The organism is Actinomadura rubrisoli, from assembly GCF_004349215.1.
Classification (GTDB): Bacteria; Actinomycetota; Actinomycetes; order Streptosporangiales; family Streptosporangiaceae; genus Spirillospora; species Spirillospora rubrisoli.
Genome location: NZ_SMKU01000043.1, coordinates 1 through 40,824 on the forward strand (window position 1 = coordinate 1; position 40,824 = coordinate 40,824).

A 40,824-nucleotide genomic window follows, 5' to 3' on the forward strand; every position below is an offset into this window, starting at 1 on the left:
GACGTGGCGGGGGTGGTGGGCGTGGTGTCCATCTCAGTGTTCCTCTCGGAATCGGGCAACTACCTCGCTCAGAGAGTGGCTCAAAACTAGAGTCTCTCTCAAAAAGAGAGACTAGGAGATGGGTGAGAGGAGTGTCAAGGGCGATGCCGCGACACCCGCCGTATGCGACGATCGCGACCGTATGGCCGTGAGGTGTTTCGCGGCGGACACCGGGGGATGACCGCGCCCGGTGGAGCAGGCCGCCCGGAACGGGCGAACGACTGCCGGGAGAGGACGTGGACGCGAACCAAGCACTGGACGAGCTGCTCGCGGAGCGGCTCAAGCCGGGCGTCTACCAGTGGCGGACGCCCGCGACGCCGGGCGCCGTCGGCGACGAGGGCTGGACGGAGCGGGCGGAGCAGGCGGGCTGGCGCGGATTCCACCTGGACGGGCGGCGCGCGCGCGACAAGGGTTCGTTCCTTCGGCTGTGCGCCGAGGTGTTCGACTTCCCCGATTGGTTCGGAGGCAATTGGGACGCCTTGCAGGACTGCCTGGGAGACCTGTCGTGGGCGACTGCCCCTAACGGCTACATGGTGCTGTACGAATCGTGGGCCGATCTGGCCGAGGCCGACCAGCGGTCCTTCCGTACGGCCCTGGACGTCTTCGCGGGAGCCGTGGAGGCGTGGCGGGACACCCCCACCCCCATGACGGTGCTCCTGTCGAGCGTTGGTGTGGAAGCGGCGGGCGTCCCCCGGCTCGCCTGACCGATCAGTAGGTGCCGGTGGTGTTGGAGCTGCCGACGATGGCGGCCCACAACCCGATGTAGAAGATCCAGACGATGATCCAGCCCACCGTGACGATGTAGCCGAGGATCAGGCCGGTGACGGCCATGCCCGAGCCGCCCTCGCCCGTCCGCTTGATCTGGCTCTGTGCGACGTGCCCGAAGATGATCGCCAGCAGCGAGGTCACGCCGCAGGCGAAGAAGCCGACGAGGCCGAGCACCATCGACGCCGTCGCCATGCCGTTGTTGGGACGGATGACCGGGGCCGCACCGTAGTAGTGGTGCTGCTGCTGCACAGGCTGGGAGTAGGGCTGGCCGGCGTACGGGTCCTGCGGTCCGTAGCCGTAAGGGTCGTAAGGGGGCTGTGCCATCGACTTCCCGATCGTTCGCGCGCCCGTCGCCGGAGACAAGGCACGTGCGCTGAGGGGCTGGGTTCCGGATTATGCCAGTGTGACGTGACCTTCGGACTTTGTCGCCGTGCTGGTACTCGCGCTTTTAGATGCCGCGTCCGGCCCGCGGGTTCCCACGAGGGCCAGGACGTCGGGACGGGGCCGGATCAGGCCAGATTCGTCCGTAGCCAGGAGATGTCGTCGGCCTGCCCGGCGGCGGGCGTCTCCACCACGACCGGCGCCCCCGCCGCCCTGACCACCGTCAGGATCAGGTCGGTGTCGATGCTGCCGCTGCCGAGGTTGGCGTGCCGGTCGGCGCCCGACCCGAACGCGTCGCGGCTGTCGTTGCAGTGGACGAGGTCGATGCGGCCGGTTATGGCCTTGATCCGGTCGACGGCGTCGATGAGCTCCTCACCGGCCGCGTGCGCGTGGCACGTGTCGAGGCAGAAGCCGACCTTCGACTCCATCCCCGGCACCTCCGACAGCACCTCCCAGAGCCGGGCGATCCGGTCGAACTTGCGTGCCATCGCGTTGCCGCCGCCCGCGGTGTTCTCGATGTAGACCGGGATCGGGCACTCGATGCGCTCGAAGACCTTGCGCCAGTTCTCGAAGCCCGTCTCGGGATCGTCGTCCTTGAGCACGTGCCCGCCGTGCACGATCAGCGCCTTCGCCCCGATCGACGCCGCCGCCTCCAACTGCTGGGTGAGGTTCTTGCGGCTCGGGATGCGGATCCTGTTGTTGGACGTCGCCACGTTGATCGTGTACGGCGCGTGCACGTACACGTCCACCCCGGACCCCGCCAGCGCCTCGACGCCCTCCGGCAGGACGGGCTTCTTCCATCCCTGCGGATCGCCCAGGAAGAACTGGACGACGTCGGCCCCGACGGCGTGTGCGTTGTCGAGCGGGTTGGTCTGGTCGACGTGGGCTCCGATGCGCATGGCATCGAGGTTAGCCCCGCCGTCCGACAACCCGGCCGCTTTCCCGGGGTCAGAACGTGAAGCCGCCGTGCCGCAGGGCGAAGGCGCCGCCGATGAAGGCGGTGATCATCCCGATGACGTTCAGCCAGCGTTCGTTGGTGGTCGCGGAGATCAGCTGGGAGTACAGCGCCAGCGGCAGGCCGATCACGGCCGCGACGGCACCGAAGAAGTGGGTCGCCGGGACCGAGCCCAGGATGAGGGCGGCGATCCCGATCGTGATCGCGGCCACCGAGAGCGCGCTCTCCAGCGGATGGCGTTCGGCCTGGGCGTCGACGCCGACGGCCCTCTCCTTGCCTCCGGCAACCTCCTGCGGCATCGGGGACCTCCTCCAAGGTCGTGGCGTCCGCGTCCGGGACACGGGGGTGGACGCGGGACCGGGCGGACCGTGCCCGTAAAGGGATTCCCTGGACCGCCGGAGATCAACCAGCGCGCGGGCGCGGAAAATGTCGGCACCACCCGGTACAGTCGAACATGGTTTCGAGAACATCGGTCTCGGTCCGGGAGGTACCACTGTGAGGGAGAGCGAACTCGCGGTCATCGGTGACGCGGAGCTCGTCGAGGAGCTGTCGCTGCTGACGACCCAGACCGCCCGCATGCGCGCCCGCATGGCCGACATCATGGCGGAACTGGAGCGGCGGCGCTGCTCCAAACCCGTCCGTCCGGGCGCGTGGCGCTGACGCGCGGGCTGCTCGCTCGGGGTTCGCCCGCGGGCGGCTTGCCGACGCCAACGCGCGCCGCACCGTCGCCGGGTGCGCCGCATCGAGGGCGGCCGCGGCCGTAACCGGCTCGTACGCTGCCAACTGTTGGTAGCCTGTATCGGTCTCGCGGCAGGCTCGCCCGGCGATCCGGCCCGCCACCGCGAGGAACGCAACAGCCCTCCTGTCACGGAGAGACCGTGACCGCACCAGTCCAGAGGAGGTAGGGACAGCATGCGTCGTTACGAACTCATGGCGATTCTCGACCCCGCCATCGACGAGCGCACCGCCAGCGCGGCGCTCGACCCGTTCCTGAAGGTCGTCAAGGACGGCGGCGGCAGCGTGGAGAAGGTCGACGTCTGGGGCCGCAGGCGCCTGGCGTACGAAATCCTGAAGAAGTCCGAAGGCATCTACGCGGTGGTCGACCTGTCGGCTGAGCCTGCCACGGTCAAGGAGCTCGACCGTCAGCTCAACCTGAGCGAGTCGATCCTCCGTACCAAGGTCATCCGCCCCGAGGTCCACTGAGCCGCCCGGTTCAGCCCTCACACCAGCCGGAGCGAGCCCCATGGCAGGCGACACCGTAATCACGATCGTCGGGAACCTCGTCGAGGACCCGAATCTGCGCTTCACCCCGAGCGGCCAGGCGGTCGCGTCGTTCCGCATCGCTTCGACCCCGCGGTTCTTCGACCGCCAGTCGAACGACTGGAAGGACGGCGAGGCCCTGTTCCTGACCTGCAACGTCTGGCGGCAGGCCGCCGAGAACGTGGCCGAGAGCCTGCAGCGCGGCATGCGGGTGATCGTGCAGGGACGGCTGAAGCAGCGCTCGTACGAGACCCGCGAGGGTGAGAAGCGCACCGTCTTCGAGATCGAGGTCGACGAGGTCGGCCCGTCGCTGCGCAACGCCACCGCGAAGGTCAACAAGACCCAGCGGCAGGGCGGCTCGGGCGGCGGCGGTGGCTTCGGAGGCGGCGGAGGCGGCGGAGGCGGTGCCCCCCAGGGTGGCGGCTTCGGCGGCGGTGGCCAGCAGCAGGGCGGCGGTTTCGGCGGCGGCCAGCAGGGCGGCGGCGCTCCCGCCGACGACCCCTGGGCGACCGGCGGCGGTGGCGGCGGCGGTGGCGGGTTCTCCGACGACCCGCCGTTCTAGCCCACCGCACAGCACGACCAAGACATCTACACGTCCATTCCCGCGTGAGCGGGGCTCTCGTAAAGGAGCACCACGATGGCGAAGCCACCTCCCCGCAAGCCGAAGAAGAAGGTTTGCGTGTTCTGCCAGGAGAAGATCTCCTACGTCGACTACAAGGACACCGGTCTGCTGCGGAAGTTCATCTCCGACCGCGGCAAGATCCGTGCTCGGCGGGTGACCGGAAACTGCACTCAGCACCAGCGGGACGTCGCCACGGCGATCAAGAACGCCCGCGAGATGGCGCTGCTGCCGTACACCAGCACCGCGCGCTGAGGCAGGGGGACGAACGATCATGAAGCTCATCCTGACCCAGCAGGTCTCCGGGCTCGGCGAGCCCGGAGACGTCATCGAGGTCCGCGACGGCTACGGCCGCAACTATCTCGTTCCCCGCGGGTTCGCCATCAAGTGGACCCGGGGCGCCGAGAAGGAGATCGACTCGATCAAGAAGGCGCGTTCGGCCCGCGAGATCGCGACCGTCGAGCACGCCAAGGAGGTCGCCGGCCGGCTGCAGGCGCTGCGCGTGACGCTGCGCACCCGCACCGGCAGCAACGGCCGCCTGTTCGGCGCGGTCACCGCCGCCGACATCGCCGAGGCCGTCAAGGCCGCCGACGGCCCCGACCTGGACCGCCGCCGGATCGAGATCGGCAACCCGATCAAGACCGTCGGCACCCACCGGGTCAGTGTGCGTCTGCACACCGACGTCAACGCCACGATCGACGTCAACGTCGTCGAGGACTGACACGCCCGTCCAGCGACCCTCGTGCCCCGGATCTTCGTCCGGGACGCGAGGGTCGCTGCGTTTCATGTGAAACGTCCGCGAAACGCCCTGTGCTTGAGTGTTCGGCGTATCGACCGCTACGTTCCGTAACAAGGTCATCGCGGGACGAAGGGGGACGCTGTTGAGCGCGCACTCGGGGGACGGCGCGGCCGACCATGAACGCACCGGCTCGCCGATGACGCGCCGTTCACTCATCGGCGGTGTCGTGGGGGCGGGCCTGCTGGCGGTGGGCGTCCCGTCCGACAATGGAGCCATGGCGGACGCTCTCGCGGCCGGTGGCCGACCGGTCCTGTTCACAGCGGACGCCCCGCGCATCCACACGCGCGCCGACTGGAACGCCAAGGCGCCAAGGAGACCCGCCACGATCCTCAAGCGGGCACCGGACCACATCATCGTCCACCACACGGACACGGCCAACTCCAATGACCGCTCACTCACGCACGCGTACGCCCTGTCCCGGTTCATCCAGGACTTCCACATGGGCACGCGTGGCTGGGACGACACCGGGCAGCAGTTGACCATCAGCCGGGGCGGCATCGTCATGGAGGGCCGCAACCAGACCTTGAAGGCCATTCAGTCGGGCCAGCATGTCGTCGGCGCGCAGGTACTGCACCACAACGAGCACACCATCGGGATCGAGAACGAGGGCTCCTACGTAAGAAAGGGCGTTCCCGACCGGCTGTGGGCGTCGCTGCTGGAGGTGTGCGTGTGGCTCTGTACGGCGTACGACCTTGACCCGACCAGCGCCATCGTCGGCCACCGCGACTACAACAAGACCGAGTGCCCGGGCGACGTCCTCTACGCCCGCCTGCCGGAACTGCGCAGATCCGTGGCCGCCCGCATGGACGGCTCACCCAAGACCACGCAGGAGAAGCCCCGACCCGTCCCACGGGACGATGAAATACCCCTGTTCCCCTCCTTCGACGACTTCGGCTGACTCTGGTCAATCCCGACCTACCGGGCTCGCCCGCTGACCGTGCTTGGGCGAGCGCGGAATCGCTTCGCGATCCTCCCGGCAGGGCTCGCGGTCATGTGTCGGGGATCGTGTAGCGGGTGCGGCGGCGGGCGATCTCGGGGTCGATACCCTCTACCAGCGACCAGATGCCCGCGACGCGCTCCACCAGGGTCTCCGGAGGCAGCCCGGCCAGGCCCTCGGCCGCCAGGTCGTCGATCGCCTGCGTCAGCCGGGCCATCCGCTCGCCGTGCGTGGAACACATGTTCGAATAGTAGCGAGTGTGACCCGAGGTGCGGGTGCGGTTCGGAGGATTTTCCGGGCCGGTTCTCAGCCGTCCGATCCCCGTGGTGTGATCAACGGCATGACTTCGTCGGACGCGGTTGAGCTCATCGGTCACGGTCTCGTCCTTCGCGAGTGGAGCGAGGAGGATCTGGACGCGTTGACGGCGATGTTCGACGACCCGGAGATCGCGTACTGGACGCCGGTGGCCGCACCGTTCGACAAGACGGCCGCCCAGAACTACCTCGATCGGATCCGCTGGGGCCGAGCGCAGGACGATCGGGTCCATCTGGCCATCACCACCGACGGGCGCGAGCCCAAGGGCGAGGTCATGCTGAACAAGAGCACGGGCACCATCGGGTACGCGGTGGGCGCCGCGTACCGCGGGCAGCGGCTGGCGTACCGGGCCGTCCTGCTGATGACCGAGTACGCGCACAGGGTCGCCGGACTGGCCAGGGTGAGCTTGGAGATCGAGCCTGATAACGCCGCCAGCGCGGGTGTCGCGCGCGCCGTCGGCTACCGCCTGACCGATGCCGCGCCCGTGACGGTCGAGGACAAGGGGCGCCGCCACACCCTGCTCACCTGGGTGCACGAGGACACCGACCACGATGGCTCCGACCAGGACGTCCACGGCCAGGACACACTTCGCTAGGGCGCCTCTCACGGGTCTTGTTCGTCGCGCAACAAAACGTAGATCCATCGCCGAGGCCATGGCCGAGACGATTAACGGACGGCGCCGGTCACCAGCCACCGGTCGCCGCGCGCTCGGAGACTCAAGGTGAGCAATCGTGTCGCCATCCACAACCCGATGGCGGCCCAGAGCCCGAGCAGCCCCGCATCGATCCGGTAGAGGACGAAGGCCGCTGGCAAGAAGACCACCGTCGCGACCAGGGTCGTTACCGCGAGGTAGTTGCCGTCTCCCGCACCGATCAGGATCCCGTCCAGGACGAAGACCACACCCGCGACAGGCTGGAGCAACGCGACCAGGATCAACGAACCGAGCAGCAGATGCCGTACGTCACCGTCCGACGTGAACAGGCCGGGCAGCCACGGCCGCACCGCGAGGATGCCCAGCGCGAACACCACACCGCAGGCCAGCCCCCACCACACCATCCGTCGCGTCACCGCGCGCGTACCCGCGACGTCCGACGCCCCCAGATACCGGCCGGTAATCGCCTGGCCCGCTATCGCGATGGCGTCGAGCGCGAACGCCAGCAGCGTCCATACCTGGAAACCCACCTGGTAGGCGGCGATCTCGGGGTCTCCCATCCGCGCGGCGATCGACGTCCCCACGATGAGGACGATCCGCAACGCCGCCGTCCGCAGCAACAGCCCGAGCCCCGCTGTCGCCGACGTCCGCAGTCCCGCCATGTCCGGCCGTACCGACGCCCCATGCCGACGCGCCGCGCGCAGCGCCACCACCACGTACACGAAGGCGCAACCCGTCTGAGCGAGGACGGTGCCCCACGCCGACCCGGCGATCCCCCAATCCAGCACGATCACGAACAGCACGTTGAGCAGCAGATTGACCGAGAAGCCGCCGATCGAGACCAGCAGCGGCGTCCGGGTGTCCTGCAAGCCGCGCAGCACGCCCGTCCCCGCCAGGACGACCAGCATCGACGGGATCCCGAACAGGCTCACCCGTAGATACGTCTCGGCGAACGGCGCGACGGCCGGGGAGGCGCCGAACGCGTCCACGATCCAGGGGATCAGCGGCCAGCCGACCACGATCAGCGCCACACCGATGGCCAGCGCGAGCCACATGCCGTCGATGCCCTGCCTGACGGCCGCCCGGACGTCCCCGGCGCCGATCTGCCTCGCCACTCCCGCGGTCGTCCCGTACGCCAGGAAGACGCACAAGTAGACCAGGGTGTTGAGGGCCTGCCCGGCGACTCCGAGCCCGCCGAGCTGGGCCGTCCCCAGATGCCCCACGATGGCGCTGTCGGACAGCAGGAACAGCGGCTCGGCCACCAGAGCACCGAACGCCGGGACGGCGAGCCGCAGAATCTCGCGGTCGTGCGCGTTCGCGCGCCGCAGGGGAGAGCCGACCATGTCGCGACATACCCTACCAGCCTGTAACTTTCCTAGTGATTTCACTCATTACATCTGCGGATCCGGCCGACTTTCTTTCCCCACACAGCCGGTGGACGAAGTCCGCGCAGCTCAGCGCGCCGTGCGCCAGCACATCCACCGGTTGTCCCCAGAGTTATCCACAGGTCGTGCACAACCAGTACGGCGTGTCTGCACAGGGGCTCCACACCCTCGTCCACAGATCACTTTGCTTGCGACCGCGCGGCCTCGCGAGAATGTCAGACGCCTCAGGTAAACGTGAGATGGACGGCTCGCGATGGGGCGACGGGGACGCCGGCGGCCGGAGATGAAGGGGGTGCGACGGTGAGCGTGACCGAGCTCGGACCGCATGAGCAGGAGTTCGAACGCACACCGCCACACGACATCACCGCCGAGCAGGGGGTCCTCGGCGGCATGCTGCTCTCCCCCGACGCCATCGCCGAGGTCATCGAGCTCCTGCGCACGCAGGACTTCTACCGTCCCGCGCACCAGATCATCTACGACACCATCCTCGACCTCTACGGCCGCGGCGACCCGGCCGACGCCGTCACCATCTCCGGCGAGCTCACCAAGAACGGCGAGATCGGCCGCATCGGCGGCGCCCCCTACCTGCACACCCTGATCTCCTCGGTGCCCACGGCCGCCAACGCCGGCTACTACGCCAAGATCGTCCATGAGCGCTCGGTCCTCCGCAAGCTCGTGGAGACCGGCACCCGCATCGTCCAGATGGGCTACGCCGCCGACGGCGCCGACGCCGACGAAGTCCTCGACCGTGCCCAGGCCGAGGTCTTCGCCATCGCCGACAACCGCTCCGGCGAGGACTACGTCCCCCTCAGCGAGATCATGCCCGGCGCCCTGGACGAGATCGAGGCGATCGGCAGCCGCGGCGGCCAGATGGTCGGCTGCCCCACCGGCTTCGCCGATCTCGACGCCCTCACCAACGGCCTCCACCCCGGCCAGATGATCGTCGTGGCCGCGAGACCCGCGATGGGGAAGGCCCTGAAAACGGATACACCCCTGCCGACCCCCTCGGGTTGGACGACGATGGGCGAGATCAAGGTCGGGGATCACCTGCTCGGGGCCGACGGCAGGCCGGTCCGCGTCGTCGCCGCCACCGAGGTGATGTACGGCCGCCCCTGCTACGAGGTGGAGTTCTCCGACGGCGAAGTGATCGTCGCCGACGCCCAGCACCAGTGGCGGACGACGACCCGCGCGACCCGCAGACACGGGACGTCCCAGCTCACCACCCGTCGAGAGGCTGTGGCCGAGGTCTACTCCGTCGCCCACCGCGGCGAGGTCGGCACGATCATCTCGAAGCACCGGCCCGGCTATGAGCGCACGAGCCGCTACCGAGGGCTTCCGCACCACGCGATCCGCCCGAACCACGTCACGGCCTTCGCGCAGCACCGCCCCATCAAGACGACCGAAGAGATAGCGGCGACCCTGCGCTGCGGTAGCGACAACCGTCCCAACCATGCCGTCGAAATAGCCGCGCCATTCCAGCTCCCTTCCGCGGATCTCCCCATCGATCCCTATGTCCTGGGGACGTGGCTCGGCGACGCGAACAGCCCCTCAGGGGCAATCACCTGCTCCGAGGGGAACGAGCACCACATCCCGGTCCGCTACTTGCGCGCGTCCGAGGAGCAGCGACGAGCACTGCTCGCCGGAATGGTCGACACAGACGGGTCCATCTCCCATACCGGGCAGGTGCAGCTCAAGTTCGTCAACAAGCACCTTGCGGAAGGCGCGCACGAGCTCGTCCTAAGCCTTGGCTATAGCGCAACCATCACAACAGAGCCGCTCCGAGGCCGCCCCTCAGAAACCTTCACCTATTACCGGATCACCTTCACGCCGACCGATCCGGCCTCCCGGCTGGCGCGCAAGGCCGTCCATCCGAAGGTCCGCTACATCGTCGATGTCCGACCGGTGGAGAGCGTGCCGGTCCGATGCGTCCAGGTCGACAACGACGACCACATGTACCTGGCGGGCCGCTCCTGCATCCCGACCCACAACTCGACACTCGCGCTCGACTTCGCTCGCGCGGCCTCGATCAAGCATGGGCTGACGTCGGCGTTCTTCAGCCTGGAAATGGGCCGCAACGAGATCACGATGCGCCTGCTGTCCGCCGAGGCCCGGGTGGCGCTGCACGCCATGCGGTCGGGCACCATGCAAGACGAGGACTGGACGCGCCTGGCGCGGCGGATGAGCGAGGTCGCCGAGGCCCCGCTGTTCATCGACGACTCCCCCAACATGTCGATGATGGAGATCCGCGCCAAGTGCCGGCGGCTCAAACAGCAGCACGATCTGCGCCTGGTCATCATCGACTATCTCCAGCTGATGTCCTCGGGCAAGCGGGTGGAGAGCCGCCAGGTCGAGGTGTCGGAGTTCTCCCGGTCGCTCAAGCTGCTCGCGAAGGAGCTGGGCGTCCCGGTCATCGCGCTGTCGCAGCTCAACCGCGGTCCCGAGCAGCGGACGGACAAGAAGCCCATGGTGTCCGACCTACGTGAATCGGGCTCGATCGAGCAAGATGCGGACATGGTGATCCTGCTGCATCGCGAGGACGCCTACGAGAAGGAGTCGCCGCGCGCTGGCGAGGCCGACCTGATCGTGGCCAAGCACCGAAACGGGCCGACCGCCACGGTGACCGTCGCGTTCCAGGGCCACTACAGCCGCTTCGTCGACATGGCCGGGTAGCCGACGGCAGCGATAGCCGGGCCCCGCAGTTTCGTGTGCTCCGCCTTGGTCGACGGGCCACGGTGACGGTCCTGGACGAGTCCGGGCAGGAGAGAGGACGGCCACGGTGGGCGTCAAACACTTGGCGTCACGGTTGCGTCAGAGCAGCAGTGCCAGTTTGCCCACGGTGGTTCGCGTTTCCAGTTCCGTGAGTGCTTTCGGGCCCTCGGCCAGCTCATGGATGGTGGGCCGGCCGGGGCCGAGCACCCCGGCCGCGAGGAGCTCGGACAACTGGCCCATGACCTCGCCGAAGAGGTGCGGTGCGGCCTGGAACAGAACGCCGATGTTCAGGCCGATGAGGTGGATCTGGTGCTTGTAGACCAGGTCCCAGTTGGTGATCGTGGCTTCGCCGCCGACCACGCCATGGACGACGACCCGGCCGGTCACGCGCTTGGTCGCGGCCAGGCTGGCGTCGAGGGTGGCGCCGCCGACCGATTCCAGTACCAGGTCGGCGCCCGTGCCGCCGGTCAGCCGTAGCACCTCCGCGGGCAGCACCATGTACTCGGCGAAGGCGCCGCCTCCGATGCCGACGCCGATGACGTGGGCGCCTGTCTCCAGGTCGGTCACCCCATCGCCAACGGCGGCGACTTCGCCGACACCCTCGATGCCCGCCAGATACGGCGGCTGCGGGCCGCCTGGGAACGTGCCGCGGGTCTGCGAGATGTCGACGAAGTTGACCCCGGCGGCGGTGACCCGGATCAGGACTTCGCCCGGACCCGGGCTCGGCACCGGCGCGTCCGTGATCAGGCGTAGGTCCTGGGGGCCGTTCAATGACGTCTGCTGCAGGGTGCGGACACCGTCCTGCGCAAGGCGCTGGACCTGTACTGGGAACGCGGCTACGAGGGGACGTCGCTCAGCGACCTGGCCCAGGCCATGGGAATCGCCTCGGCCAGCATCTACGCCTGCTTCGGTAGCAAGGAGGAGCTGTTCCGCAAGGTCATGATGCTCTACGGCACGACCTCAGGCGAGCGGCCCAGGCGCGCGCTGCGCGAGCAACCGACTGCCCGCGCCGCGATCCACGCCATGCTGCGCGCCACCGCCGATGAGATCACCCGCCCCGACACCCCGCACTACTGCATGCTCATCCTGGCCGCGCCCAGCGGCGCGGTGGAAAACCATACGGTCCGAGAGTTTCTGGCCGATCTCCGGCGCGACATGCTCACCATCAACAAAGACCGGCTCGCCCGCGGCGTCACCGACGGCGACCTCACCGTGCCGCCCGCCCGCCTCGACGCCATCGCCCGCTACTACACCACCGTGGTGCAAGGCCTCTCCATACAGGCCCGCGACGGCGCCACCCGCGCAGAGCTGGAAGAGGTCATCACCTGTGCGATGGCCGCCTGGGACACCTTCACCTCCACGCCGTCCCACCCAGTGAGCTGGCCGTCCACCGGCAAGCACAAAACTTGAGGCCCATACCTGTGGAAACACCCGGCCAAGCGGGCCATCAGATCATCGAGCCACCCACAGGCCGCCGCAACCTCCACCCTGGAGGCAGCAGTGCGTCGAGGTCGCGGCCCTGTCAGGTGCGGTGGGCGTACATGACAGCAAGGCGCCTGACCTCGGGTACCTCAGCCTCTCCCCGGAGAGCTTCGCCCAGTTCGTCAAGCGCGTTAGGGCTGATGAGCTGAGCATCTGACCCGACCATGCACCCTGGTGGCCCTTTCCCTCGCGGATGGGGCCGCTTGCGTTGAAGGGACCGGCTCCACGGTGGGCGCAATCCGGTGGTGACAGCCACGACGAGCCGCCCGGCTTGGACGTGTGATCGCATGGCGGCGTGCCGTCGAGGACGTGCAGCGGCGTTTCTCGATCCCGGGCCGGACAAGGTTCTACTTCGATGCTTGCGTGGTGCGGGGGCGGAGGGCCAGGGCGAGCAGCGGGCCTGTGGCCAGCAGGAGGGCGAGGCCGGCGTAGCCGAAGGTGAGGGTCGAGAGGGTGGCGACTCCGGCGACGAGCAACGGGCCGCCGGCGTCGCCCAGTTCGCGGCCGAGTTCGGCGGAGCCCATGGTCTGGCCTATGCGCTCGGCCGGGGTGGAGGCGGCCAGGGCGGCGAAGCCGAGCGGGGTGATCAGTCCGGTGCCGATCCCGATCAGGGCCGCGGCCGACAGGACCCCGACCAGGCCGGGCAGCATCGCGGCGGCGAGTCCTGCGGCGGTGATGAGCAGCCCGGCGAGCAGCCCGGTGCGGGTGGTCAGGCGCCCTGCGTCCAAGGCGCCGCCGGCCTTGGGCTGGACGATGGCGGCGGTGGCGGCCAGGACCGAGACGGCGGCGCCGGTCGCCACGGTGCCGAGCCCGGCCGCCGCCCCGGAGACGGGCAGGAAGCCCACGCCCACCGACAGCGCGGCGGTGGCCGCGGCGAGGGCGGCGGTCGGGGCGAGGAAGGACCGGTCGGCCAGGCGCCGGGCGAGGTCGGCGAGGGTCTGCCGCTTGCGCGGCAGCGGCGGTACGACGGGCACGGCGAGCGCGGCCCACACGGCGACGGCCGCGCCGCACACCGCCATCGCCGTGAACAGCGGTCGCAGGCCCCCCGCCCAGACCAGCACGCCGCCGAGCAGCGGGCCGAGGGTGTAGCCGATGGACTTGTAGAAGCCGTAACCGCCGAACGCGCGGCCGCGCTTCGCGGCCGGATTCAGGCGGGCGACCATGGCGGAGGCCGAGGGGGAGAAGGCCGAGGCCGCAGCGCCCTGGCCGAGGCGGGCCGCCCACAGCCAGCCGGGGGAGTCGGCGACCGCGTACAGCGCGGAGGCGGCGGCGAAGGCGATGAGGCCGCCGAGCAGGACCGGCTTGCCGCCGATCCGATCGGCCAGCGAGCCGAAGACGGGTTTGAGCAGCACCTCGGCGCCGTCGTAGAGGGCGAGCAGGCCGCCCAGGGCCAGCAGCGAGGTGACGGCGTCTTCGGAGAAGCCGCCGAGGTTGGCGGCGATGCCATGCGCGCCGAAGGCGGTGGTGAACCCCGCCGCGTACAGCGGCCACATCGCCCGCTTCGGCGCGGCCGGGACCATGGCCGGAGTGGTCACGATGGGTCCTGGCCGCAGGCGTGCAGCGCGGCGAAGACACGTTCGGCGTAGTCCTCGCAGGCGGCGGCGCACCGCTTGAGCCGTGTCCCGGCCCGGGCTGCCTCGGGAGCGCCGAAGACGTCCCGCGCGGTCAGGTCACGGTGCCAGCGGCGCAGCCGCTCCAGGCTCTGCTCCTCTTCCTCCAACTCGGCCAGGGTGAACTTGGCGATCCGGATCTCCTTGGCGATCTCGTCCTCGAACTTGCCGCAGTCGGCCAGGAACTCCGCCCAGTCCGCCGACCGGGCCGCGGTGAACATCTCCTGGAAGCGCGCCGCGTCCTCAGCCGAACGACCGGATGCTCGGAGCGTCGTGCCCTGACCGCCAGCGCTGTCGGTGAGGTCCAGGGCGCGCTGCACGCCGTCGGCGAAGACCGGCACCTCCGGCACGGCCCAGATGCCCTGGCCCAGCGAGAGCGCTCCGATCTTGCGCAGCTCCCGCCACACCGCCACGCGGTGCCGGGACGGTTCCGTGGGCAGCTTGATCACCAGGATCAGCCACCGCCCCGGCTGTCCGGTATTTGTCACGTCAGAGACTGTAGCAAGCGTTACATGGCGAGTCTGTCTTCCGGCGCCATGCTCGGCCTATGCGCGCCGGTCGCCAGGGACGTGTGGGGGTCGCCGGTGTCCTCGCCTCTTCTTTCCGCTCCCTTCGAATGCGAAGGCTGACGGGTCGTGGACCTGCTGCGCTTAGGGGTGGGACTCGGGCAGTCTGGTGTAGATCAGGGTGAAGTCGTGTTCCCAGGACGAGCCGTCCGGGGACTTCTCCCAGGCGCCGCTGATCGAGCTGCCGTCGTCGGCCATTGAGCCGGAGAAGCGCTGGTGGAAGCCGGGGGCCTGGCGCCAGATCTTCCAGACGCGGTCGTCGAAGCTCATGGCGTAGACGCGGGATACGCCGCGCGAGTCGTAGTGGAGGATGGTGTAGTCCTCGGTGGTGTCGTCCCGGCTGATGACCAGCGTGGCGGACGGCGCGGGGTCGGGGGCCTCGGAGTGCAGGCGCAGGAAGGCGCCTCCTTCGAGCCATTCGAAGACGGTGTAGCCGCGTGACCCCGGGAACTCCGGGACGGAGACCGCCCATTCCCCGATCAGGGCCTCAAGCGGCTTCAACGCCGGATTCGGCGGCAGTGGCGTCATCGCTGGTCCTTCCCGGTTCTGTGGCTGCGTCCAGGGTGGACTGGCGGGACGGCCCGCACAACCGATTCAGGTGACCGGGAGGTCGGAGATGAGGGCGGTGCCGTCCTCGTCGTCCCGTTGTTCGCCGACCTGGGCGAATCCGTGGCCGGTGACGGACGGGGCGGCGGTGATCTGGGGGGTCATCCTGTGTGGTGTTCGGCGATGCGGGCCAGCAGGTCGGTCAGTTGGGCGCGCTCGGTGGCTGAGAGCGGGGCGAGGAGTCGGTCCTGGATGCCGGTCAGGACCTGGTCGAGGCGCTCCAGGTGGCGGGAGCCGGCCGGGGTGAGGGTGATGATGTTGCGCCGCCGGTCGGACGGGTCCGGGGAGCGGTCGGCGTAGCCCGTTCCGGTGAGTTCGTTGAGGGCGGCGACGACGTCGCTGCGGTCGATGCCGGTGTGGCGGCCGAGGGCGGCCTGGCTGGCGGGGCCGTACTCGTCCAGGGCGGCGAGCAGGCGGTAGTGGTAGCCGCGGGCGCCCGCGGCGGCGAATCCGTCGCTGACCAGCCGGTGGCTGTGGGCGGAGGCCACGTTGATCAGCCAGCTCGGGGTGCGCATGAGGCGCGCGGGCGGGGCGGCATCGGGGTCGATCACGCGCCTCAGCTTACCGATTTGTTGGTGCTCCCTACGAGTCGATGTTAGTGTTGGCCGTGCCAACGTTGGTCATGCCAATGAAATGGGGAGTCATGGAGCTGAGTGACCGCTACGAGCTGACCGACCTGGTCGGCAGGCTCGGAAGGTGGCTGGACGAAAAGCAGTTCGACGACGCGCGGACCGTCCTCACCGAGGACGTGGAGGTCCGTACGGCGGGCGGGGCCTCACGCGGGGTGGACGTGGTGGCCGAGCAGGCCCGACGCAACCATCAGGTGCCGACCCAGCACTTCATCACGAACCCGCTCATCGAGGTGGACGGCGACCGGGCCGCGATCAGCGCCAATCTGCTCGTCGTCTTCGCGCACGAGGACGGGCGGCGTGTCCTCGGGGAGATCTACGAGCTGGAGGCCGCCCGGACGGCGGACGGATGGCGCATCTCGCGCGTGCAGGCCCGTCCGATCTGGGAGGGCACTCATGTTTGAGCGTGTCAGGGGTTTGTGAGGTCGTCGGAGAGGGTGCGGAGCCGGGCGCGGGCGTCGGGGTCGTATGCCTGGTCGTCCGCGCGGGACTCCTTCAGGCCGTTGAAGAAGCGGCCGGACACGTCGTCCAGGGACGGGTCGGCGACCAGGCGGTGGGTGGCGCGGACGCCCTCCTCCAGTGTGCTGATCGGCGAGGCGACCATCTTGGTGGGCATGTAGGTGGCCGGGTGCAGGCTGTTGGCGGTGACGCCCGTCCCGGCGAGCTCGGCGGCGAGGTCGATCGTGAACATGACCTGTGCGAGCTTGCTCTGGCAGTACGCTCGGGAGCCGCTGTACCCGCGGGTGATCATCACGTCGTCGAAGTCGAGGGCGGTCTGGCCCAGGCTGCTGACGTTCACGATCCGGGATGGCGCCGACGCGACGAGGGTGGGGAGCAGCAGCCGGGTGAGCAGGTACCCCGACAGGTAGTTGACCGCGAAGTGCAACTCGTGGCCGTCGGCGCTCTCGGTTCGTGGCCCGCCACCGCCGATGCCCGCGTTGTTGACCAGGACGTCCAGGCGCGGATGGTCGGCGCGGACGGCCTCGGCGAGCGCGCGGACCTCGGCGAGCGACGACAGGTCGGCGCGGTACCAGGACGCGCGCCCGCCGATCTCCTGCAGCGTCGCCTTGCCGCGCCGGTCGTCGCGGCCGTGCACGAGGACGGTCGCGCCTTCGACGGCCAGCTCGGCCGCCAGGGCCCGGCCGAGCCCATCGGTCGCGCCGGTGATGAGGATGGTCTGCTCGTCGATGGGACGCATGGGTCCATAGTGCTCGGTGTGCGCGGGCGGTGACAGGTTTCGGGGATCGTGGTACCACGGGTACCCGGCTGAGCGCCGCCGCGGGACGGTCATGGACGGTCGAGGAAGTCCCGGACGAGCTTGACGAACTCGTCGGGACGGAGGGCGGCGACGGCGGCGGCGGTGGGCGCGCCGAGCGAGAAGCCGGCCAGGTCGGCGGGCGCGGCGCCGGAGTCCTCGATGACGGCGATGACCTGGGCGGCGAGCGCCTCGATGGTCAAGGGGTCCGGCGGCCCCCGGAGGACGGATCATGGGGTCATGGACATGGACCGCCGGGAGCTCGCCGACTTTCTCCGCCGTTCCCGCGAGCGGCTGCGTCCGCAGGAGGTCGGCCTGGCGGCGGGTCCGCGGCGGCGCACGCCGGGGCTGCGGCGCGAGGAGGTGTCGCAGCTCGCCGGGATGTCCGCGGACTACTACATGCGGCTCGAACAGGCCCGGAGCCCGCAGCCGTCGACCCAGTTGCTCGGCGCGCTCGCACGGGCGCTGCGGCTGACCGAGGACGAGCGCGACCACCTGTACGTGCTCGCCGGGCACCGGCCGCCCGCGGGCCCGTTCGCGGGCGAGCACGTCCGGCCGAGCCTGCTCTACCTGCTGGACCAGTTGCGGGAGGCTCCGGCGCAGATCCGGCGACCTTGGAGACGTGCTGGCGCAGAACGCCCTGGCGGACGCCCTGTTCGGCTGCGTCTGCACGGTCGAGGAGCCGGATCGCAACTTCGCGTGGCGCTGGTTCACCGACCCGTTCGTCCGGCAGGCGTACCCGGCGGACGAGCACGACCGCTACAGCCGCCTGCACGTCGCCGACCTGCGGGCGGCCGTGGCGCGTCGCGGGAACGACGCGGCGTCGTCCGCGCTGGTCGAGCGGCTTCACGGGGCCGGCGAGGAGTTCACGCGGCTCTGGGCCCGGCACGAGGTCGCCGTCCGCCGCACCAGCCGGATGAAGATCCTCCACCCGGAGATCGGGGCGATCGAGTTCGACGCGGAGGCCCTCCTCACCCCGGCCGAGGATCAGCGGCTGTTCGTCTTCACCCCGCCGCCGGGCACCCCGAGCATCGAGGCCCTGGAACTGCTGCGCGTCATCGACCCGGAGACCGCCCACCGGAGCCATGTCTGAGCCGCCACAGCGACGTGACCTCGGCGGAGCGGGCGGCGTGCAGTGGGTCGCCGGGGTCGGCGGCGCGCGGATGCGCCGGGGCCGTGTCGAGCCGTCCGGCCACCTCCAGCCCGGACGAGTCGAACGCCTTCAGCAACTCGTCCCGTGACCGGAGTCCCAGGTGTTCGGCCAGGTCGGACAGGATCAGCCAGCCCTCCCCGTCCGGTGCCAGATGCTCGGCGAGGCCGCTCAGGAACCCGTTGAGCATCCGGCTGCCCGGGTCGTACACGGCGTGTTCCAAGGGCGAGCTGGGTTTCGCGGGGACCCACGGCGGATTGCACACGATCAGCGGCGCCCGTCCGTCCGGGTAGAGGTCGGCTTGGACGACCTCTACGCGTCCGGCCACGTCGAGCCGCTGGAGGTTCTCGCGGGCGCAGGCAAGCGCGCGCGGGTCCTGGTCAGTGGCGACCACCCGCTGGACGCCCCGCCGAGCGAGGACGGCGGCCAGGACGCCGGTGCCCGTCCCGATGTCGAACGCGACGGTCGCGTCCGGAGGCAGCGGGGCCTCGGCGACCAGATCGACGTACTCCCCTCGCACCGGCGAGAACACCCCGTAATGCGGGTGGATCCGGTCGCCGCCGAGTGCCGGGACAGGGACGCCCTTCTCCCGCCACTCATGGGCACCGATCAGCCCGAGCAGTTCGCGTAGGGACGTCACGTACGGCCGGTCGTCCGGACCGTACGCCTCTGTGCACGCCTCCCGGACGTCCGGTGCACGCCGTAGGGGGACCACGTGTCCGGGGTCGATCGGGACAAGCAGCATGCCGAGCGTCCGCGCGCGCTGGCCTCGCGCCTGGCGGTACAGGTGGAACGCCTGTACTTGGGACGGTTCCGTCCGGTGCTTGCGTCGTTCCGCCCGGCGCGGTGTGCGATCGGTCCGCCGCGCCATGGCCTTGAGGAGCTGCCGCGCGTTCTGGAAGTCGCCGCGCCACAGCAGCGCCGTTCCCTCGCACGCCAGCCGGTACGCGTCGTCCGCGCGGGTCTCGTCGTCGGCGACCACCACGCGGCGCGGCGGCTGGGCCCCGCTCTCCGATCGCCACCTGGCGTGCCGGTCGTGTCCGTCCTCGTGCCAGGCGACGACCGGTTCGTCCGCATCGTTCATACCGCTCATCGGCCGTCCCGTGAGAGCGTCGCGTCGTCGAGGCCGGGCGGCCCGACCTTGGGAGGGTGGAGGCGGGTCTCGCCGTGCGTCAGGTCCGTCACGAGATGCGCGGACCGCAGCCGTCCACACTCGGGGCTCCGCTTCCGCAGCGTGTCGATCAGCGCGTGCAGCCGCGCGTCGTCCGGATCCTGGCCGGACCTGAACCGGACGCCCACATCCTCGGGCTGTCGCCGGACGCGCCGCGACTTGAGGAATTCGCCGAGTTCGCCGTTCCGGACCATGCCGATGAGGCTATCCGGACGTCCGGCCGGTGGTTCCGCCGGTGGGCGTCGGCTGCCCGCTCCAAGGGGAATACGTCCCGATCGGTCCGGCTGGGGGCCGGATAGTGTCTGCCTGCGCACCCGCCCCGGCGACCACGATCGAGAGACCGCGCACCCGATCGGAAGGGAACGTTCCAGCAGTGACGGCGCAGGCCCCCGCGAAACCCACCCGGACCGCCGGACGCGGTGGCGCCGCGGCCTCGATCGGCCTAGGAGTCCTCGGCGCGCTGTTCTTCTCCGCTTCGTTCATCGCGAACCGGACGATGGCCGTGGACGGCGGCGCCTGGGAGTGGAGCGGCTCCCTCCGCTTCCTGTACTCGCTGCCGATCTTCCTGGTCATCGTGGGGATGCGCGGCGGCGTCCGGCCCGTCCTGCGGGCCCTGCGCGCCGACCCGCTGGCGTGGGCGCTGTGGAGCACGGTCGGCTTCGGGCTGTTCTACGCCCCGCTCTGCCTGGCCGCCGACCTCGCCCCCGGCTGGACGGTGGCCGCGACCTGGCAGGTGACGATCGTCTGCGGGATGTTCCTCGCCCCGCTCCTGTACGACGACGAGCGCGGGCGGATCCCCGCCAAGGGCGTCGCGCTCTCCGGCCTGATCCTCGCGGGGGTCTTCCTCAGCCAGTTCGGCGGCCACGGCGGGCCGTCCGCGGGCATGGCGGGCGGGATCGCCGTCGTGCTCGTCGCGGCCGTCGCCTATCCGGTCGGTAACCGCCGGACGATGGAACTCGCCGGGACGGGCCTCGACACCTTCCAGCGGCTCCTGGCGATGTCGATCGGGAGCCTGCCGTTCTGGGCGGCCGTCGCCGTGCTGGGCGGCGTCCGGGCGGGGGCGCCGTCGTCCGCGCAGCTCACCGTCACCCTGGTCGTCGCCGTCAGCTCCGGCGTGATCGCGACGTCGCTGTTCTTCGCCGCGACCCACCGCGTCCGCCGGCACCCGCTGCGGCTGGCCGCCGTGGAGGCGACGCAGGCCGTCGAGGTGGTCTTCGTCGCGCTCCTCGAACCGCTGCTCACCTCGACGGACGTCCCCGGCGCCCTCGCCTGGACGGGCATCGCCGCGATCGCCCTCGGGGTCGTGCTGTACGCGTTCGCGGGCCGCCCCGCCACCGGGGGATGCGGCCGAGGGTGATGTCGGAATTCCGCTAGTAGAATCGCCTGACCATCGGTGATGCTGGAGGCATGCATGAGGACGTGGAAAGGTGCGTGCGGGCCGTCCAGTCGAAGGACGCGCGGTTCGACGGATGGTTCTTCACCGCGGTCGTGACCACCGGGATCTACTGCCGGCCGAGCTGCCCGGTCGTGCCGCCCAAGCCCGAGAACATGCGCTTCTACCCTAGCGCCGCCGCGGCGCAGCAGGCCGGATTCCGGGCCTGCAAGCGCTGCCGGCCCGACACCAGCCCCGGCTCCCCCGAATGGAACCACCGGGCGGACGTCGTCGCCCGCGCCATGCGGCTCATCGCCGACGGCGTCGTCGACCGCGAGGGCGTCCCCGGCCTCGCCGTACGGCTCGGCTACAGCACCCGCCAGATCGAACGGCAGCTCAACGCCGAGCTGGGCGCCGGCCCGCTCGCCCTGGCCCGTGCCCAGCGCGCGCAGACCGCGCGGCTGCTGATCGAGACCACGGCCCTCCCGATGGGGGACGTGGCGTTCGCGGCGGGCTTCGCGAGCATCCGCGCGTTCAACGAGACCGTCCGGAAAGTCTTCGCCCTCACCCCCAGCGAGTTGCGCGACCGCGTCGCCAAGGGCCACCCGCCCGCGGGCTCGGGATCGCTGTCGCTGCGGCTGCCGTTCCGGGCACCGCTCTGCCCGGACAACCTGTTCGGGCACCTGACCGCCACCGCCGTCCCCGGCGTCGAGGAGTGGCGGGACGGCGCGTTCCGCCGGACGATGCGGCTGCCCCACGGCCACGGCATCGCCACCCTGCGGCCCCGCCCCGACCACGTCGCCTGCACGCTCACGCTCAGCGACCTGCGCGACCTCACCATCGCCATCAGCCGCTGCCGCTGGATGCTCGACCTCGACGCCGACCCGGTCGCCGTGGACGACCTCCTGCGCGCCGACCCGGTCCTCGCCCCGCTGGTCGACAAGGCCCCTGGACGCCGCGTCCCGCGCACCGTGGACGCGCCGGAGTTCGCCGTCCGGGCCGTCCTGGGGCAGCAGGTGTCCACCGCCGCGGCCCGGACCCACGCGGCCCGCCTGGTCACGGCGTACGGCGACCCGATCGACGACCCAGGCGGCGGCCTGACGCACCTGTTCCCCACACCGTCCGCCCTGGCGGAACTGGACCCGCAGGCCCTCGCGTTCCCGCACACCAGGCGCACGACCCTCACCACCCTCGTGGCCACGCTCGCGTCCGGCGAGATCGACCTCGGCGTAGGGAGCGACTGGGAAGAGGCCCGCGCGCGCTTGGCCGACCTCCCCGGATTCGGGCCGTGGACCATCGAGACCATCGCGATGCGCGCCCTCGGCGACCCCGACGCGTTCATCCCGGGCGACCTTGGCATCCGCGGCGCCGCCCGGGCGCTCGACCTTCCCCCGACCCCAGCAGCCCTCACCCGCCGTGCCGCCGGATGGCGTCCCTGGCGCGCCTACGCCGTCCAGTACCTGTGGGCGACGGGCGATCACCCCATCAACCTCCTCCCCGCATCCTGACTGAGAAAGGATGACCCCCATGGAATCGACACATGTCGTCCTGGACAGCCCTGTAGGCGCCCTTACAGCGGTCGTCACCGACGGCGCTTTGTCCGGCCTCTACATGGAGATGCAACGGCACCGTCCGCCCCAAGAGACCTTCGGCGTTCCCGCCGAGGACCCGGGTGCCGGCCCCTTCGCCACCATCGCCGAACAACTCGCCGCGTACTTCGCCGGGGACCTGACCGAGTTCGACCTGCCGCTGAACCTCCGGGGCACGCCGTTCCAGCGCCGCGTCTGGTCGGCGCTCCAGGAGATCCCGTACGGCGAGACGACGACTTACGGCGAACTGGCGGTGGAGATCGGCAGCCCGTCCGCGTCCCGCGCCGTGGGCCTGGCCAACGGCCGCAACCCGGTCGGCGTCATCGTCCCCTGCCACCGCGTCGTCGGCTCGACCGGCGGCCTCACCGGCTACGGCGGCGGCCTGGAGCGCAAGCGCTACCTGCTCGACTTCGAGCGCAAGACCCGAGGCGCCACCGAACCGGCGCTGTTCTGACACTGTCAGGGGCATGGGTTAGCGTGCCTGCCAAGGCCGGAGAACGGGCCTGAGTCGAGGAAAGGCAGGCAAGGTGGAGTTCCGGGTCGACCGCCAGAAGCTCGCCGAGGCCGTGGCGTGGGCGGCGCGGACGTTGCCGGCACGTCCCGCGCTGCCCGTCCTCGCGGGCATGCTCATCGAGGTCACCGACCGGGGCGGGCTGACCCTCGCCGGGTTCGACTACGAGGTGTCCGCCCGCTCCGAGATCGAGGTCGAGGCGGCTTCGCCCGGCCGCGCCCTCGTCCCCGGGCGGCTCCTCGCCGAGATCGTCCGGAACCTCCCCGCGGAGCCCGTGGACGTCCTCACCAAGGGCGCGGAGGTCGTCGTCCGCTGCGGCCCCGCCGAGTTCGGGCTGCTCACCATGCCCGTCGAGGACTATCCCACCCTTCCCGTGCCGCCCGCCCGCGCCGGCACGATCCCCGGCGACCTGTTCGCCGCCGCCGTCGCCCAGGTCGTCCCGGCCGCCGGACGCGACGACACCCTGCCCATGCTCACCGGCGTCCGCCTCGACTTCGAGGGCGACACCATGTGGCTGGCCTGCACCGACCGCTACCGCATCGCCGCCCGCGAGCTCACCTGGTCGCCGTCCGACCCCGGCTTCACCGCGGGCGTCGTCGTCCCCGCCCGCACCCTCGCCGACACCGCCAAGGCCATCAGGCCGGGCGCCGAGGTCGCCATCGACCTCGCCGGCAGCGGCGGCGACACCCTCATCGGCGTCTCCGGCGGCGGCCGCAGCATGACCAGCCGCCTCCTGGACGACCAGTACATCAACTACAAGGCCCGTCTCACCGGCACGTGGTCCTCCATCGCCGAGATCCGCACCGCGCCCTTCATCGAGGCGATCAAGCGCGCCGCGCTCGTCACCGAGCGCGGCACCCCGATCCGGCTCGCCTTCACGGCCGACGAGGTCCGCGTCCGCGCCGCGTCCGGCGACGCCGCCCGCGCCAACGAGAGCCTCCCCGTCCAGCTCACCGGCGACGACGTCGACATCGCGTTCAGCCCCCAGTACCTCCTGGACGGCCTCGCCGGCATCGACACCCAGTACGCCCGCCTCGAATGCGCGGGCACCACCAAGGCGGCCCTGCTCACCGGCATCCCCGACCGCGAGGAAGGCGACGAGGCCCCAGAAGGCGAGGCACCCGACGACAAGTCCGACACCGGCTACCGCTACCTGGTCATGCCCGTCCGCCTCACCTCCTGACCCACCAAGCCCGCAGCCCCCTGACCCTCCCGGGTCGGGCCTCCCCGGTCTCCCGGCCCTCTGGCCCTACCGGGCCTTCCGGCCCTGCCGGGTCTCCCCGGTCTCCCCGGTCTCCCCGGTCTCCGGGGTCTCCGGGGTCTCCGGGGTCTCCGGGTCTCTCGGCCCTCTGGCCCTGCCGGGCCTCCTGGGTCTCCCGGCCTGCCAGCCTCCGGTCTTCCGGCCTTGGTTCGGGTTGTGGCGGGATCGGAGTGATCGCGGTCCAGGCCGCGGCCCGGGTCAGAGATCGAGGACTGCGAGGACGAACCGTACGTCGCGGTCACTCGCGTTCTCGTAGGAGTGGGGACGGTCGCCGACGAACACGGCCGCCGTTCCCTGCTCGACGACGTCCGTCCGGCCGTCCACGCCGAGAACCAGGGTGCCCTCCTCCACGTACACGATCTCCTTGGTCCCCGGGACGTGCGCGTCGCTCTCCCGGGTCTCCCCCGGGCGCAGCTCCCAGCGCCACAGCTCCAGCGAGGGACGCGGATCGCTGCCGGCCAGCAGCGTCCCCGTTCCGCCCTCGGGGCCCCGCCACAGGACGACGTGCCGCTCCGGCGGGAACATCCGCACCGGCGGCTCCTCCTCGACCTGCACCAGGCGGGTCAACGGCACGCCGAGCGCGTCCGAGATCCGGATGAGCGTGCCCAGGTTGGGGTTGCCGCGGCCCTGTTCCAGGCCGACCAGCACGCCCTTGCTGACCCCGGCCCGTCCGGCCAGCTCGTCCAGGCTCCACCCGTGCCCGGCGCGCAGGGCGCGGACGGTCCTCGCGACGGCCTCGCCGATCGCATCGTGCTCGCCCAAGCGTTCCTCCAGCTCGCGTGTCCGCCACGACGATTCCACCACGACTATCCGGGTGGCATGCTCGATCGCGGGGAGGGACGCGCGTCCGGCGAGAAGCCTCCCCTTCCGGTGGGCACGGTCGGTATGATGACCGTCGAGTGCATTAAAATGACCGAAGGAGATGGGGAATGCTGGAGCGGATCGTCGTCGACGAGGCCGTGCGGGCCCTGCGCCCCGACTTCGCCGTGCTCGTCCTCACCGCCGAGGGCCTGGAGAACGGCCCGAGCGACGACCAGTCGGCGGGCTGGCTGGCGTCGGCTGCCCACAGCGCCGACAGCGGTGACCCGCACGTGGAGTCCTGGCGTGCGGCATACCGGACGTTCGGCGCCAAACCCCAGCGGACCCGGCCGTCGGTGGACGCGCTGCTCCGGCGCGCGGACGCCCTCCCCGCCGTGAACAAGGTGGTCGACGCCTACAACGCGATCAGCGTCGCCTACGCCCTGCCGATCGGCGGCGAGGACCTCGACGCCTACCAGGGGCCCGCGCGGCTCGTCCGGGCGACGGGGGACGAGCCGTTCGACGTGATCGCCGGTGGCGAGCCCGCCGTCGAGCACCCGGCGGAGGGCGAGGTCGTCTGGCGGGACGACGCGGGCGTGACCTGCCGCCGCTGGAACTGGCGGCAGTGCGTCCGGACGCGGCTGACCGAGACCACGAAGAACGGCCTGTTCTTGCTGGAGCGCCTTGAGCCGTACCCGCTGGAGCGCCTGCGCGAGGCGGGCGACGCGCTCGCCGGGCGGCTCCGCGAGATCGCGCCGGACGTCCGGGTCCAGAGCCGCCTGATCGGCGGGCGGTAGTGGTCACGGTCCTCGCGCTGAGCGCCGCCCTGGCGTACGGCGTCGCCGACTTCCTCGGCGGCGCGGTGGCCCGGCGCTCGACGGCGCTCAAGGCGCTGGCCTGGTGCGTTCCGATGGGGCTGGCCGTCGTGCTGGTGGCCGCGCTGCTGGCGGGCGGCGGCTTCGGCTGGGCCGCGATGGCGTGGGGCTTCGGCGCCGGCCTCGCGGGCGGGACAGGCCTCATCACCTTCTACCGGGCGCTCGCGCGCGGACCGATGAGCGTGGTGGCACCGGTGTCCGCGCTGGCCGCAGCCGTCCTGCCGGTGGGCGTGGGCACGCTGCGCGGCGAACGGCTGGACGCGGCCGTCCTCGCCGGCGTCCTGCTGTGCCTGGTCGCGATCGGGCTGGTCAGCATGGAGAACGGCGGCGCCAAAGAGGGCACCGGTCCCGAGGCCGGCGGCCGGCGGCGCCTGCTCGACTCGGGCCCGCTGATGGCCGGGCTCTCCGGAGCCTGCTTCGGGATCTTCTTCGTCCTGCTCAAGTCCGCCGGGGACGACGCCGGACTCTGGCCGCTGGTCGCCGCCCGCGCGGGCAACCTTGTGATCGTGGTCGCGGCGCTGCTGGTCACGCTGCGGTTCCGCGGCGGTGAGAGCGGCCCCCGCGTGCCCGGACGGGCCCTGATCGGGCTGGCGCTGCTGTCCGGCGCCCTCGACGCCGGCGCGAACGGCCTCTACTTCATCGCCGTCCAGGACGGGATGCTCAGCCTCGCCGCCGTCCTCACGTCCCTCTATCCGGCGGTCACGGTGCTGCTGGCCAGGATCGCCTACAGCGAGCGGCTCCGGGTGGTCCAGCGCATCGGCATGGCCGTCGCCATCGCCGGAGTCGCGCTCGTCACCACCGGCTGACACCGATAAAGAAGGGCCGCGACCTGGTCCAGGTCTCGGCCCTTTCGGTGGCGGTGGTGGTGGGATTCGAACCCACGGAAGCTTGCACTTCACACGCTTTCGAGGCGTGCGCCCTCGTCCACTAGGCGACACCACCGCGGGGAAGCCTACCCGACTCTGCGGCGCGCGAAGAACTCGGTGAGCAGCGCGGCGCACTCGTCGGCCATCACCCCGGCGACGACCTCCGGCCGGTGGTTGAGACGGCGGTCACGGACGACGTCCCAGAGCGAACCGACGGCGCCTCCCTTGAGGTCGACGGCGCCGTACACGACCCGTCCCACGCGCGCCTGCACCGACGCTCCCGCGCACATCGTGCACGGTTCCAAGGTGACGACCAGGGTGCAGCCGGAGAGCCGCCAAGCGCCCAGCGTTGACGCGGCGTCCCGCATCGCGACCATCTCGGCATGCCCGGTCGGGTCGGCGGTGCGCTCCCGGTCGTTGTGCCCGGCACCGATGAGCTCGCCGGAACCGTCCAGCACGACGGCGCCGACCGGAACCTCACCGACGTCGAAGGCCCTCCGCGCCTCCTCCAGCGCCCGCCGCATAGCTGGAACGAACACGTCCTCAAACGCCCCGCGAACCCCCGCGTCGTCACCCTTGGAGGACGGTTCTGCTTCCGCGTCCTCTCCGCTCGCGAATGGTGGCTGAGTCTGCGCGCTGGCGCCGTCCTCCACCTGTGGCTGCGTCTTCGCGTCGTTGCCCCGCGCTTGCGCGTCATCTCCGTCTGCGGGTGGTGGCTGCGTCTCCGCGTTGGCGCCGTCCTTCACAAGTGGCTGCGTCTTCGCGTTGTTGTCGGAGGGCGGCTGGGGTTGCGCGTCGTCGCTGAGTTCGATTGGTGGCTGTGCTTTCGGGTTGCGACCCCCCGCCGGTGGGCGCGGAGTTGTGCGGGGGGTGTCCTCAGTCACGGAGGCGGTCGAATTCCTCGCCGAAGCCGGCGTGCTCGGCGACCGTGAGGAGGGCGTCGGCGGGCAGGGCCCGTTCGCCGAGGTCGCCGAGCTGCTCGGCGTCGAGGCCGAGGTCCTCCAGCAGGGCCGGGTCGCCGGCGGCGTCCCCGTCCGGGACCTCCCCGATGAGCTGGGTGAACAGAGAGCCGAGCCCGTCTTCGCGGACGGTCGACACGTACGCGCGGGGCTCGTCCTCCCCGTCCAGGCGCAGGACGGCGAACCAGTCGTCGTCCTGCTCGATGAGCAGCACCACCGGGTCGCCGTAGGACTCGACGGCCGCCTCGCGCATCAGGTCGGCGACGTCGTCCACGCCCTCGGCCTCGGCGAGCGCGGCCTCGGCGCCGACCCAGCCCTGCGGGGTCCGCGCGAAGACGGCGGCGAAGTACGACACCCGCCCATTTTGACATCCTCCCCAGGTCGGCGGGGGACTCCGGCCACCGCTTTTCCGTCCGTGCGGGGCTTTCGGTCATGAAGATATTTCGGGTTATGCCCTTCGTCCGTTGAGTGCCGTTCTTCCGCTCGTGTCGCAGGAGTCGTGATACTGCCCCATCGGCAGGCGGGAGGAGAGCCATGGGCGGCGAGGAACTGACCCGGCGCGGGTTCCTGGCGGGGACCGCGGGCGTCGCGGCGGTGGTCGCGGCGGGCGGCGGCGCTGAGGCGGGGGAGGGCGCCGTCGCGGCGCGGGCGCCGGTCGGGCCGCTTCCCGATCCCCGCGAGTCCGGGATCGACCACATCGTCGTCGTCATGATGGAGAACCGCTCGTTCGACCACTACCTGGGCTGGCTGCCCGGTGCCGACGGGCGCCAGGAGGGCCTCTCCTTCACCGACGCGCAGGGCATCGAGTACGCCACCCACCATCTGAAGGTCCCGCACGGCTGCGGCTTCCACGACCCCGATCACTCCTACGCGGGCGGACGCACCGAGTTCAACGGCGGCAAATGCGACGGATGGCTCCGCGCCGGACAGAACGACGTGTTCTCCATCGGCTACTTCAAGGGTCCCGACCTCGGCTTCCACGGGCACGCGGCACGTGACTGGACGGTCTGCGACCGTTACTTCCCGGCCGTCATGTCGTCCACGTTCCCCAACCGGATCTTCCAGCACGCCGCGCAGACCGACCGGATCTCCAACACCTTCGCGATCTCGGAGCTCACCACCATCTGGGACCGGCTGAAGGCCAAGGGCGTCCCGGCCCGCTACTACTTCAGCGACGTCCCGTTCACGGCGCTGTGGGGCGTCAAGCACCTCGACATCAGCCGGAACATCCAGGAGTTCCGCACCGACGCCCGCAACGGACGCCTGCCCGCGGTCAGCTTCGTCGAGCCGGGCTTCCTCGGGGAGCTGTTCCTGCCCGGTATGTCGGAGGACGAGCATCCGCTCGCCGACATCCGCTTCGGCCAGGCGTTCCTCAACGAGGTCTACACGGCGGTCGTCGACTCGCCCAACTGGGAGCGCACCCTCCTAGTGATCAACTACGACGAGTGGGGCGGGTTCTACGACCACGTCCCGCCGCCCGTCGGGCCCGACCCGCGTCCCGACCTCGACACCGGGCTGCGCGGTTTCCGCGTCCCGTGCCTGCTGATCTCGCCCCGGGCGCGCCGCGGCGCCATCGCGCACGAGGTGTACGACCACACCTCGATTCTGAAGGCGATCGAGTGGCGCTGGGGCCTCGCGCCGCTGACGGTCCGTGACGCCGCCGCCCGCAACATCGCCGAGGTGCTCGACTTCGCGTCCCCGATCGATGTGAACGCGCCGCGCTACACCGTCCGGCGTCCGATCAGCCTCGGCTGCCTGGATCCCGAGCACTCCCACACCGGGGACGACTGGGCCGAGCTCAACGCCTACGCCCTGCGCAACGGCTTCCCGCGCCGCCGCTGACGCGGTCAGCGGCTCGAAAGGAGGGTCAGCCGACGGCGTCGAGGGCGCGTTCGAAGGCGGGGGCGAAGCCGAGACGGCCGGCGATGCTGAGGAGCATCTCGTCGGGATACAGCTCAAGGTCGCCGGAGATGGCACCGAGCTCCATCTCGTCCAGGCCCAGGTCCGTGAAGATCGACATGTCGCCGACCGGGAGGACCTGGTCGAGTTCCTCGTCCTCGGGGATGGGGATGTCCAGGTAGTCGAGGACCTGGCCGGCGAGCGGCCAGTCGACCGAGGCCGTGACGTCCGACAGGAACAGCATGACCTCGTCGCCGAGCAGCCGGATCGCGACGAAGAAGTCGTCGCCCACCGAGACGAGGCCGACCGTGCCGCCGAGGCTCGGCTGCTGGCGCAGGGCATGGATGAGCCCTGCCAGGTCGCCGGTCAGCGCCACGGGGAGGATCTCGGCCTCCCAGCGGTCGTCTTCCCGGTACACCACGACGGCGAAGTCCGTCGCGTCCACATCCGTCATTTCCACCCCACCGGCGCGGTTCCTGCCAGGGCATGGTCGCAGATGCGGCGCGCCCTCGCGCGCCCCACCGTCAAACTCGGCGCCATACCCGTGTGTGAGGTGGGGAGTCAGCGCCGTTTTCGACGCCCGCGACACGAACCTACTGGATCAGCGTCAATTGATACGGAACGTCCGGCGGCGCAGCGCCGCGTGGATCCGCGCGCGTCGCGAGCGGTGCGGCGTCACCCGACGGCGCAGCTCACGGGCCTCGGCCAGCTCGCGGAGGAAGATCGCCCGGCGCCTGAGATGCTCGCGGACCTCCTCGGGGGAGACGTCCCGGTGCGGTGCGGGGCACGGCTCGGCGTCCAGGCCGGCTGTGACTTCGGTCACCGTCCGTTCAGGGGGGTCCGGTGCGGACTCGCGGGCCCGCTCCGGCACTATGGGCTGCCCATCGCTCTCGCTGCTCATACCGCCATACTGCCCAGCTCAGCGCCGTCCTATCCTGGTTCCCACGGGACTGGCGCGCCCTACCTGGTGGGCTACCGTGAGCGCATGCAGACCCTCGCCGTCGACCATCCGCTCGTGGCGCACAAGCTCACCACGCTGCGGGACGTGCGCACCGATTCGCCCACGTTCCGGCGTCTCGCCGACGAACTGGTCACCCTCCTGGCGTACGAGGCGACCCGCGATGTCCGCGTCGCCGAGGCCACGGTGCAGACTCCGCTGGTCCCGGCCCAGGGAGTCCAGTTGGCGAGTCCCAAGCCGCTGGTCGTGCCGATCCTGCGCGCGGGCCTCGGGATGCTGGACGGCATGACGCGGCTGCTGCCCACCGCCGAGGTCGGCTTCCTCGGCATGATCCGGGACGAGGGCACCCTGCAAGCCCAGACGTACGCGACGCGGCTCCCGGACGACCTGTCCGGCCGGCAGTGCTACGTCCTGGACCCCATGCTCGCGACGGGCGGGACGCTCGCGGCGGCCATCAGGCTGCTGTTCGACCGCGGCGCCGATGACGTCACCGCCCTCTGCCTGCTCGCCGCGCCCGAGGGCCTGAAGTACTTGGAGCGGGCGTTCGAGGACATCACGGCACCGATCCGGGTCGTCACGGCCGCGATCGACTCGCATCTCAACGAGCAGGGCTTCATCATGCCGGGCCTGGGCGACGCCGGAGACCGCCTCTACGGCGTCGTCTGACCCGTCTTCGCCGCCCCTGGGACCCTCAGACGAGGGGCCGGGGCGTGACTAAGCGCTAGATGTTCGTTCCAAGTGGCAAGGGGTAATAACCCGCTACGGAACGTCAGTGCGCGTTCCCCTCCACCGTCCCGGCACAGGGGACCGTTTCGGACCGGACGGTGCGAGCGAGTTCGAGGACACAAGATGGCTCACCAAGGGGACGGGGACCTGCCGCGCTACGCCGCGATCGGCGAGCGGCTCATCGAGGAGTTCGACGGGGTGCACGCATCCGAGACGGTGTCCAGGTGCGTGTCCGCGGCACGGTACGGAGCCGAAGAGGTCACGGGGTCGGCGCCGCCCGATCTCGTCGAGCGGATCGCGCGCAGGCATCTGGAGGTGCTCGCCGTCGTGGCGGCCGAAAAGCGGCGCCAGGCGCGGCGCTCCTCTCTCGACAACGCGCCATGAGCCGTGCTTTGCCGGTGGTGTGGGCTGTGCGAGACTGAACCGGGGTCTGTGGGACGACGCTCCGGGAGGCAGACGTGCCCGCCAGGAAGTACATGACGTGGGCCGCCAGGAAGTACAGGACGTGGATCGCCGCGGCCTTCGTGGCGTTCTATGTCATCACGCAGCCGGACGGGGCCGTCCGGCTGGTCGGCGATGCCGCCGGTGGCGCGGCCGACGGGCTGGCCTCCGCCGCGGGCTCCCTGACCGCCTTCGTCGACGCGCTCGGGTCCTGAGGCCGGGATGAGACTCGTCACCCCCGGCGACTCGGCACCGGCGTCGGTGAACAAGTACCTGCTGCCGCACGAGAACCAGGTCATCACCGTGCGGCGGCACCCTGCCGTGCTGATGGTGCCGGTCGGGCTCGTCCTCGGCGGCCTGATCGTCGCGGGCGTGCTGAGCAACATGGCCACGGTCGTCTCGTGGATCTGGTGGGGATGGCTGATCCTGCTGGCCTGGTTCGTCTGGCGTGTCGCCGAGTGGTCCGTCGACTACTTCGTGATCACCAACCAGCGCATGCTGCTGACCACGGGCCTCATCACCCGCAAGGTCGCGATGATGCCGCTGGCCAAGGTCACCGACATGAGCTTCAAGCGGACGATCGCCGGCCGGATGCTCGGCTACGGCGAGTTCGTCCTGGAATCCGCCGGCCAGGACCAGGCGCTCTCGACCGTCGAGTACCTCCCCTACCCCGAGCAGCTGTATCTGGAAGTCTGCGAAATGATCTTCCCGAACAAGAACCCTTCCGCGGACGACTGACGCGGACCGGCGGGAGACAGGTGCGAAGCGGCGTCGCGGCGACACTGGACGAGACCGTGACGCTACCCGGCGAAGCCGACACGCCACCGGACGAGGCCGCGGCGACACCGGAGCAAGCCGTCACGCGCGGGCCCGATAACGGCGTCGGACGAGGTCAGGACGCCCTTGCGCGGGGTAGGGACACGGCATGGGGACAGGGGGCCAAAATCTGGGTTTCGGCGATCTTGCGCGGAACGTCGGATACGGTCGGAGACGACAGGCGTCGCGATCGCCGGCAGAACCGGCGGCCCGCCGGCCCGTCCAGGACGATGGGAGCAGCGTCCGGACGGCGGCCAGGCCGCGGGGAACGGGCCAGGGGCCGCCCGAACGGGTGTTTTGCGGCGTTCGTACCACCGGTCGTAGGGGGGGACGGGCAGGCCGCTTCATTACTCTCGATGTGCGATTACCCGCAATGTGCAATCATGTCGGCACCCCAGCCGCCTGTTTACTTCCGCTAAGTGAGTCCACATGCCGGGTCCAGGCAACGTCGGCGAACGTGTCCGCAACCTGCGGCTGACCAGACGCTTGTCGCAGGCACAGCTCGCCGGTCACGACCTTTCTGACAGCTACATCTCATTGATCGAGTCCGGCAAGCGGACTCCGACGCCGACCGTTCTGCGCATGCTGGCCGAGCGCCTCGGCTGCACCCCGGAGTACTTGGCCGAGGGAGTGGAGCCGGAGCAGCGCGCCCATCTTGAGGTCCGGGAGCGCCATGCCCACCTCGCGCTGCTGGGCGGCGACCCCGCGACGGCCGAGGCGGGCTTCGACGAGGTGATCGCCCGCAGCGACGATCCCGACCTGACGGCGCGCGCCCGCTGGGGCCGCGCCCGCGCTCTGGAGGAACTCGGCAGGACGGACCACGCGATCGCGCTCTTCGAGGAACTGCGCGAGCAGGCCGAACGCGACCCGGGACGGGCCAGCTGGCTGCCGCCGGTGATCGCGCTCGCCCGCTGCTACCACTCCGTCGGCGACCTCGGCCAGGCCATCGCCCTCGGTGAGCGCGCCCTGGAGCGGTTGCGGCGGCTCGGGCTCGGCGTCGGCCAGGAGCACACCGAGGTAGGCCGCGTCCTGCTGCTCGCCTATGTGGATCGCTCCGACCCCGTCCGCGCCCACGAGATCGGACGGCGCCTGCTGTTCCCGGACGAGTCCGGCGAGGCGGAGTCCACGTCCATCGCCTACCAGCGCGCGAGCATGCGCGCGCTGGACGAGGGCACGATCGGCGATTCGCTGTACTTCGCCGACCAGGCCCTGGCAGCTCGTACAGACACCACACCGGTACAGGGACGCGCACGCCTGCACCTTGCGGCCGCCAAGGCGCTGCTCAGGGGCGTCATGCCGTTCTCGGAGGCCACCCCGTCCCCGCTGCCGGGCGGAACCGTCGGCGCGGTGCCCGCGTCCGGCGAGTTCACCGCCACCGGCGCGCCAGGCGCCGAACGGCCGCGCGTCGAAGGATCCCACCAGGCCGCGCAGGAGGCCCTGGAACTGCTCAAGGAGACGTCCGTCCTTGTAGGGGCCGAAGCCACTGAGAGCACCATCGCCAGGGCGCGCGCGCTGGTGCTGACCAGTGAGCTGGAAGAGGCGATCGGCGAACTGGAACAGTTCCTCGACACCGGGATGGCCCTCGCGGACCCGACCGGCACCCATCCCGTGACGCCGCATCCGGGCAACGACCTGGCCGCACGTACTCAGAAGTCCGTCCTGGCCCGTCTCGTCCTGGCCCGAGCCCGGGTCGCGCAGGGGGACCTCGCGGCGGCCCAGGTCGTCCTGCGTGCGGCGTCGGAGCAACTGTGCACCTTGCCCGCCGGACGCCCCGCAGCCCATCTCTACCGCGAACTGGGCGAGCTCTTCGAGCTCGTCCAAGACAGCGACAGCGCGGCGACCGCCTACCGCCAGGCGCTGGAGGCCGCCGGCCTGCGCGCCGCGCGAGCGCAAGAAGCGAACTGCGACCTCGGCCGCGTCTGACAGCCCGGGGTGTGGAATAAAACCACACCCCGGCTTGTCGTACCGTCCAGACATGGGATGATTGGCTGACCGGACGTTATGTCCCGGCCCGTAGCCCAAGGGGGAAGCTTGACTCTGCGCACCGCTCGCCGGTCGTCGCTGGTCGACCAGGTGATCGACCAGCTCAGGAGCGAGATCACCGCAGGGGTCTGGCCGGTCGGCGCGAAGATCCCCCCGGAACCCGTCCTCTCGGAGACCCTGGGGGTCGGCCGCAACACCGTCCGCGAGGCCGTCCGGGCTCTCACGCACGCCGGGATCCTCGACAGCCGTCAGGGCGACGGCACCTACGTCCGCGCCACGAGCGAGCTGTCCAGCGCCGTCCGGCGGCGGCTGGAGACGGCCGAGCTCATCGAGATCCTCGAAGTCAGGCGCGGCCTGGAGGTGGAGGCGGCCAGACTCGCCGCGAGGCGCCGCACCGCCTCCGACGTCGCGGCGATCGCCGAGGCCCTCGAACACCGGAACGCGGTGCTGGCCGAGGGCGACCGCACCGCCTTCGTCGAAGCCGACCTCGCCTTCCACATCACCGTCGTCGAGGCCACCCACAACCAGGTGCTCACCGACCTCTACCACGACTTCAGCGCCGCACTGAGAGCGAGCATCGGCGCCGCCGGCGCCCTCCTGGAACACGCCGCCGTCCCCCACGCCCCCATCGCCGCCGCCATCGAAGCCGGCGACGCGACAGCCGCCGCCCTAGCCACCCACGCCTGCCTCGACCAAATCATCGTCGTATTCAATTCAATCCCGGCGCAGGGCGGCTTCCCCAGCAACTCGCCGCCTTGACCGTGCCCGGCCGCAAGCGCAGATGCGCTCGCGCCCAGGGGCTCGCCTGGCGGCTGTGTTCCTTGCAATCCCGGCCCAGGGCCTCGCCTGGCGGCTCGCCTCCTGACCGTGCTTGTGCGAGACGCGCATCGCTTCGCGATCTTCCCGGTGAGGCTCGCCTTCGGCCTTGCCTCACCGGTCAGGGCCCGCGCTCGCGCGACGGCCGGCCCAACCTGAACAGGTTCTGGCCACGCAGTGCCTTCCGGCTCGTCGTTGTCATCGCGTCGCTCATGACAGGGGCGGGTCCGGCCGAGGTATGCGAGTGGCCCACATAGACGGCGACCAAGGGGCCGCGGTGAAAGGAGAGTGCCGGTCATGGCCGGGTCGCCAACTCCCGCCCGGCGGGCCGGCTCGGGCCGTCTTCGCGTGACTGGTCTACCACCCAGGCAGAGGCCGGTACTTGGGGCCGGTACTTGGGACGAGTGCCGGGTGCCGGTTTGAAGATCTATATCCGATACGACGCGCCGTGATGGCGCATGACGAAGGGTGAAATGAACTCCTCGGCAATGTCCTCCGCTCCGCGTGTCTCCCGCGCCACGGCCGTCTGGTCGTTCGTCGGCCTGGTACTGCTGACGATCAACCTGCGGGCCGCCATCACCGGGGTCTCGCCGGTGCTCGGCGATCTGCGGGACGCGCTCGGGCTGTCCGGAGTGCAGGTGAGCGTCCTGACCACGCTTCCGGTGCTGTGCCTGGGCGCGTTCGCCTCGCTGGCCCCGGTGATCGCGCGGCGGCTCGGCACGGAGGTCGCCATCGCCGGGTCCCTCGTGCTGATCACGCTGGGGATCGTGGTGCGGATCGTCCCGGTCCGTCCGGCGCTGTTCTTTGGAACGATCCTCGCGGGTGCCGGGATCGCGATGGGCAACGTTCTCATGCCCGCGGTCATCAAGCGGGTCTTCCCGGACCGGCTCGGCTCGCTGACGGGTCTGGCGATGATGCTCATGGCCGCCAGCGGCGCCGTCGCGGCCGGTCTCGCCGTTCCCCTGGACGACGCGGGCGGCTGGCGGCTGGCCCTGGCCGTGTGGGCCGTCCCGTCGCTGATCGCCGCGCTCGTGTGGGGGCCGCTGGCCCTGCGCGGCCGCCGCCAGGCGCCTGTCCCCGCCACGGCCCCGCCGACCGCCGTCCCGAAGGACGAGGGTTCGCTGCTCCGTTCCTCCGTGGCCTGGTACGTCTCGGTGTTCATGGGCCTGGCCTCGCTGATGTTCTACGTCCTGCTGTCGTGGCTACCGGAGATCATGCGGGACGCCGGGTACGCGCCCGCGACCGCCGGGATGATGGTCTCGACCATGCTGATCGTCGGCATTCCGCTGGGCTTCTTCGTCCCGGTGTTCGCCGCCCGGCTGCGTGACCAGCGCGGGGTCGTCGCCGCGGTCGCCGTCACCATGGTGGTCGGTATCGGCGGCCTGCTCCTCGCGCCTGCGGCGGGCTGGGTGTGGGTGCTGACTCTCGGCCTCGGGACGGGCAGCGCGTTCCCGCTGGCCTACACGCTGCTGAGCCTGCGTTCACCGAGCCCGTCGGCCGCCGCGCGCCTGTCCGGTATGGCGCAGACCGGGGGCTATATCCTCGCCGGGTTCGGTCCGCTCGCCGTCGGTGTCCTGCACAGCGCCACGGGCGGCTGGGACGTGTCGCTCGTCCTGCTGCTCGCGCTGGTCGTCCCGGAGCTGGTCTTCGGCCTGCTGGCCGCGCGTCCGGGGTTCGTCCGGCTCGGCCCTGCCCGTCCGGAGGGCCGGTTCGAGCAGCCGATCGAGCGCGAGGACCTCGCCGCCCCCGAATCCGCCAGGGCCCGCTGAGAGCCGCCCTTCACGGCGCCGAAGGTCAGCCGTTCATGTCCACGGCGTCGAGGTCCAGGACGCGGGCGTGCAGGACGAGCCGCTGGTGCAGCGCGGCGCGGAGGGCGCGGTGCAGGCCGTCCTCCAGGTAGAGCTCGCCCTTCCACTGGACGACGTGGGGGAACAGGTCGCCGTAGAACGTGGAGTCCTTGGCGAGGAGCGACTGGAGGTCCAGCTCCCGCTTCGTGCTGACGAGCTGGTCGAGGCGGACCTGGCGAGGCGGGATCTTGGCCCAGTCCCGGGACGAGAGGCCGTGCTCGGGATAGGGCCTTCCTTCGCCCACCGCCTTGAAGATCACGCCATGAGTCTACGGCGTCGGATGGGGCCAGAGAAGCGGCGCAACTGATCGGGTCACCTGACTCATCCCGGCTGGTAAACCACTAACGTCGCTGCTCGGAGATGTCGTGAGTTAGCACCTGCGCCGGCATGTGCGGCCGCCGCCGGGACGGGCCGTCCGCCGACATGCCCCGAGCCGCCGAAACATGGTCGGCGGATCGCTCCTGGAGCGGGAACCTGTATTCGATGCCATCGATGAAGGCTTCACGATCTCCAACGGAAGTAGGTTTCACATCGAGTGACGGGGGCCGATTGTATAGATCGTTGGAGGCGAGCTCGTGCTTGTGGAGCTCCGCTTCGTCCTCGATGTACACGCTGCTGTTACGCAGCTCAACGTAGACGACGTCGGTCACCAGGGGTGCGGATAGCCGAGCACCGCCGGACGCAGGTGCCAACCATGAAGGTAGAACTTAAATACCTCGCCCTGACCGCCTCGCGGCTGTCTGGAGAAGCCTGTCGAAGACTGTGCGATTCTTGTCCTCAGGCGTAGTCGCCATTGAATTCTCTAGAAGAGCTCCACCACCTACCTTTGTCGACGTTGCACGTCATGGGGAGGAACTGCTCGCGCCACTCGTCCACGACTTCGTAGTAGTTTACGGAGGGCGGTCAACCTCATGGCTGCGATGGCCGTTTCGCGCTTGTCCATGAGAACGGCGCGGATTCAGCGCGGCACTGGACGCGGCGGCCCGGGGCCTGCTCGGCCCGGCCGGAACCGGCCCCGGCCTGATCTCGCGCCGACTCGACCCAGACGTCCTCCGGCGTGCCCCCGGCCTGTCCGCCCCGTCCGCCCGATGGCTCGGTCCACAAGGCCGGAACCCCCGTATTCCCCCGGCGCCGACGAACAAAAGATCAGCTGCGCCGCACATTACCGTACCCCCGCAATGCCAACGGCCGCCGCTTAATCCGCCCGAGAAGTCTTGCCTTATGGGCAGGTGCGGGATAGAACACGACTGAGGGACGCTGACAACGGTCGAGGACCGATATGTCCCGCCATCGCCATGTCCGCCGTGCTTTCAGGGGGATAGCGCGTCCCGGTGCCGGGCCAGTTTCCCCGAACGCCGGTCCTGTCGTGGTCTACCTGCTCCCTCTCCCTTGGGCGCCGATTGTGGTCCAAGCGTCCGAAGCATTTTCGAGTCCGGCTTCACCGAGCCGGGAAGCGAGAGGGGTGCAGGATGCCGACATCTGGTTGGTCTCACGTGGCATGGCGCAAGAGCGCCCGCAGTAACGGCAAGGGCAACTGCGTCGAGGTGGCGGCGGCCAGGTCCGTCGTCGCGGTCCGGGACTCCAAAGACACCGCCGGCCCGATGCTCACCTTCGATCTGAATGAGTGGCGCACCTTCGTCGGCATCATCAAGACGGATACCCCGTCCTGAACCCTCGGCTCAGGGAGCCGCAGGGGGAGCGCCGCGCAGGACGGTGAGCGCGTCCGTCGACCCACGGGGTGCGGCCGCCGCGTCGCACTCCGACGGGTCGACGGGTTCGAGGCGTGCGGTGGTCTCGTGTCAGGTCGTCCAGACTCTGGCGGAGGCGCTCCTCGGCAAGGACCAACCCCAAGCACTGAGGGCGGCACCCCAAGGACGCCGCCCTCTCCGTCTGGCGGAGGATGCGAGATTCGAACTCGCGAGCGCTTGCACGCAACACGCTTTCCAAGCGTGCGCCCTAGGCCACTAGGCGAATCCTCCACCGGAAAGCCTACCGGGTCTCGGGGACCGGGCGGACCTCAATAACGGCGGGGATCGGGATGGGGCCGTAGACGTGGGGGAACAGCTCGTCTCCGGCGGGCTCGTAGCGGACGGGCGCGTCCAGACGGCCTGTGTCGATGACCAGCAGGGCCAAGGTCGTCCGGTCGACGCCCGTGTAGAAGCGGTCGAGTACGCCCTCCACCTGCGCCGTGTCGGACGAGCAGTGGATGAAGCCCTCTTCGTCCAGCGTCCGGCCGAGCGTCGACATGGTGTACGACACACCGGCGTCCCGGGCGGATTCCCAGTGGTGCCGTTCGGCGATGTGCAGGAGCGTCTCGTGCCGGGGAGCGGGCATGCGGCGAGCCTAACGCGGGCAACCGTGCCAACCCTCGACCGCGTATGCCATAGACTTTGGGCAGACCCCTCGCACGGCGTCACCCTGTGAACCTCCCCAGGGCCGGAAGGCAGCAAGGATAAGCGGGCTCTGGCGGGTGTGCGGGGGGTCCTTTTCGCTTCTGACGCTCTGCTTCTCGAGGGAGGGCGGACCCCCGATGAGTCTGGCTCTGTACCGCAAGTACCGGCCAGCGACGTTCGCCGAGCTCAAGGGGCAGGAGCACGTCGCCGAGCCCCTCCAGCAGGCGCTGCGCAACGGCCGGATCAACCACGCGTACCTGTTCAGCGGTCCGCGCGGCTGTGGCAAGACCTCCAGCGCCCGCATCCTGGCCCGCTCGCTGAACTGCGAGGAGGGGCCGACGCCCGACCCGTGCGGCAAGTGCGACTCCTGCGTCGCGCTCGGGCCGGCGGGCAGCGGGCACATCGATGTCATCGAGATCGACGCGGCCTCGCACGGTGGCGTGGACGATGCCCGCGACCTGCGCGAGCGCGCGTTCTTCGCCCCGGTCTCGGCGCGCTTCAAGGTGTACATCATCGACGAGGCGCACATGGTGACCCGCGAGGGCTTCAACGCGCTGCTCAAGCTCGTCGAGGAGCCGCCGCCGCACCTGAAGTTCGTGTTCGCGACCACCGAGCCCGAGAAGGTCATCGGGACGATCCGGTCCCGGACCCACCACTATCCGTTCCGGTTGATCCCGCCCAGTGTCCTGCAAGACCTCGTCGAGGAGATCCTTCAGGCCGAGAACGTCCCTTATGAGGCTTCCGCCCTGCCGCTGGCGGTGCGGGCGGGCGCCGGCTCCGCCCGCGACACGCTGTCGATCCTCGACCAGATGCTCGCCGGGTCCGACGAGCAGGGCATCACCTACGCGCGGGCCGTCTCGCTGCTCGGCTACACCGACTCGGCGCTGCTGGACGAGGTCATCGCGGCGTTCGCGGCCCGTGACGGCGCGGCCGTCTTCGCGGCGATCGACCGCGTGGTCGAGAGCGGCCAGGACCCGCGCCGCTTCACCGCCGACCTGCTGGAACGCGTCCGCGACCTGGTGATTCTGTCGAACGTGCCGGAGGCCGGCGGGTCCGGGCTGCTGAACGTCCCGTCGGACGAGCTGGAGCAGATGCGCCGCCAGGCGTCCTCGCTCGGTCCGGGGGAGCTCACGCGCGCCGCCGACCTGCTGCACACCGGGCTCACCGAGATGCGCGGCGCCACGTCCCCGCGGCTGCTGCTGGAGCTGATCTGCGCGCGGATCCTGCTGCCCGCGGCGTACGAGGACGAGTCCTCACTGTTCGCGCGCCTCGACCGCCTGGAACGCCAAGCCTCCCAGGGCGGATTCCAGGAGTCCGGCGGCATGGCGCAGGCGTTCGCAGCCGGGCCCCCGGCCGGGAACGACCGTCCAGAACCGCCTGCGCAGGCACCCGGCCGTCCCCCGGCGGCCGGGTGCCTGCGCAGGCG

Annotated in this window: 50 protein-coding genes, 2 tRNA genes, 1 other RNA gene and 2 pseudogenes; 31 read left to right on the top strand and 24 right to left on the bottom strand. The window is 70.5% G+C overall.

Annotated features, from left to right (window positions below):
- Nucleotides 1-275 precede the first annotated feature (275 nt).
- Nucleotides 276-743 carry a barstar family protein gene (locus E1298_RS11480; RefSeq protein WP_207944568.1) on the top strand — a complete coding sequence of 156 codons (468 nt, stop codon included), beginning with the start codon at nt 276-278 and terminating at the stop codon, nt 741-743.
- A 4-nt stretch (nt 744-747) separates the two neighbouring features.
- Here E1298_RS11480 and E1298_RS11485 read toward each other — a convergent pair whose 3' ends face one another.
- From E1298_RS11485 to E1298_RS11495, 3 genes are all read right to left on the bottom strand, one after another.
- Nucleotides 748-1,131 carry a DUF4190 domain-containing protein gene (locus tag E1298_RS11485; protein ID WP_131892179.1) on the bottom strand — a complete coding sequence of 128 codons (384 nt, stop codon included), beginning with the start codon at nt 1,129-1,131 and terminating at the stop codon, nt 748-750.
- Nucleotides 1,132-1,316: 185 nt separating this feature from the next.
- On the bottom strand, nt 1,317-2,087 hold the full coding sequence (locus tag E1298_RS11490) for a deoxyribonuclease IV (RefSeq protein WP_131892181.1): 771 nt from the start codon (nt 2,085-2,087) through the stop codon (nt 1,317-1,319).
- A 49-nt stretch (nt 2,088-2,136) separates the two neighbouring features.
- Entirely contained in the window at nt 2,137-2,442 is a 306-nt protein-coding gene (locus tag E1298_RS11495) for a hypothetical protein (protein ID WP_131892183.1), read from the bottom strand.
- A gap of 196 nt (nt 2,443-2,638) precedes the next feature.
- Here E1298_RS11495 and E1298_RS48010 point away from each other — a divergent pair, with 196 nt between their 5' ends.
- The 6 genes from E1298_RS48010 to E1298_RS11520 all read left to right on the top strand — a co-directional run bounded on the left by E1298_RS48010 (nt 2,639) and on the right by E1298_RS11520 (nt 5,719).
- Entirely contained in the window at nt 2,639-2,803 is a 165-nt protein-coding gene (locus E1298_RS48010) for a hypothetical protein (protein WP_165975423.1), read from the top strand.
- 252 nt (nt 2,804-3,055) lie between these two features.
- A complete protein-coding gene (rpsF, locus tag E1298_RS11500; protein WP_131892185.1) occupies nt 3,056-3,346 on the top strand; it encodes a 30S ribosomal protein S6 in 291 nt (96 codons plus the stop codon).
- 40 nt (nt 3,347-3,386) lie between these two features.
- Entirely contained in the window at nt 3,387-3,965 is a 579-nt protein-coding gene (locus tag E1298_RS11505; protein ID WP_131892187.1) for a single-stranded DNA-binding protein, read from the top strand.
- 75 nt (nt 3,966-4,040) lie between these two features.
- The gene (gene rpsR, locus E1298_RS11510; RefSeq protein ID WP_019631633.1) at nt 4,041-4,277 is read left to right on the top strand and encodes a 30S ribosomal protein S18; all 237 of its coding nucleotides are present in this window, start codon (nt 4,041-4,043) and stop codon (nt 4,275-4,277) included.
- 19 nt (nt 4,278-4,296) lie between these two features.
- The gene (gene rplI, locus E1298_RS11515; protein ID WP_131892189.1) at nt 4,297-4,743 is read left to right on the top strand and encodes a 50S ribosomal protein L9; all 447 of its coding nucleotides are present in this window, start codon (nt 4,297-4,299) and stop codon (nt 4,741-4,743) included.
- Between the two features lie 160 nt (nt 4,744-4,903).
- Nucleotides 4,904-5,719 carry a peptidoglycan recognition protein family protein gene (locus E1298_RS11520; RefSeq protein WP_243725519.1) on the top strand — a complete coding sequence of 272 codons (816 nt, stop codon included), beginning with the start codon at nt 4,904-4,906 and terminating at the stop codon, nt 5,717-5,719.
- 91 nt (nt 5,720-5,810) lie between these two features.
- On the opposite strand, the gene E1298_RS11525 is transcribed toward E1298_RS11520, so the two are convergent.
- Nucleotides 5,811-5,999, bottom strand: coding sequence for a hypothetical protein (locus tag E1298_RS11525; protein ID WP_131892191.1), 189 nt, complete (start codon nt 5,997-5,999; stop codon nt 5,811-5,813).
- A 99-nt stretch (nt 6,000-6,098) separates the two neighbouring features.
- Here E1298_RS11525 and E1298_RS11530 point away from each other — a divergent pair, with 99 nt between their 5' ends.
- On the top strand, nt 6,099-6,668 hold the full coding sequence (locus E1298_RS11530) for a GNAT family N-acetyltransferase (protein ID WP_131892193.1): 570 nt from the start codon (nt 6,099-6,101) through the stop codon (nt 6,666-6,668).
- A gap of 71 nt (nt 6,669-6,739) precedes the next feature.
- On the opposite strand, the gene E1298_RS11535 is transcribed toward E1298_RS11530, so the two are convergent.
- Nucleotides 6,740-8,068: an MATE family efflux transporter gene (locus E1298_RS11535; protein WP_131892195.1), complete on the bottom strand. Its 1,329-nt coding sequence runs from the start codon at nt 8,066-8,068 to the stop codon at nt 6,740-6,742.
- A 342-nt stretch (nt 8,069-8,410) separates the two neighbouring features.
- Between E1298_RS11535 and dnaB the strand changes: the two genes are divergently transcribed.
- Nucleotides 8,411-10,780: a replicative DNA helicase gene (gene dnaB / locus E1298_RS11540; protein ID WP_243725520.1), complete on the top strand. Its 2,370-nt coding sequence runs from the start codon at nt 8,411-8,413 to the stop codon at nt 10,778-10,780.
- Nucleotides 10,781-10,918: 138 nt separating this feature from the next.
- Here dnaB and E1298_RS11545 read toward each other — a convergent pair whose 3' ends face one another.
- A complete protein-coding gene (locus E1298_RS11545; protein ID WP_243725521.1) occupies nt 10,919-11,548 on the bottom strand; it encodes an alcohol dehydrogenase catalytic domain-containing protein in 630 nt (209 codons plus the stop codon).
- 84 nt (nt 11,549-11,632) lie between these two features.
- Between E1298_RS11545 and E1298_RS11550 the strand changes: the two genes are divergently transcribed.
- Complete coding sequence (locus E1298_RS11550) at nt 11,633-12,229, top strand: TetR/AcrR family transcriptional regulator (RefSeq protein ID WP_279498190.1); 597 nt, start codon at nt 11,633-11,635, stop codon at nt 12,227-12,229.
- A gap of 100 nt (nt 12,230-12,329) precedes the next feature.
- Nucleotides 12,330-12,458 (top strand): annotated as a pseudogene (locus E1298_RS11555) (DUF397 domain-containing protein); the annotation flags it as partial.
- A gap of 190 nt (nt 12,459-12,648) precedes the next feature.
- On the opposite strand, the gene E1298_RS11560 reads toward E1298_RS11555, so the two are convergent.
- From E1298_RS11560 to E1298_RS11575, 4 genes are all read right to left on the bottom strand, one after another.
- Nucleotides 12,649-13,836, bottom strand: a complete 1,188-nt coding sequence (locus E1298_RS11560; protein ID WP_243725523.1) for an MFS transporter — start codon at nt 13,834-13,836, stop codon at nt 12,649-12,651.
- A complete protein-coding gene (locus tag E1298_RS11565) occupies nt 13,833-14,399 on the bottom strand; it encodes a Chromate resistance protein ChrB (RefSeq protein ID WP_131892201.1) in 567 nt (188 codons plus the stop codon). The genes E1298_RS11560 and E1298_RS11565 overlap by 4 nt, the downstream gene beginning before the upstream one ends.
- A 162-nt stretch (nt 14,400-14,561) precedes the next feature.
- Nucleotides 14,562-15,005: a hypothetical protein gene (locus tag E1298_RS11570; RefSeq protein WP_131892203.1), complete on the bottom strand. Its 444-nt coding sequence runs from the start codon at nt 15,003-15,005 to the stop codon at nt 14,562-14,564.
- 179 nt (nt 15,006-15,184) lie between these two features.
- The gene (locus E1298_RS11575) at nt 15,185-15,634 is read right to left on the bottom strand and encodes a MarR family winged helix-turn-helix transcriptional regulator (RefSeq protein WP_243725524.1); all 450 of its coding nucleotides are present in this window, start codon (nt 15,632-15,634) and stop codon (nt 15,185-15,187) included.
- A gap of 92 nt (nt 15,635-15,726) precedes the next feature.
- Here E1298_RS11575 and E1298_RS11580 point away from each other — a divergent pair, with 92 nt between their 5' ends.
- Nucleotides 15,727-16,116: a nuclear transport factor 2 family protein gene (locus E1298_RS11580; protein ID WP_243725525.1), complete on the top strand. Its 390-nt coding sequence runs from the start codon at nt 15,727-15,729 to the stop codon at nt 16,114-16,116.
- 5 nt (nt 16,117-16,121) lie between these two features.
- Here E1298_RS11580 and E1298_RS11585 read toward each other — a convergent pair whose 3' ends face one another.
- Both E1298_RS11585 and E1298_RS11590 read right to left on the bottom strand, forming a co-directional pair.
- Entirely contained in the window at nt 16,122-16,910 is a 789-nt protein-coding gene (locus tag E1298_RS11585; protein ID WP_131892207.1) for an SDR family NAD(P)-dependent oxidoreductase, read from the bottom strand.
- An 89-nt stretch (nt 16,911-16,999) separates the two neighbouring features.
- Nucleotides 17,000-17,170 (bottom strand): hypothetical protein, encoded by a 171-nt coding sequence (locus E1298_RS11590; protein WP_207944569.1) that lies wholly within the window; start codon nt 17,168-17,170, stop codon nt 17,000-17,002.
- 43 nt (nt 17,171-17,213) lie between these two features.
- On the opposite strand from E1298_RS11590, the pseudogene E1298_RS50280 reads away from it, so the two are divergent.
- Together E1298_RS50280 and E1298_RS50285 are read left to right on the top strand one after the other, a co-directional pair.
- Nucleotides 17,214-17,405 (top strand): annotated as a pseudogene (locus E1298_RS50280) (helix-turn-helix domain-containing protein); the annotation flags it as partial.
- A gap of 184 nt (nt 17,406-17,589) precedes the next feature.
- Nucleotides 17,590-18,060 carry an MmyB family transcriptional regulator gene (locus tag E1298_RS50285; RefSeq protein WP_243725526.1) on the top strand — a complete coding sequence of 157 codons (471 nt, stop codon included), beginning with the start codon at nt 17,590-17,592 and terminating at the stop codon, nt 18,058-18,060.
- On the opposite strand, the gene E1298_RS11600 is transcribed toward E1298_RS50285, so the two are convergent.
- Both E1298_RS11600 and E1298_RS11605 read right to left on the bottom strand, forming a co-directional pair.
- The gene (locus E1298_RS11600; protein WP_131892209.1) at nt 18,023-19,201 is read right to left on the bottom strand and encodes a methyltransferase; all 1,179 of its coding nucleotides are present in this window, start codon (nt 19,199-19,201) and stop codon (nt 18,023-18,025) included. The genes E1298_RS50285 and E1298_RS11600 overlap by 38 nt on opposite strands.
- 5 nt (nt 19,202-19,206) lie before the next feature.
- On the bottom strand, nt 19,207-19,482 hold the full coding sequence (locus E1298_RS11605; protein ID WP_131892211.1) for an MmyB family transcriptional regulator: 276 nt from the start codon (nt 19,480-19,482) through the stop codon (nt 19,207-19,209).
- A gap of 179 nt (nt 19,483-19,661) precedes the next feature.
- Here E1298_RS11605 and E1298_RS11610 point away from each other — a divergent pair, with 179 nt between their 5' ends.
- The 4 genes from E1298_RS11610 to dnaN all read left to right on the top strand — a co-directional run bounded on the left by E1298_RS11610 (nt 19,662) and on the right by dnaN (nt 23,943).
- The gene (locus E1298_RS11610) at nt 19,662-20,645 is read left to right on the top strand and encodes a DMT family transporter (RefSeq protein ID WP_207944570.1); all 984 of its coding nucleotides are present in this window, start codon (nt 19,662-19,664) and stop codon (nt 20,643-20,645) included.
- 50 nt (nt 20,646-20,695) lie between these two features.
- Nucleotides 20,696-22,168 (top strand): AlkA N-terminal domain-containing protein, encoded by a 1,473-nt coding sequence (locus tag E1298_RS11615; protein ID WP_131892213.1) that lies wholly within the window; start codon nt 20,696-20,698, stop codon nt 22,166-22,168.
- A 19-nt stretch (nt 22,169-22,187) separates the two neighbouring features.
- Nucleotides 22,188-22,703 carry a methylated-DNA--[protein]-cysteine S-methyltransferase gene (locus E1298_RS11620; RefSeq protein ID WP_131892215.1) on the top strand — a complete coding sequence of 172 codons (516 nt, stop codon included), beginning with the start codon at nt 22,188-22,190 and terminating at the stop codon, nt 22,701-22,703.
- Nucleotides 22,704-22,776: 73 nt separating this feature from the next.
- Nucleotides 22,777-23,943 carry a DNA polymerase III subunit beta gene (dnaN, locus tag E1298_RS11625; protein ID WP_131892228.1) on the top strand — a complete coding sequence of 389 codons (1,167 nt, stop codon included), beginning with the start codon at nt 22,777-22,779 and terminating at the stop codon, nt 23,941-23,943.
- Between the two features lie 276 nt (nt 23,944-24,219).
- On the opposite strand, the gene E1298_RS11635 is transcribed toward dnaN, so the two are convergent.
- Complete coding sequence (locus E1298_RS11635) at nt 24,220-24,783, bottom strand: helix-turn-helix domain-containing protein (protein ID WP_131892232.1); 564 nt, start codon at nt 24,781-24,783, stop codon at nt 24,220-24,222.
- 167 nt (nt 24,784-24,950) lie between these two features.
- Here E1298_RS11635 and E1298_RS11640 point away from each other — a divergent pair, with 167 nt between their 5' ends.
- Together E1298_RS11640 and E1298_RS11645 are read left to right on the top strand one after the other, a co-directional pair.
- Nucleotides 24,951-25,616: a B3/B4 domain-containing protein gene (locus E1298_RS11640; RefSeq protein ID WP_131892234.1), complete on the top strand. Its 666-nt coding sequence runs from the start codon at nt 24,951-24,953 to the stop codon at nt 25,614-25,616.
- On the top strand, nt 25,616-26,500 hold the full coding sequence (locus E1298_RS11645; protein WP_131892236.1) for a DMT family transporter: 885 nt from the start codon (nt 25,616-25,618) through the stop codon (nt 26,498-26,500). Before E1298_RS11640 ends, E1298_RS11645 begins: the two co-directional genes overlap by 1 nt.
- Before the next feature lie 48 nt (nt 26,501-26,548).
- Here the strand turns inward: E1298_RS11645 and E1298_RS11650 are convergent.
- The 3 genes from E1298_RS11650 to E1298_RS11660 form a co-directional block, all read right to left on the bottom strand.
- Nucleotides 26,549-26,636, bottom strand: a tRNA-Ser gene (locus E1298_RS11650).
- 10 nt (nt 26,637-26,646) lie between these two features.
- Nucleotides 26,647-27,084: a tRNA adenosine(34) deaminase TadA gene (gene tadA / locus E1298_RS11655; protein ID WP_131892280.1), complete on the bottom strand. Its 438-nt coding sequence runs from the start codon at nt 27,082-27,084 to the stop codon at nt 26,647-26,649.
- Nucleotides 27,085-27,436: 352 nt separating this feature from the next.
- Nucleotides 27,437-27,874 (bottom strand): tRNA adenosine deaminase-associated protein, encoded by a 438-nt coding sequence (locus E1298_RS11660; RefSeq protein WP_131892238.1) that lies wholly within the window; start codon nt 27,872-27,874, stop codon nt 27,437-27,439.
- 179 nt (nt 27,875-28,053) lie between these two features.
- Here E1298_RS11660 and E1298_RS11665 point away from each other — a divergent pair, with 179 nt between their 5' ends.
- Nucleotides 28,054-29,361: an alkaline phosphatase family protein gene (locus tag E1298_RS11665; RefSeq protein ID WP_131892240.1), complete on the top strand. Its 1,308-nt coding sequence runs from the start codon at nt 28,054-28,056 to the stop codon at nt 29,359-29,361.
- Nucleotides 29,362-29,386: 25 nt separating this feature from the next.
- Here the strand turns inward: E1298_RS11665 and E1298_RS11670 are convergent, their stop codons facing one another.
- Nucleotides 29,387-29,872, bottom strand: coding sequence for a tRNA adenosine deaminase-associated protein (locus tag E1298_RS11670; protein WP_131892242.1), 486 nt, complete (start codon nt 29,870-29,872; stop codon nt 29,387-29,389).
- A gap of 153 nt (nt 29,873-30,025) precedes the next feature.
- Entirely contained in the window at nt 30,026-30,319 is a 294-nt protein-coding gene (locus tag E1298_RS11675) for a hypothetical protein (protein WP_165975424.1), read from the bottom strand.
- 84 nt (nt 30,320-30,403) lie between these two features.
- Here E1298_RS11675 and upp point away from each other — a divergent pair, with 84 nt between their 5' ends.
- The 7 genes from upp (at nt 30,404) to E1298_RS11710 (ending at nt 36,927) form a co-directional block, all read left to right on the top strand.
- Nucleotides 30,404-31,042, top strand: a complete 639-nt coding sequence (gene upp / locus E1298_RS11680) for a uracil phosphoribosyltransferase (RefSeq protein ID WP_131892244.1) — start codon at nt 30,404-30,406, stop codon at nt 31,040-31,042.
- 183 nt (nt 31,043-31,225) lie between these two features.
- Nucleotides 31,226-31,486 (top strand): hypothetical protein, encoded by a 261-nt coding sequence (locus E1298_RS11685; RefSeq protein ID WP_131892246.1) that lies wholly within the window; start codon nt 31,226-31,228, stop codon nt 31,484-31,486.
- Between the two features lie 74 nt (nt 31,487-31,560).
- A complete protein-coding gene (locus E1298_RS11690) occupies nt 31,561-31,758 on the top strand; it encodes a hypothetical protein (protein ID WP_243725527.1) in 198 nt (65 codons plus the stop codon).
- A gap of 7 nt (nt 31,759-31,765) precedes the next feature.
- The gene (locus E1298_RS11695; RefSeq protein ID WP_131892248.1) at nt 31,766-32,281 is read left to right on the top strand and encodes a PH domain-containing protein; all 516 of its coding nucleotides are present in this window, start codon (nt 31,766-31,768) and stop codon (nt 32,279-32,281) included.
- Between the two features lie 507 nt (nt 32,282-32,788).
- Nucleotides 32,789-34,282 carry a helix-turn-helix domain-containing protein gene (locus E1298_RS11700; RefSeq protein WP_131892250.1) on the top strand — a complete coding sequence of 498 codons (1,494 nt, stop codon included), beginning with the start codon at nt 32,789-32,791 and terminating at the stop codon, nt 34,280-34,282.
- A gap of 108 nt (nt 34,283-34,390) precedes the next feature.
- Nucleotides 34,391-35,101, top strand: a complete 711-nt coding sequence (locus tag E1298_RS11705) for a FadR/GntR family transcriptional regulator (protein ID WP_131892252.1) — start codon at nt 34,391-34,393, stop codon at nt 35,099-35,101.
- Nucleotides 35,102-35,631: 530 nt separating this feature from the next.
- The gene (locus tag E1298_RS11710; RefSeq protein ID WP_243725528.1) at nt 35,632-36,927 is read left to right on the top strand and encodes a CynX/NimT family MFS transporter; all 1,296 of its coding nucleotides are present in this window, start codon (nt 35,632-35,634) and stop codon (nt 36,925-36,927) included.
- Nucleotides 36,928-36,952: 25 nt separating this feature from the next.
- On the opposite strand, the gene E1298_RS11715 is transcribed toward E1298_RS11710, so the two are convergent.
- Together E1298_RS11715 and E1298_RS11720 are read right to left on the bottom strand one after the other, a co-directional pair.
- Nucleotides 36,953-37,264: a type II toxin-antitoxin system VapB family antitoxin gene (locus E1298_RS11715; protein WP_131892256.1), complete on the bottom strand. Its 312-nt coding sequence runs from the start codon at nt 37,262-37,264 to the stop codon at nt 36,953-36,955.
- An 82-nt stretch (nt 37,265-37,346) separates the two neighbouring features.
- Entirely contained in the window at nt 37,347-37,655 is a 309-nt protein-coding gene (locus E1298_RS11720) for a hypothetical protein (protein ID WP_131892258.1), read from the bottom strand.
- 843 nt (nt 37,656-38,498) lie between these two features.
- On the opposite strand from E1298_RS11720, the gene E1298_RS11725 reads away from it, so the two are divergent.
- Nucleotides 38,499-38,675 carry a DUF397 domain-containing protein gene (locus E1298_RS11725; protein WP_341770620.1) on the top strand — a complete coding sequence of 59 codons (177 nt, stop codon included), beginning with the start codon at nt 38,499-38,501 and terminating at the stop codon, nt 38,673-38,675.
- A gap of 221 nt (nt 38,676-38,896) precedes the next feature.
- Here the strand turns inward: E1298_RS11725 and E1298_RS11730 are convergent.
- Together E1298_RS11730 and E1298_RS11735 are read right to left on the bottom strand one after the other, a co-directional pair.
- Nucleotides 38,897-38,984: transfer RNA gene (locus tag E1298_RS11730), tRNA-Ser, on the bottom strand.
- A gap of 10 nt (nt 38,985-38,994) precedes the next feature.
- The gene (locus E1298_RS11735; RefSeq protein WP_131892262.1) at nt 38,995-39,339 is read right to left on the bottom strand and encodes a DUF952 domain-containing protein; all 345 of its coding nucleotides are present in this window, start codon (nt 39,337-39,339) and stop codon (nt 38,995-38,997) included.
- 60 nt (nt 39,340-39,399) lie between these two features.
- Between E1298_RS11735 and ffs the strand changes: the two genes are divergently transcribed.
- An RNA gene (gene ffs, locus E1298_RS11740) (signal recognition particle sRNA small type) lies at nt 39,400-39,495 on the top strand.
- Nucleotides 39,496-39,535: 40 nt separating this feature from the next.
- On the top strand, nt 39,536-40,824 hold a 1,289-nt coding region (locus E1298_RS11745), incomplete at its 3' end, for a DNA polymerase III subunit gamma and tau (protein ID WP_131892264.1).

What these genes read in the sequence shown, in the direction of transcription:
- E1298_RS11710 (WP_243725528.1), top strand. Translation starts at nt 35,632, where the DNA reads ATGAACTCCTCGGCAATGTCCTCCGCTCCGCGTGTCTCCCGCGCCACG.
- E1298_RS11495 (WP_131892183.1), bottom strand. Translation starts at nt 2,442, where the DNA reads ATGCCGCAGGAGGTTGCCGGAGGCAAGGAGAGGGCCGTCGGCGTCGAC.
- E1298_RS11700 (WP_131892250.1), top strand. Translation starts at nt 32,789, where the DNA reads ATGCCGGGTCCAGGCAACGTCGGCGAACGTGTCCGCAACCTGCGGCTG.
- upp (WP_131892244.1), top strand. Translation starts at nt 30,404, where the DNA reads ATGCAGACCCTCGCCGTCGACCATCCGCTCGTGGCGCACAAGCTCACC.
- E1298_RS11505 (WP_131892187.1), top strand. Translation starts at nt 3,387, where the DNA reads ATGGCAGGCGACACCGTAATCACGATCGTCGGGAACCTCGTCGAGGAC.
- E1298_RS11490 (WP_131892181.1), bottom strand. Translation starts at nt 2,087, where the DNA reads ATGCGCATCGGAGCCCACGTCGACCAGACCAACCCGCTCGACAACGCA.
- E1298_RS11585 (WP_131892207.1), bottom strand. Translation starts at nt 16,910, where the DNA reads ATGCGTCCCATCGACGAGCAGACCATCCTCATCACCGGCGCGACCGAT.
- E1298_RS11665 (WP_131892240.1), top strand. Translation starts at nt 28,054, where the DNA reads ATGGGCGGCGAGGAACTGACCCGGCGCGGGTTCCTGGCGGGGACCGCG.
- E1298_RS11670 (WP_131892242.1), bottom strand. Translation starts at nt 29,872, where the DNA reads ATGACGGATGTGGACGCGACGGACTTCGCCGTCGTGGTGTACCGGGAA.
- E1298_RS11570 (WP_131892203.1), bottom strand. Translation starts at nt 15,005, where the DNA reads ATGACGCCACTGCCGCCGAATCCGGCGTTGAAGCCGCTTGAGGCCCTG.
- E1298_RS11620 (WP_131892215.1), top strand. Translation starts at nt 22,188, where the DNA reads ATGGAATCGACACATGTCGTCCTGGACAGCCCTGTAGGCGCCCTTACA.
- E1298_RS11535 (WP_131892195.1), bottom strand. Translation starts at nt 8,068, where the DNA reads ATGGTCGGCTCTCCCCTGCGGCGCGCGAACGCGCACGACCGCGAGATT.
- E1298_RS11580 (WP_243725525.1), top strand. Translation starts at nt 15,727, where the DNA reads ATGGAGCTGAGTGACCGCTACGAGCTGACCGACCTGGTCGGCAGGCTC.
- rpsR (WP_019631633.1), top strand. Translation starts at nt 4,041, where the DNA reads ATGGCGAAGCCACCTCCCCGCAAGCCGAAGAAGAAGGTTTGCGTGTTC.
- E1298_RS11685 (WP_131892246.1), top strand. Translation starts at nt 31,226, where the DNA reads ATGGCTCACCAAGGGGACGGGGACCTGCCGCGCTACGCCGCGATCGGC.
- E1298_RS11640 (WP_131892234.1), top strand. Translation starts at nt 24,951, where the DNA reads ATGCTGGAGCGGATCGTCGTCGACGAGGCCGTGCGGGCCCTGCGCCCC.
- rplI (WP_131892189.1), top strand. Translation starts at nt 4,297, where the DNA reads ATGAAGCTCATCCTGACCCAGCAGGTCTCCGGGCTCGGCGAGCCCGGA.
- E1298_RS11605 (WP_131892211.1), bottom strand. Translation starts at nt 19,482, where the DNA reads ATGGTCCGGAACGGCGAACTCGGCGAATTCCTCAAGTCGCGGCGCGTC.
- tadA (WP_131892280.1), bottom strand. Translation starts at nt 27,084, where the DNA reads ATGCGGCGGGCGCTGGAGGAGGCGCGGAGGGCCTTCGACGTCGGTGAG.
- E1298_RS11530 (WP_131892193.1), top strand. Translation starts at nt 6,099, where the DNA reads ATGACTTCGTCGGACGCGGTTGAGCTCATCGGTCACGGTCTCGTCCTT.
- E1298_RS11695 (WP_131892248.1), top strand. Translation starts at nt 31,766, where the DNA reads ATGAGACTCGTCACCCCCGGCGACTCGGCACCGGCGTCGGTGAACAAG.
- E1298_RS11525 (WP_131892191.1), bottom strand. Translation starts at nt 5,999, where the DNA reads ATGTGTTCCACGCACGGCGAGCGGATGGCCCGGCTGACGCAGGCGATC.
- E1298_RS11485 (WP_131892179.1), bottom strand. Translation starts at nt 1,131, where the DNA reads ATGGCACAGCCCCCTTACGACCCTTACGGCTACGGACCGCAGGACCCG.
- E1298_RS11675 (WP_165975424.1), bottom strand. Translation starts at nt 30,319, where the DNA reads ATGAGCAGCGAGAGCGATGGGCAGCCCATAGTGCCGGAGCGGGCCCGC.
- E1298_RS11615 (WP_131892213.1), top strand. Translation starts at nt 20,696, where the DNA reads ATGCATGAGGACGTGGAAAGGTGCGTGCGGGCCGTCCAGTCGAAGGAC.
- E1298_RS11600 (WP_131892209.1), bottom strand. Translation starts at nt 19,201, where the DNA reads ATGAACGATGCGGACGAACCGGTCGTCGCCTGGCACGAGGACGGACAC.
- E1298_RS11735 (WP_131892262.1), bottom strand. Translation starts at nt 39,339, where the DNA reads ATGCCCGCTCCCCGGCACGAGACGCTCCTGCACATCGCCGAACGGCAC.
- rpsF (WP_131892185.1), top strand. Translation starts at nt 3,056, where the DNA reads ATGCGTCGTTACGAACTCATGGCGATTCTCGACCCCGCCATCGACGAG.